Annotated in this window: 52 protein-coding genes and 1 pseudogene (1 of these 53 running past the window's edge); 26 read left to right on the top strand and 27 right to left on the bottom strand. The window is 66.8% G+C overall.

The window, feature by feature from the left end; translation table 11 throughout:
- Positions 1-68: 68 nt before the first annotated feature.
- Positions 69-2,330, bottom strand: coding sequence for a cation-translocating P-type ATPase (locus N4G42_RS00530; RefSeq protein ID WP_260665759.1), 2,262 nt, complete (start codon positions 2,328-2,330; stop codon positions 69-71).
- A 167-nt stretch (positions 2,331-2,497) separates the two neighbouring features.
- Between N4G42_RS00530 and N4G42_RS00525 the strand changes: the two genes are divergently transcribed.
- Positions 2,498-2,701: a heavy-metal-associated domain-containing protein gene (locus tag N4G42_RS00525; protein WP_260665758.1), complete on the top strand. Its 204-nt coding sequence runs from the start codon at positions 2,498-2,500 to the stop codon at positions 2,699-2,701.
- 36 nt (positions 2,702-2,737) lie between these two features.
- A complete protein-coding gene (gene cueR, locus N4G42_RS00520; protein ID WP_260665757.1) occupies positions 2,738-3,256 on the top strand; it encodes a Cu(I)-responsive transcriptional regulator in 519 nt (172 codons plus the stop codon).
- A gap of 65 nt (positions 3,257-3,321) precedes the next feature.
- Here cueR and N4G42_RS00515 read toward each other — a convergent pair whose 3' ends face one another.
- The gene (locus tag N4G42_RS00515; RefSeq protein WP_260665756.1) at positions 3,322-4,203 is read right to left on the bottom strand and encodes a TetR/AcrR family transcriptional regulator; all 882 of its coding nucleotides are present in this window, start codon (positions 4,201-4,203) and stop codon (positions 3,322-3,324) included.
- Positions 4,204-4,358: 155 nt separating this feature from the next.
- Between N4G42_RS00515 and N4G42_RS00510 the strand changes: the two genes are divergently transcribed.
- From N4G42_RS00510 to N4G42_RS00470, 9 genes are all read left to right on the top strand, one after another.
- The gene (locus N4G42_RS00510; protein WP_260665755.1) at positions 4,359-5,222 is read left to right on the top strand and encodes an ABC transporter ATP-binding protein; all 864 of its coding nucleotides are present in this window, start codon (positions 4,359-4,361) and stop codon (positions 5,220-5,222) included.
- Positions 5,219-6,100 (top strand): branched-chain amino acid ABC transporter permease, encoded by an 882-nt coding sequence (locus tag N4G42_RS00505; RefSeq protein ID WP_056742493.1) that lies wholly within the window; start codon positions 5,219-5,221, stop codon positions 6,098-6,100. The genes N4G42_RS00510 and N4G42_RS00505 overlap by 4 nt, the downstream gene beginning before the upstream one ends.
- The gene (locus N4G42_RS00500) at positions 6,100-7,137 is read left to right on the top strand and encodes a branched-chain amino acid ABC transporter permease (RefSeq protein ID WP_260665753.1); all 1,038 of its coding nucleotides are present in this window, start codon (positions 6,100-6,102) and stop codon (positions 7,135-7,137) included. Before N4G42_RS00505 ends, N4G42_RS00500 begins: the two co-directional genes overlap by 1 nt.
- Positions 7,138-7,154: 17 nt before the next feature.
- Positions 7,155-8,336 (top strand): ABC transporter substrate-binding protein, encoded by a 1,182-nt coding sequence (locus N4G42_RS00495; RefSeq protein WP_260665752.1) that lies wholly within the window; start codon positions 7,155-7,157, stop codon positions 8,334-8,336.
- Positions 8,337-8,349: 13 nt separating this feature from the next.
- Complete coding sequence (locus N4G42_RS00490; RefSeq protein ID WP_260665751.1) at positions 8,350-9,168, top strand: ABC transporter ATP-binding protein; 819 nt, start codon at positions 8,350-8,352, stop codon at positions 9,166-9,168.
- Positions 9,165-10,964 (top strand): AMP-dependent synthetase/ligase, encoded by a 1,800-nt coding sequence (locus N4G42_RS00485; protein ID WP_260665750.1) that lies wholly within the window; start codon positions 9,165-9,167, stop codon positions 10,962-10,964. The genes N4G42_RS00490 and N4G42_RS00485 overlap by 4 nt, the downstream gene beginning before the upstream one ends.
- 85 nt (positions 10,965-11,049) lie before the next feature.
- A complete protein-coding gene (locus tag N4G42_RS00480; RefSeq protein ID WP_260665749.1) occupies positions 11,050-11,883 on the top strand; it encodes an enoyl-CoA hydratase/isomerase family protein in 834 nt (277 codons plus the stop codon).
- Positions 11,884-12,047: 164 nt separating this feature from the next.
- Positions 12,048-12,821 (top strand): pirin family protein, encoded by a 774-nt coding sequence (locus N4G42_RS00475; RefSeq protein ID WP_260665747.1) that lies wholly within the window; start codon positions 12,048-12,050, stop codon positions 12,819-12,821.
- Positions 12,822-12,859: 38 nt separating this feature from the next.
- Positions 12,860-13,618 (top strand): gamma-glutamylcyclotransferase, encoded by a 759-nt coding sequence (locus N4G42_RS00470; protein WP_260665746.1) that lies wholly within the window; start codon positions 12,860-12,862, stop codon positions 13,616-13,618.
- Positions 13,619-13,648: 30 nt separating this feature from the next.
- Here N4G42_RS00470 and N4G42_RS00465 read toward each other — a convergent pair whose 3' ends face one another.
- Positions 13,649-14,722: a recombination-associated protein RdgC gene (locus N4G42_RS00465; protein ID WP_260665745.1), complete on the bottom strand. Its 1,074-nt coding sequence runs from the start codon at positions 14,720-14,722 to the stop codon at positions 13,649-13,651.
- Between the two features lie 334 nt (positions 14,723-15,056).
- Here N4G42_RS00465 and N4G42_RS00460 point away from each other — a divergent pair, with 334 nt between their 5' ends.
- A complete protein-coding gene (locus tag N4G42_RS00460; RefSeq protein ID WP_060987148.1) occupies positions 15,057-15,629 on the top strand; it encodes a Spy/CpxP family protein refolding chaperone in 573 nt (190 codons plus the stop codon).
- Between the two features lie 1,235 nt (positions 15,630-16,864).
- Here the strand turns inward: N4G42_RS00460 and N4G42_RS00455 are convergent.
- Entirely contained in the window at positions 16,865-21,757 is a 4,893-nt protein-coding gene (locus N4G42_RS00455; RefSeq protein WP_260665744.1) for an EAL domain-containing protein, read from the bottom strand.
- Positions 21,758-22,066: 309 nt separating this feature from the next.
- Between N4G42_RS00455 and N4G42_RS00450 the strand changes: the two genes are divergently transcribed.
- Both N4G42_RS00450 and N4G42_RS00445 read left to right on the top strand, forming a co-directional pair.
- Complete coding sequence (locus N4G42_RS00450; protein ID WP_056056913.1) at positions 22,067-22,522, top strand: MerR family DNA-binding transcriptional regulator; 456 nt, start codon at positions 22,067-22,069, stop codon at positions 22,520-22,522.
- Positions 22,523-22,658: 136 nt separating this feature from the next.
- Complete coding sequence (locus tag N4G42_RS00445; RefSeq protein ID WP_200938879.1) at positions 22,659-23,060, top strand: PaaI family thioesterase; 402 nt, start codon at positions 22,659-22,661, stop codon at positions 23,058-23,060.
- 53 nt (positions 23,061-23,113) lie between these two features.
- On the opposite strand, the gene N4G42_RS00440 is transcribed toward N4G42_RS00445, so the two are convergent.
- From N4G42_RS00440 to leuA, 4 genes are all read right to left on the bottom strand, one after another.
- The gene (locus N4G42_RS00440) at positions 23,114-24,214 is read right to left on the bottom strand and encodes a 3-deoxy-7-phosphoheptulonate synthase (RefSeq protein WP_146870431.1); all 1,101 of its coding nucleotides are present in this window, start codon (positions 24,212-24,214) and stop codon (positions 23,114-23,116) included.
- Between the two features lie 168 nt (positions 24,215-24,382).
- Positions 24,383-24,889 (bottom strand): C40 family peptidase, encoded by a 507-nt coding sequence (locus N4G42_RS00435; RefSeq protein ID WP_260665743.1) that lies wholly within the window; start codon positions 24,887-24,889, stop codon positions 24,383-24,385.
- 122 nt (positions 24,890-25,011) lie between these two features.
- The gene (locus tag N4G42_RS00430; protein ID WP_260665742.1) at positions 25,012-25,515 is read right to left on the bottom strand and encodes a GNAT family N-acetyltransferase; all 504 of its coding nucleotides are present in this window, start codon (positions 25,513-25,515) and stop codon (positions 25,012-25,014) included.
- An 11-nt stretch (positions 25,516-25,526) separates the two neighbouring features.
- Positions 25,527-27,227, bottom strand: coding sequence for a 2-isopropylmalate synthase (gene leuA, locus N4G42_RS00425; protein WP_260665741.1), 1,701 nt, complete (start codon positions 27,225-27,227; stop codon positions 25,527-25,529).
- A 441-nt stretch (positions 27,228-27,668) separates the two neighbouring features.
- Here leuA and N4G42_RS00420 point away from each other — a divergent pair, with 441 nt between their 5' ends.
- Positions 27,669-28,034 carry a YciI family protein gene (locus tag N4G42_RS00420; RefSeq protein ID WP_056056900.1) on the top strand — a complete coding sequence of 122 codons (366 nt, stop codon included), beginning with the start codon at positions 27,669-27,671 and terminating at the stop codon, positions 28,032-28,034.
- A 1-nt stretch (position 28,035) separates the two neighbouring features.
- Here N4G42_RS00420 and N4G42_RS00415 read toward each other — a convergent pair whose 3' ends face one another.
- From N4G42_RS00415 to N4G42_RS00405, 3 genes are read right to left on the bottom strand one after another with little or no spacing between them, the layout of a single operon-like run.
- Positions 28,036-29,949, bottom strand: coding sequence for a putative bifunctional diguanylate cyclase/phosphodiesterase (locus N4G42_RS00415; RefSeq protein WP_260665740.1), 1,914 nt, complete (start codon positions 29,947-29,949; stop codon positions 28,036-28,038).
- A complete protein-coding gene (locus N4G42_RS00410) occupies positions 29,946-30,494 on the bottom strand; it encodes a YfiR family protein (protein WP_260665738.1) in 549 nt (182 codons plus the stop codon). Before N4G42_RS00410 ends, N4G42_RS00415 begins: the two co-directional genes overlap by 4 nt.
- A 3-nt stretch (positions 30,495-30,497) precedes the next feature.
- Positions 30,498-32,450, bottom strand: a complete 1,953-nt coding sequence (locus tag N4G42_RS00405) for a TonB-dependent siderophore receptor (protein WP_260665737.1) — start codon at positions 32,448-32,450, stop codon at positions 30,498-30,500.
- Positions 32,451-32,855: 405 nt separating this feature from the next.
- Here N4G42_RS00405 and N4G42_RS00400 point away from each other — a divergent pair, with 405 nt between their 5' ends.
- From N4G42_RS00400 to N4G42_RS00380, 5 genes are all read left to right on the top strand, one after another.
- The gene (locus N4G42_RS00400; RefSeq protein WP_260665736.1) at positions 32,856-33,272 is read left to right on the top strand and encodes a YciI family protein; all 417 of its coding nucleotides are present in this window, start codon (positions 32,856-32,858) and stop codon (positions 33,270-33,272) included.
- Positions 33,273-33,298: 26 nt separating this feature from the next.
- Positions 33,299-33,835 carry an SRPBCC family protein gene (locus N4G42_RS00395; RefSeq protein WP_260665735.1) on the top strand — a complete coding sequence of 179 codons (537 nt, stop codon included), beginning with the start codon at positions 33,299-33,301 and terminating at the stop codon, positions 33,833-33,835.
- 75 nt (positions 33,836-33,910) lie between these two features.
- Entirely contained in the window at positions 33,911-34,318 is a 408-nt protein-coding gene (locus N4G42_RS00390; protein ID WP_099731659.1) for a VOC family protein, read from the top strand.
- A gap of 46 nt (positions 34,319-34,364) precedes the next feature.
- Positions 34,365-35,657 carry an RNA polymerase sigma factor gene (locus N4G42_RS00385; RefSeq protein WP_260665734.1) on the top strand — a complete coding sequence of 431 codons (1,293 nt, stop codon included), beginning with the start codon at positions 34,365-34,367 and terminating at the stop codon, positions 35,655-35,657.
- Positions 35,658-35,705: 48 nt separating this feature from the next.
- Entirely contained in the window at positions 35,706-36,233 is a 528-nt protein-coding gene (locus tag N4G42_RS00380) for a GFA family protein (protein WP_056742542.1), read from the top strand.
- A 22-nt stretch (positions 36,234-36,255) separates the two neighbouring features.
- Here N4G42_RS00380 and N4G42_RS00375 read toward each other — a convergent pair whose 3' ends face one another.
- The 4 genes from N4G42_RS00375 to N4G42_RS00360 all read right to left on the bottom strand — a co-directional run bounded on the left by N4G42_RS00375 (position 36,256) and on the right by N4G42_RS00360 (position 38,566).
- Positions 36,256-36,753, bottom strand: coding sequence for a ribonuclease HI family protein (locus tag N4G42_RS00375; RefSeq protein WP_082564842.1), 498 nt, complete (start codon positions 36,751-36,753; stop codon positions 36,256-36,258).
- Complete coding sequence (locus tag N4G42_RS00370; RefSeq protein ID WP_056742544.1) at positions 36,750-37,013, bottom strand: DUF3297 family protein; 264 nt, start codon at positions 37,011-37,013, stop codon at positions 36,750-36,752. Before N4G42_RS00370 ends, N4G42_RS00375 begins: the two co-directional genes overlap by 4 nt.
- 78 nt (positions 37,014-37,091) lie before the next feature.
- Positions 37,092-37,673 (bottom strand): NnrU family protein, encoded by a 582-nt coding sequence (locus N4G42_RS00365; protein WP_056742546.1) that lies wholly within the window; start codon positions 37,671-37,673, stop codon positions 37,092-37,094.
- A 281-nt stretch (positions 37,674-37,954) separates the two neighbouring features.
- Positions 37,955-38,566, bottom strand: coding sequence for a PolC-type DNA polymerase III (locus tag N4G42_RS00360; RefSeq protein ID WP_056742547.1), 612 nt, complete (start codon positions 38,564-38,566; stop codon positions 37,955-37,957).
- A gap of 157 nt (positions 38,567-38,723) precedes the next feature.
- Between N4G42_RS00360 and N4G42_RS00355 the strand changes: the two genes are divergently transcribed.
- On the top strand, positions 38,724-40,133 hold the full coding sequence (locus N4G42_RS00355; RefSeq protein WP_260665730.1) for a serine hydrolase domain-containing protein: 1,410 nt from the start codon (positions 38,724-38,726) through the stop codon (positions 40,131-40,133).
- 17 nt (positions 40,134-40,150) lie between these two features.
- On the opposite strand, the gene N4G42_RS00350 is transcribed toward N4G42_RS00355, so the two are convergent.
- The 5 genes from N4G42_RS00350 to dinG all read right to left on the bottom strand — a co-directional run bounded on the left by N4G42_RS00350 (position 40,151) and on the right by dinG (position 45,446).
- The gene (locus N4G42_RS00350) at positions 40,151-41,419 is read right to left on the bottom strand and encodes an alpha/beta hydrolase family esterase (RefSeq protein ID WP_260665729.1); all 1,269 of its coding nucleotides are present in this window, start codon (positions 41,417-41,419) and stop codon (positions 40,151-40,153) included.
- A 70-nt stretch (positions 41,420-41,489) separates the two neighbouring features.
- A complete protein-coding gene (locus N4G42_RS00345) occupies positions 41,490-41,915 on the bottom strand; it encodes a hypothetical protein (RefSeq protein WP_056057652.1) in 426 nt (141 codons plus the stop codon).
- Positions 41,916-42,212: 297 nt separating this feature from the next.
- A complete protein-coding gene (locus tag N4G42_RS00340) occupies positions 42,213-42,716 on the bottom strand; it encodes a pyridoxamine 5'-phosphate oxidase family protein (RefSeq protein WP_260665728.1) in 504 nt (167 codons plus the stop codon).
- Between the two features lie 148 nt (positions 42,717-42,864).
- Positions 42,865-43,221, bottom strand: a complete 357-nt coding sequence (locus N4G42_RS00335; RefSeq protein ID WP_260665727.1) for a zinc ribbon domain-containing protein YjdM — start codon at positions 43,219-43,221, stop codon at positions 42,865-42,867.
- A 62-nt stretch (positions 43,222-43,283) separates the two neighbouring features.
- Positions 43,284-45,446: an ATP-dependent DNA helicase DinG gene (dinG, locus tag N4G42_RS00330; protein ID WP_260665726.1), complete on the bottom strand. Its 2,163-nt coding sequence runs from the start codon at positions 45,444-45,446 to the stop codon at positions 43,284-43,286.
- Between the two features lie 163 nt (positions 45,447-45,609).
- On the opposite strand from dinG, the gene N4G42_RS00325 reads away from it, so the two are divergent.
- Positions 45,610-45,909, top strand: a complete 300-nt coding sequence (locus N4G42_RS00325; protein WP_260665725.1) for a hypothetical protein — start codon at positions 45,610-45,612, stop codon at positions 45,907-45,909.
- 101 nt (positions 45,910-46,010) lie between these two features.
- Here the strand turns inward: N4G42_RS00325 and N4G42_RS00320 are convergent, their stop codons facing one another.
- From N4G42_RS00320 to N4G42_RS00310, 3 genes and pseudogenes are all read right to left on the bottom strand, one after another.
- Positions 46,011-47,891, bottom strand: a complete 1,881-nt coding sequence (locus N4G42_RS00320) for a B12-binding domain-containing radical SAM protein (RefSeq protein ID WP_260665892.1) — start codon at positions 47,889-47,891, stop codon at positions 46,011-46,013.
- 130 nt (positions 47,892-48,021) lie between these two features.
- Positions 48,022-48,600: a gamma carbonic anhydrase family protein gene (locus N4G42_RS00315; protein ID WP_260665724.1), complete on the bottom strand. Its 579-nt coding sequence runs from the start codon at positions 48,598-48,600 to the stop codon at positions 48,022-48,024.
- Between the two features lie 210 nt (positions 48,601-48,810).
- Positions 48,811-49,425: pseudogene (locus tag N4G42_RS00310) on the bottom strand (TetR/AcrR family transcriptional regulator); the annotation flags it as partial.
- Between the two features lie 152 nt (positions 49,426-49,577).
- Between N4G42_RS00310 and N4G42_RS00305 the strand changes: the two are divergent.
- Positions 49,578-50,687, top strand: a complete 1,110-nt coding sequence (locus N4G42_RS00305) for an MBL fold metallo-hydrolase (RefSeq protein WP_260665722.1) — start codon at positions 49,578-49,580, stop codon at positions 50,685-50,687.
- A gap of 16 nt (positions 50,688-50,703) precedes the next feature.
- On the opposite strand, the gene N4G42_RS00300 is transcribed toward N4G42_RS00305, so the two are convergent.
- Positions 50,704-52,155: a PLP-dependent aminotransferase family protein gene (locus N4G42_RS00300; protein WP_260665721.1), complete on the bottom strand. Its 1,452-nt coding sequence runs from the start codon at positions 52,153-52,155 to the stop codon at positions 50,704-50,706.
- Positions 52,156-52,252: 97 nt separating this feature from the next.
- Here N4G42_RS00300 and N4G42_RS00295 point away from each other — a divergent pair, with 97 nt between their 5' ends.
- Both N4G42_RS00295 and N4G42_RS00290 read left to right on the top strand, forming a co-directional pair.
- Complete coding sequence (locus N4G42_RS00295; protein WP_260665720.1) at positions 52,253-52,732, top strand: OsmC family protein; 480 nt, start codon at positions 52,253-52,255, stop codon at positions 52,730-52,732.
- A 1-nt stretch (position 52,733) separates the two neighbouring features.
- On the top strand, positions 52,734-53,369 hold the full coding sequence (locus N4G42_RS00290) for an FMN-binding negative transcriptional regulator (protein ID WP_260665719.1): 636 nt from the start codon (positions 52,734-52,736) through the stop codon (positions 53,367-53,369).
- Between the two features lie 112 nt (positions 53,370-53,481).
- Here the strand turns inward: N4G42_RS00290 and N4G42_RS00285 are convergent, their stop codons facing one another.
- The 3 genes from N4G42_RS00285 to N4G42_RS00275 all read right to left on the bottom strand — a co-directional run bounded on the left by N4G42_RS00285 (position 53,482) and on the right by N4G42_RS00275 (position 55,494).
- The gene (locus N4G42_RS00285; RefSeq protein WP_260665718.1) at positions 53,482-54,885 is read right to left on the bottom strand and encodes a homoserine dehydrogenase; all 1,404 of its coding nucleotides are present in this window, start codon (positions 54,883-54,885) and stop codon (positions 53,482-53,484) included.
- Between the two features lie 122 nt (positions 54,886-55,007).
- A complete protein-coding gene (locus N4G42_RS00280; protein WP_260665717.1) occupies positions 55,008-55,157 on the bottom strand; it encodes a hypothetical protein in 150 nt (49 codons plus the stop codon).
- 91 nt (positions 55,158-55,248) lie between these two features.
- Positions 55,249-55,494, bottom strand: coding sequence for an ATP-binding protein (locus tag N4G42_RS00275; protein WP_116748437.1), 246 nt, complete (start codon positions 55,492-55,494; stop codon positions 55,249-55,251).
- 69 nt (positions 55,495-55,563) lie between these two features.
- Here N4G42_RS00275 and N4G42_RS00270 point away from each other — a divergent pair, with 69 nt between their 5' ends.
- Positions 55,564-55,627, top strand: the 5' portion of a protein-coding gene (locus N4G42_RS00270; RefSeq protein ID WP_260665714.1) for an acylphosphatase. The gene runs 239 nt beyond the window's last position; the window shows 64 of its 303 coding nt (coding positions 1-64); its start codon is at positions 55,564-55,566; the stop codon falls past the right edge of the window.

Below are 55,627 nucleotides of genomic sequence, written 5' to 3'. Positions count from 1 at the left end.
CGAGGCGACGGATTCGCAACAAATCGTTGCAGTTTGCCAGACATCGATGACCGTGCTGTACGTATTTATCACATGCGCCACCGCTTGAGTAAGAGGGCATTCGCCATCACGCTGACCGAACTCAGCGCCATGGCCGCGCCCGCCACCACCGGGTTCAGGTAGCCCAGCGCCGCCAGCGGAATGCCCGCCACGTTGTATGCAAACGCCCAGAACAGGTTCTGGCGGATCTTCATCACCGTGCGGTGCGAAATATCCAGCGCCGCCGCCACCAGCATCGGGTCACCGCGCATCAGCGTGATACCCGCTGCGTGCATGGCCACATCAGTCCCGTTGCCCATGGCCATGCCCACATCGGCCGCCGCCAGCGCGGGGGCATCGTTAACGCCGTCGCCCACCATCGCCACATGATGGTGCTTGCCATCGGTGCCCTGTTGCAACGCAGCCACCTTGGCCGCCTTGTCGCCCGGCAACACCTCGGCCATCACCTCGCCCGCGGCCGGGTCCAGCCCCAGGCGCCGGGCCATGGCCTCGGCCGCGCCCCGGTTGTCGCCCGACACCATCACGGTGCGAATGCCGCGCGCCTTGAGCGCCGCCAAAGCTTCGCGCGCGCCCGGCTTGGGCTCGTCGCCAAAGGCCATCAATGCCCGCAGCGCCAACCCTTCCGTGACCCGCTGGGCCACGGCCGACACCGTGGCGCCTTCGCGCTGCAACGCCTCCGCGCGGTCTGACAGCGGGCCCAGGCCCACCCCCAGCTCCTGCATCCAGCGCAGGCTGCCCACCAGGTAGCTCTGGCCGTCCACCTCGCCCTCGGTGCCGCGCCCGGGCACGGCGCGCACGTCCTGCGCGGTGGCCACGTGGATCTGCCGCTCGCCCGCAGCCGCCACCACCGCGCGCGCCAGGGGGTGTTCGCTACCGCTTTGCACTGCGGCCACGGCCGCCATCACCGCCGTATCGTCCAGACCCGGCACCACCTCAAACGCCGTGAGCCGGGGCTGGCCCACGGTCAGCGTGCCGGTCTTGTCAAAGGCCACCGTATCCACCTTGTGCGCCAGCTCCAGCGCCTGCACGTCCTTGATCAGGATGCCGTGTTTGGCCGCCACGCCCGTACCCGCCATGATGGCCGCGGGCGTGGCCAGCCCCAGCGCACAGGGGCAGGCAATCACCATCACGGCCACGGCGTGGATCAGCGCCGCCTCCAGCCCCGCACCCATGGCCAGCCAGCCCGCCAGGGTCACCAGCGCCACCACCAGCACCACCGGCACGAAGATGGCCGACACCTGGTCCACCAGCCGCTGGATGGGCGCCTTGGCGGCCTGCGCGTCTTCCACCAGCCGAATGATCTGGGCCAGCACCGTCTCGGCGCCCACGGCCGTCACCGCCATCACGATGCGTCCATCGCCATTGATCGATCCACCCGTCAGCGCCGCGCCCACATCGCGCGCCACCGGCAGGGGCTCACCGGTCAGCATGGATTCGTCCACCTGCGTGTGGCCCTCGTGCACCGTGCCATCGACGGGGATGCGCTCGCCAGGCCGCACCACCAATTGATCGCCCACCAGCACCTCGGACACCGGCACATCCACCTCGCCCTGCTTGGTCAGCAAATGCACCACATCGGGCCGCAGCGCGTGCAGCGCACGGATGGCCGCCGTGGTCTGGCGCTTGGCGCGCGCCTCCAGCCACTTGCCCAGCAGCACCAGCGTGACCACCACGGCCGACGCCTCGAAGTACAGGTGCGGCACATGCCCCGGGTGGTCTGAGGGCGCCGTGAGCCACAGCCACATCGACAGGCCCCAACCCGCGCTGGTGCCCAGCGCCACCAGCAAGTCCATGTTGCCGCTCAGCGCCTTGGCCGCATGCCAGCCCGCCTTGTAAAACCGCGCCCCCAGGATGAACTGCACCGGCGTGGCCAGCACAAACTGCACCCAGGCGGGCAGCATCCAGTGCTGGCCGAACAGGTCGCCGATCATGGGCAGCACCAGCGGCGCCGACAGCAGCAGGCCAATGCCCACGGGTAAAAAGCCGGCCCAGGGCGACAAGTCCTCCGGAGCATCCTCCTGCCCCGCCGCACGCGGCTCGTAGCCCGCATTGCGCACCGCGCGGCGCAGGACCGCCTCCATGGCCGCGGGGTCAGCGCCTACCTGCGTGACAAAGGCAATGCGCGCAGACTCGGTCGCCAGATTGACCGAGGCCTCCTGCACGCCCGGCACCTTGCGCAGCGCGCGCTCCACACGGCCCACGCAGCTTGCGCAGGTCATGCCAGAAATGCCCAGGTCCAGCGAGTGCACAGACCCAGGCGCGGTGTTGAGGGGGGTGGTGATGGTGTTCATGGCCGGGATGCTGATCCTTGACGTGATGGCAAGGTCAAGCATTGATATTGATCAACCCTCACATCATGAGTGTCTTGAGCGGTGTTTGACTCTGCCACGATGTCAAGCTTCAACATTCACTTCGGTCGCTTTAACGGCCCTCTTGAAAACCAACCCGAGGACACCCCATGACAACCACCACTACTTTCCAAGTTCAGGGCATGACCTGTGGCCACTGCGAACGCGCCGTCACCCAGGCCGTGCAGCAGGTAGACCCCGACGCCCAGGTGCGCATCGACCGCGCCAGCGGCAAGGTGGACGTGGACAGCACCGCCCCCCGCGAAGCCCTGGCCGCCGCCATTGCCGAAGAAGGCTACACCGTCGCGGCCTGAGCGCCGCGCCACCACGCACCCAGCGAGGGCCACACCATGACCATGCCCCATTCCCCAGATGCCGCGCCGACCACGCGCGCCAAGGCCGCAGCACCCCGCCCCATCGCCTGGCCTGTGCCCATCGGCGTCGCTGCCAAGCGCGCAGGCATCTCGGCGCGCATGGTGCGGCACTACGAATCGCTGGGCCTCATCAACGGCGTGGCGCGCACCGACAGCGGCTACCGCCAGTACACCGAGGCCGACGTGCACGCCCTGCACTTCATCCGCCGCAGCCGCGACCTGGGCTTTTCGATGGAAGAAATCGCCGAACTGCTGGGCCTGTGGCACGACCGCAGCCGCGCCAGCAGCCAGGTCAAGCGCATCGCCCAACAACACATCGACGACCTGAGCGAACGCATCGCCCAGATGCAGGCCATGCAGCGCAGCCTGCAAACGCTGGTGTCCTGCTGCCAGGGCAACGACCGGCCGGACTGCCCCATCCTGGACGACCTGGCAGCGGGGCAGGCAGAACACCACACGCCCAGGATTCCGCGCAAGACGCTACCAAATCAATAGCTACTCGCACATGTTCGACTAGCGCTTGGAGCGGTTTTTCTTTGAAATCTGTATGGGAAGGCCCGTCAGGCACCACCCAAACGCGCTGGAGCCTTGACCTTGCCAACTGCCGTTTTGCGGCGGGGTGCGGTCGCTGGCGCGGCCCCCGTGTCCGCGGCTGAAACCGGGGCCTGCGCAGACCGCCGCAGCACCCCATCGCACAGCGTCGCAATGCACTGCTGCGCCACCTGCTCGGGCGTGTATTCGCCATCGGGCTGGTACCAGCGGCCGATCCAGCTCAGGGCACCGGCAATCACAAAGGCCGTCATCTTCGGGTCGCAGGGCTGCAGCGATCCCTCGGCCACACCCTCGGCCACGAGGCGGCGGAATTCCTGGTCGATGGCGGACTTCAGGCGGCGCAGTTCCTTGCGGCTTTCGGGGGGCAGCTGCTCGTCCCCCACGCGGATCAGGCACATGCCGAAGTCCATGGTGACGATGCGCGCGTACACCTGCATGCAGGTCATGAGCTGGTCAATGGCCTTGCCGCCCGCAGCGCGCGAGGCGTCAATCCCCTCCAGCATCATCGTGAGCCCCTTGCTCACGCACTGCAGCAGGATCTCGTCCTTGTTCTTCACGTAGTAGTACAGCGTGGGCTTGGTCACGTTCAGGCGCGCGGCGATGTCGTCGAGCGAGGTGGCGTGAAAGCCGCGTTCGTTGAACAGCTGGGCCGCTGCCTGCAGCACGGCATTGCGTTTGGCCTCGCGCTGGCGCTCGCGGTGCGACACCGGGGGCCAGGGAGACGCCGCAGCGGTCGGGGCTGGCGCAGGGGCGGCTGGGGCCGACTCAACCTTCGCGGTTTTTTTGACCGGCTTGGCCAGCTTGACCTGTTTGGCAGCGGGTGCAGAAGACGGCGCTGCGGCGGTGGGGGTGGCGCTGCGGCGTCGGGTTGCCACTTTGGCGTGGGGCATGGATGGCAGTTCCTCGGGAAAGTACGGATGCTGATGAGGGTCGCGGCTTCCAGAATCTACTTGCGAGTAAACAGTTTACGCATAAGTAGGAAATTTGCGCTGGGTTCCATCGAAATTTCTGTCAAAAGCTGCAGTCAACCCGTATTAGAAAGCCAATGGAGACAACCCCTTCCGGCCCCGCTGCTGCCACGCCCCTGCTGCAGGTGCAGGGCGTGACCCTGGCGTTCGGTGGCGTGAAGGCGCTGACCGGCGTAGGCTTTGACGTGCAGCCCGGCTCCATCACCGCCGTCATTGGCCCCAACGGTGCGGGCAAGACCTCGCTGTTCAACACCATCTCGGGCTTTTACCGGCCCAGCCAGGGCTCGATCCGCTTTCAGGGGCAGGACATCACCCGAGTGCCCGCACCGCAGCGCGCCAAGCTGGGCCTGGGACGCAGCTTTCAGAACATCGCGCTGTTTCGCGGCATGACGGTGCTGGACAACATCAAGCTCGGCCGCCACGCACACCTCAAGACGAACGTGCTCGACGCCCTGTTCTACCTGGGCCGCGCGCGCCGCGAAGAAGCCGAGCTGCGCAGTGACATCGAGGAACGCATCATCGACTTCCTCGAAATCGACCACATCCGCCACGCACCCGTTTCGGCCCTGCCCTACGGCCTGCAAAAGCGCGTGGAAATGGCCCGCGCGCTGGCCATGCAGCCGCAGATCCTGATGCTGGACGAACCCGTGGCCGGCATGAACCGCGAAGAGACCGAAGACATGGCGCGCTTCATCCTCGACGTGCGCGAGGAATGGGGCGTGACGGTGCTGATGGTGGAGCACGACATGGGCATGGTGATGGACCTGTCGGACCACGTGGTGGTGCTCAACTTCGGCCAGGTCATTGCACAGGGCACACCCGCCGTGGTGCAAGCCGATCCCGAGGTCATCCGCGCTTACCTGGGTGCGGGCGATGTGGGCGACCTGCGCGCCAGGCTGCGGGCTGGTGGCCAATCTGCAAACACACAGGGAGCCGCATGATGGATTGGGCCTACCTGTTTGAAATCAGCCTCACCGGCATCGCCGGTGGCGGGCTCTACGCACTGGCCGCACTGGCTTTCGTCATGGTCTACAAGGCCACGCGCGTGGTCAACATTGCCATTGGCGAGCTGCTGATGGTGGGGGCCTACCTGTTCTTCACCTTCGCGTCGATGTTCGCGCTGCCGCTGTGGCTGGCCATCCCCGCCGCCGTGCTGGGCACGGGCCTGCTGGGCGCGGTGATCGAGCGCACCATGATCCGCCCGCTGCTGGGCGAACCGCCGATCTCGGTCTTCATGGTCACCGTGGGCCTGGCCTCGGTGCTCGTGGGCCTGGTCGAGATGATCTGGACGGCCGACCAGCGCCGCCTGCCCGACTTCATGCCCACGCAGCCCATCATGGTGGGGGATGCATTCCTCGCACCCAAGGTGTTCTGGGGCGCCGTGATCGCCATCGTGTTCATCGCGGCAGTGCTGGTGGTGTTCCGCTTCTGGCGCGGCGGCGTGGCCTTGCGCGCCACGGCCAGCGACCAGGCCGCCGCGTACTCGGTGGGCATCAACGTGCCGCGCGTGTTCTCGCTGGCCTGGGTGGCCTCGGCCATGCTGGCTGCCATCTCCGGGATCATCGTTGGCTCAATTGGCGGCATCTCGTCCAGCATGGGCGTGTTCGGTCTTTCAGTGCTGGTGGTGGTCATCGTGGGCGGGCTCGACAGTGTGCTGGGCGCGCTCGTCGGCGGCATCCTCATCGGCCTGATCGAGGCGCTGGCCGGGGCCTACCTGGGTGGCGAATACAAGCTGCTGGCCACCTTCATCGTGCTGGTGGCGGTGCTGCTGGTGCGGCCGTACGGCCTGTTCGGCACCCATGAGATAGAGAGACTCTGATGCGCATCGGAACCCTCAAGGAAACCTACATCGCCGACGCGGCGCTGTTCGACTCGCGCACGCAAAAAGTGTGGCTGGCCGTGGGCGCTGCGCTGCTGGTGCTTTTCCCCTTCATGGCCAGCGACTACTGGCTCTACCTGGCCTGCCTGGTCAGCATCAATGTGGCCAGTGCCACGGGGCTCAACATCCTCACAGGCTACACGGGCCTCGTCAGCCTGGGGCAGGCGGCCTTCATGGGCCTGGGGGCTTACACGGTGGCCGTGCTGGAAACCAAGGTGGGCACGCCCTTTGTGCTCAACCTGCTGGCAGGTGGCTTTGTCGCCATGCTGGGCGGCATCGTGGTGGGCATTCCTTCGCTGCGCGTGAAAGGGCTGTACCTGGCGATTGCCACCATTGCCGCATCGTTCATCGCGCACTTCATCTTTGCCAACTGGAAGTTCACCGGCGGCACCGGTGGCCTGAGCGTGCCGCCCGCCAAGCTGTTCGGCATGGCGCTCGACACCTCGTTCCGGCTGTACTGGCTCATCGTGCCAGTCACCCTCCTCATGCTCCTGGGCGCGGCCAACCTGTTTCGCACGCGCGTGGGCCGTGCCTTCATCGCGATTCGCGACCGCGACATCTCGGCCGAGGTGCTGGGCATACCGCTGCTGCGCTACAAGCTGCTGTCGTTTGGGCTGTCGTCGTTCTATGCAGGCGTGGCCGGGGGCCTGTGGGCGTATTTCTTTCGCGTGGTCACGCCCGAGAGCTTTCCTCTGCTCATGTCCATCTTCTTCCTCGCGGCCATCATCGTCGGTGGCATGGGCTCCATCCTGGGCGGCATCCTGGGCGCGGTGTTCATGACCATGGTTCCTGAATTGCTCAAGCTCGTGGTGGGCCTGCTGCCCGGGGGTGCGGAACTCACCGTGTTCCTCTCGCCTGTACGCACCGTCATTTTTGGCCTGCTCATCATCGGTTTCCTCGTCTTCGAGCCCCATGGCCTGGCCGAAGTGTGGCGGCGCATCCGCCGTTTTTTCCATCTCTGGCCTTTCCGCAACTAATCCATTCAGGAGACAACATGGACACACCACACACTTCCCTCCAGCGCCGCCACCTGCTGCTCGGTGCCGCTGGCGCCGCAGCCCTCACCAGCCCGCTGTCGGTGCTGGCCCAAGGCGCCGAAGAGATCGTGATCGGCGGCTCCATCCCGCTCACCGGCGTGTTCGCGTTTGCGGGCGTGGGCATCAACGCGGGCATGGGCGACTACGTGAAGATGCTCAACGACGCGGGCGGCATCAAGGGCCGCAAGGTCAAGTACGTGCCCGAGGACACGGGCTACAAGGTCGATGTGTCGGTGGCGGCGTTCAAGAAGATCACCAGCCAGAACAAGGTGAACCTGTACTACGGCGACTCCACGGGCTTCTCCAAGACCATCAATCCCGAGCTGGACCGCAACGGCAACATCCTCATGGCCGGCGCGTCGTTTGCCACCGAACTCAACGACCCCAAGAAGTACCCCAACCAGTTCCTCGTGGGCCCCGACTACACCGAGATGTTCGGCATCCTGCTCAAGCACATCGCCAAAGAGAAGCCCGGCGCCAAGGTAGCCTTCGTCTATTCCGATTCGGAATTCGGCCGCGACCCCATCGAGAAAAGCGAGGCCGAAGCCAAGAAGCTCGGCCTGTCGGTACCGATCAAGATCATGACGCCCGCCGGCAGCGTGGACGTGTCGGGCGAGGTCATCAAGCTGCGCCGCGCAGCGCCCGACTACACCATCTTCCACGGCTACATCCTCGCCCCCATCCCCGAGTTCATCACCCAGGGCAAGCAACAGGGCATGACCAGCAAATGGATGGGCACCTTCTGGACCATGGACAGCTCCACCGTCATGAAGATGGGCGAGGCCGCCGACGGCTTCATGGGCGTGATGCCCTACCGCTACTACTACGACACCGAGAAGGCGCCCATGCTGGAGAAGATCCGTGCCATGCGCCCCGAGTACCAGAGCACGGCCTACATCCAGGGCTTCCTGGCGGCCATGCTGTTCACCGAATCGGCCAAGCGCTGCCTGGATGCGGGCAAGCCGCTCACCGGTACCAACCTCAAGGCTGCGCTCAACTCCATCAAGGACTTCGACACGGGTGGCCTGATTGGTGTGCCGATCACCATCAGCGGCAACTCCATCCCCGTGGGCCGCGTGTACCGCGCGGACATGAAGGCGCAAAAAATGGTGGCTGCCTCCGACTGGATCAAGCTCTGACCCTGCTGTTGCCATGACCCAGCCAACCCCGGCCCACGTCCTCGAAGTCAACAACATCGAGGTCATCTACAACAAGGTGGTGCAGGCCCTGCGCGGCCTGTCGCTGGCCGTGCCACGGGGGCAGATCGTGGCGCTGCTGGGCAGCAACGGGGCGGGCAAAAGCACCACGCTCAAGGCGATCTCGGGCCTGCTGGCGCTGGAGGATGGCGTGGTCGAGAGCGGCAGCATCCACTTCAACGGCCAGCCTACAGCGGCCCTCGCACCGCAGCAGCTGGTGCGCAACGGCCTGAGCCATGTGATGGAAGGCCGCCGCGTGTTCGAAGACCTCACGGTCGAAGAGAACCTGGTGGCAGCGACCTATGCGCTCACGGGGCGCAAGGATGCGACGCCGGACTTTGATCTGGTCTACAGCTACTTCCCGCGCCTGCACGAGCGGCGCAAGGGCCTGGCCGGTTATCTATCGGGCGGTGAGCAGCAGATGCTGGCCATTGGCCGCGCGCTCATCGCGCAGCCCCAGCTCATCCTGCTCGACGAGCCCTCGCTGGGCCTTTCTCCGAAGCTGGTCGAAGACATCTTCACCATCATCACGCGCATCAATGCCGAACGCGGCACCAGCATGCTGCTGGTGGAGCAGAACGCCACCGTGGCGCTGGCCGTGGCGCACCGGGGCTACATCATGGAGAACGGCAAGATCGTGATCGACGGCACGGCCGAGCGCCTGGCCAACGACCCCGATGTGCGCGAGTTCTACCTCGGCATGGGCGGTGGTGGCGAGGCCAAGAGCTTCAAGGACATCAAACACTACAAGCGCCGCAAGAGATGGCTGTCATGACGCTCCCTGACCTCACCCTGCCCCAGATGCTGCGCGAGCGCGCGCGCACCGATGCGCAGCGCATCGCCATCCGGCAAAAGGACTTCGGCATATGGAAGCCCTTCACCTGGGCGCAGTACCACCAGCGCGCCACCCACTTCGGCCTGGGGCTGCGCGCGCTGGGCCTGCCTGCGGGCGGGCATGTGGGTGTGATCTCGGAGAACCGCATCGAATGGGTGCTGGCCCAGATGGGCGCGGGCCTGGTGGGCGCCGTGACGGTGGGTGTGTACCCCACCAGCCCCACCAACGAGGTGGCCTATGTGGTGGGCCATGCCGACATCGAGATCATGGTCTGCGAAGACCAGGAGCAGACCGACAAGCTGCTGGCCGCACTGCCCGAGCTGCCGCGCCTGAAAAAGATCGTGGTCATGGAGACCAAGGGCCTGCGCAGCTTTGCGCCCGAGGTGCGCCAGTTCATCACCACCTTTGACGAGGTGGAGCAGCTGGGCGCGGCGTCGGTCCAACAGGCGGTCATCGACGATGCCCTGGCACGCCAGCGGCTCGACGATGTGGGCCTGATGATCTACACCTCGGGCTCCACCGGAAAGCCCAAGGGCGCGATGATTTCGTACCGCAACATCCGGGGTGTGGTGCCCGGCATCGTGGACCGGCTGGAGTTGTCGCAAGGCACCACCCACCTGTCGTACCTGCCGCTGTGCCATGTGGCCGAGCAGATGCTGACCAGCTTTGTGCCCGTGTACATCGGCTCGCAGGTGAACTTTGGCGAATCCATCCGCACCGTGCAGGAAGACCTGCGCGAAGTCGCGCCCACCATGTTCCTGGGCGTGCCGCGCATCTGGGAAAAGCTGCACGCCGCCATCCACATCAAGCTGCAGGAAACGGGGGGCCTGCGCCGCGCGCTGTTCCACAAGGCCTACAACGCCTGCAAGCCCCTGGCCGAAAAGCCGCGCAGTGCCTGGAGCACTGCCGACAAGCTCACGTATGCCGCCAGCTACTGGCTGGTGTTCCGCGCGCTGCAGAACTTCATTGGCCTGCGCAATGCCCATGTGGCACTCACCGGCGCCGCACCCATTCCGCCCGACGTGGTGCGCTTCTTCCGCGTGCTGGGCGTGCCGCTCATCGAGGTGTATGGCCTGACCGAATCCACCGGTATGGTCACGGGCCACCGTCTGGACCATGTGGTGGTGGGCACCGTGGGCGTGCCCACGCTGGGTGTGGAGCACCGCATTGCGGACAACGGCGAGCTGCAATTGCGAGGCGACATGGTGTTTGCGGGCTACTACAAGAACCCCGAGGCCACGGCCAGCAGCATCATCGACGGCTGGCTGCACACGGGCGACGTGGTGCGCGAAGAGCAAGGCCAGATCAAGATCGTGGACCGCCTCAAGGACATCATGATCACCGCCGGCGGCAAGAACCTCACGCCGTCCGAGATCGAGAACACGATGAAGGGCAGCCCCTTCATCAAGGAATGCATCATCGTCGCCGAGGCGCGCAAGTTTGTGGGCGCGCTGGTGATGATCGACTACGAGACCGTGGGCAAATGGGCCGAGGCACGGCGCATTCCGTTCACGCACTTTCGCTCGCTGGTGGAACACCCCGAGGTGCGCGGCCTCATCGATGCCGAAATCAACCAGGGCAACCAGCGCCTCGCGCAGGTCTCGCAGATCCGCAAGTTCCACCTGCTGACCAAGGAGCTGGACCACGACGACGGCGAGGTGACAGCGACCATGAAGGTGCGCCGCGCGAGCATCTACAAAACCTATGCGGCCGAGATCGAGGCGCTGTACCAATAGCCCAGGGCTTGCGCATTGGGACCCACTTAATATCAAAACAGGAGCTGATAGCGCAATATCCACTAGCGCTTGAAGCGGATTTGACATGAAAAATACCGCCACAGACCCTGCAGCGGCCGCTACCGCACCGTCCGCACCCGCCCCACAGCCGCCCCTGCTGCTGGAGCGCCACGGCGCCATCGCCACGCTGCGCTTCAACCGGCCCGAGGCACTCAACGCCATCGACGTGCCCATGGCCAATGCCTTCCTCGCCGCCGTGCAGTCCATCGCTGCCGACCCCGGTGTGCGGGCCGTGGTGCTGCGTGGCAACGGCCGGGGCTTCATGGCCGGGGGCGACCTGGCCACGCTGCGCGCTAACCCGGTGCAGGGCGCCATCGACATCCTCACGCCACTCAATGCCGCCCTTCAGTTGCTGGCACAGATGAACGCGCCCGTCATCGCGCAGGTGCACGGCGCGGCCGCCGGTGCGGGCTTGAGCCTGGTGCTGATGGCCGACTACGTGATCGCTGCAGAAGGCACACGCTTCAACCTGGCCTACATCAACCTCGGCACCAGCTGCGACGTGGGTGCATCGTGGGCGCTGCCGCGCATCGTGGGCGTGCGCCAAGCGCTGGAGATTGCGTTACTGGGCGAGGCCTTCACCGCGGACGATGCGCTGCGCCTGGGCCTCGTCAACCGCGTGGTGCCCGGCGCCGAGCTGGACAGTGCCACCACCGCCCTCGCCCAGCGCCTGGCCAGCGGCCCCACACTGGCCTACGGTGCGATGAAGCGCCTGATGCGCGCGTCGATGGACCACACGCTGCCAGAGCAACTGGCCGCTGAAAAGGGCGCCTTTGTGCACTGCGCGGGCACCGAAGACTTCCGCGCTGGGGTAGAAGCGTTTCACCAGCGCCAGAGCCCGCAGTTTGTGGGGCGGTAGTTCGACACTCCTCCTCCACAACCCCTGTTGCGCCACGGCCGCCCCGCGCGGGCATTGGTCACGATTCCAGAACACTCCGTTTGCCCGCCCCGGGTTTATGCCGGCGCCGAGGCCGTCTACAGTTCACGCAGTGTCACCACTGGGTGCGCAAAAGACAAATCCCCATGATCACCGTCCGCCCCTCCTCCGAACGGGGCCGGTCCTCCACCGGCTGGCTGCACAGCGCCCACAGCTTTTCGTTTGGCGACTACTTCGACCTGCGCCACCAGGGCCATGGCAACCTGCTGGTGCTCAACGATGACACGGTGGCGCCCGGCAAAGGCTTTGGCACGCATGGGCACCGCGACATGGAGATCGTGAGCTATGTGCTCGACGGCGCCCTGGCCCACCAGGACAACCTGCACGAACGCACCGGCCAACAACCTGGCGGCCCGGCGGCCTCGGGGGCACCAGGGGCTGATCCGGCAGAGGCCCCCACTGGCATCCTGCACCCGGGCGACGTACAGCGCATGAGCGCAGGCTGGGGCGTGCGCCACAGCGAATTCAATGCGCTGCCCGACCAGCCCACCCATTTCCTGCAGATCTGGATCAAGCCCCTGTTCACCGGCATCCGCCCCAGCTACGCACAAAAACACTTCCCGTCCGCAGACCGCCGGGGCCGCCTGGTGCGCATTGCCTCGCGCCGGGGAGAGGACGGCTCGGTGACCATGAACGCCGACGCCTCCATCTGGGCAGGCTTGCTGGATGGCAGCGAAACCGCCATCCAAGTGCTGAACCCCGAACGCCTGGTCTACGTGCACGTGGCGCGAGGGGCGGTGCAGGTCAACGGCATCGCGCTGTCTGGTGGCGATGGCGCCTTGCTGGACGGCGAAAACACACTGACCCTGCACGAGGGCCACCACGCCGAGGTGCTGGTGTTTGACCTGGCGCGGCGTTAAGACACCTGACGCCCAACACCAGCGCGCCGAACTGCCCCATGACCCCCGACAACGCCTTCCTTCACCTGCCCGAGCTGCAAGGCCGGCTGACCCCTGCCCATGCCTCAGGCCTGCGCCTCACCGACGAGGTGCTGGCCGAGTGGGACGCCCAGGCGCGCTGCCAGGGCCTGCCCGCCCACTGGCGCCTGCCAGATATCGAGGTTGAGCAATCCCGCCGCGAGGTGCTTTCCACGATCACCGCCGAGCAGCAGGATCTGTGGGTGTTTGCCTATGGCTCGCTGATGTGGAACCCAGGCTTTCACTTTGGCGAAGTGCGCCGCGCCTGCCTGCCCGGCTTTGCACGCCGCTTTGCCCTGAGCACCACCATCGGCCGGGGCACCCCTGATTGCCCGGGCCTGGTGCTGACCTTGCAGCGCACGGGCGACGAAGACCCACAGGGCTGCGAGGGCCTGGCATTCCGCATCCCGGCGCCGCTGGTGGAGGACGAGTCCCGCCTGCTGTGGCGGCGCGAGATGATCACCGGCGCCTACTGCCCGCAACTGCTGCCCCTGCCAACGCCCCAGGGCGAAGTGCAGGCGCTGGTGCTGGTCGCCAACACGGCCCATACCCATTACCGGGCCAATCTGTCGCTGCAGGCCACGGCCGCGACGATTGCCACCGCCTGCGGGCGTATCGGCAGCAACCGGGACTACCTGGAGCAGCTGGTGCAGCAGTGTGGGGTGCTGGGCATTGAAGACGCCTATGTGCGTGAGCTGGCGGCGTTGGTGAACGCCGCCGCCTATAGCAGCGACCGCTGAAGCCGCCATGGCCCCGCTCGGGCCACGATCTCAAAACGGGGCCGACTCCGGGTCGGTATCGACGGGCACTTCCTGAGGACCGGTCACCACCCCACCCCCAGCCACTTTGCGTGCCGGCGCAGAGGGTGCTGCTGCTGGCATGGGTGACCGTGATGCTGCTGGAGCAGTTTCAGCCCTGTCACCACTCGCCACCGCCTGCGCCGCACCTGCCACTCCACTCTCGGTCTCCCCACCCAGCGCCTCGATCAGGTCCGGAATCAGCTTGACCAGCTCGCCCGTGGCAATCGCCACGTCAGTGTCAAAGCCGCCATCGTCTGCCTTGGTGCCTTCAAACACCGTGTCCAGGAACGACACCTTCTTGATCTGCAGGCCTTCGGTGAGCATGAAGCTCACGCGGTCGTCCCAGGTGAGGGCAAGTTTGGTGGGCAGCTTGCCGGCGTCGATGTGGGCCTGCACCTCCTCGATGTCCAGTGGGTGGCGGGCGTAGCGCACCACGGCTTTTTCCTCGTTGGCGCTTTTCAGTTCGCACTCGCGGTCCACCGTGAAGCCCACGGGTGGCTCCTGCTCCTTGAGCCAGTGGGCCATGGCGGCCTGGGGGCTGGTCTGGGTGTCGAGCAGCGACACCGACAGGCCCGGCAGCGATTCGACCAGCAAGGTCACCACTTCATCGGCACGGCCCTGGCTGGATGTGTCCAGCACCAGCAGGCGCGAGGCTGTGTCGATCCAGATCCACATCGAGCCCTGCTTGGTGAAGGCCATGGGCAGCAGGTCCAGCTTGGCCTCGTCTTTCAGCTCCTTGCTTTCCTTCTTGCCGGGCTTGCGGCCGGTTTCCTTTTCGATGCGTTCGGCCTTTTCCTTGACCTTGCGCGCCAGCACGCTGCCGGGCAGCACCTTGGTCTCGACCATGAAACGCAGGATCCACTGCCCGCCCACCGATTCGACCAAGGGGCCATGTAGTTCACCCCGGGGGGGCACCCAGCCCAGCGACTTCTCTTGCGTGGCGCCACATTCCTGGAACGGGGCCTTGGCCAGGGCATCCTCTACTTGCGTCAGCTCGACCTGCCATTGCGGAGCAATGCGGTACACGATCATGTTCTTGAACACGGAAAACCTTTGGTTGGGGTCGCTGCGGACAACGACACAGACACGGAACCCGCCATTGTCGGCGGTCGCCACCCAGGCGCCGGGCCGCTGGGGCACGGGCAGCCCTTGAGGGACTGAAAACGCTACACAATCAATAGCAAACGAGGCATATGCCACTAGCGCATCGCCGACTATTAGCCCAAAATTATCTCGGAGGCCACTTTGCAAGCGTTCGCTGCAACTTTACACAGCCTCACCCAACGCGCACGGTGGCGATACGTGGGCGGCAGACACTGGACTCCAATCGCTGAAACGGTCGTTGCAGCGAGCTCACCACCGCGAAAGGACTTCCACCATGGCATCCCGTTTCTCCCACCCCATCTCTCACCGCATTGCCGCCACCGCCCTGCTCGCCGCCATGGCGTTGCCTGTGCTGGCCCAGCAACCCCCAGCTGCGCCTGCGGCATCCCCCACAGCCCCCGCCAAGGCCGCCGAGGGCCGCCATGAACGCCACCATGGCGACATGGCCCAGCGCCATGCCAAGCGGCTGGCAGACCTCAAGGCCCAGCTCAAGCTGACGCCTGCACAGGAATCCGCCTGGACCACCTTCACCACCGCCATGCAGCCCGGCGAACGCCCCGCCCGCCTGGACCGCCAGGACATGGACAAGCTGACCACGCCGGAACGCATCGACCGCATGCGGGCCCTGCGCGCTCAGCACGCTGCCGAAGCCGACCGCCGTGGCGAGGCCACCAAGGCCTTCTATGCGACGCTGACGCCCGAGCAGCAAAAGACCTTTGACGCCCAGGCCCACCGCGGCCACCCCATGGGTGGCATGCGGGGTGGCGAGGGCCGCCACGGGCACGGCGACCACCACGGCGGCATGCGCGGGGGCGAAGGCCGTCCGGCCCCCGCTCCGGCCAAATAAGGCCCCCCGGCCAGGCTGACAGGCGCTAAGGCGCACACCCGCCAACCCGGCGTTCTTCACTGAACGCCGGGTTTTTTGTTGTGGCGGCCAGCCCATGGGGAGCAGCGAACGGCCATATGCGACGCAGCTGTGGATAACTCTGGGCACAGTTCTGGCACAACCGGGCAGTTATCCACACAAAAATCCGCCACCCGAAAGTTGTTGTCGGTGAGCCCCGCACTTTGTGCGAGCTGTCCCACACACTTTGCAGAGACGCAAGTACGCGCCAGCATTGAAGAAAAGACGCTTGTCCACACAAACAGGCGTTCTCTACTACTACTGCTATTTATATATAAAGCTATTAAAGAATAACCAGAACACCAACTCCGGGGTACCCATCACACGCCTGCGACGTGCGGTTCTGCTTGTGGGGGCCTGTCTGCACGGACATCACCACCAGGCCGTGGTGGCTACAGCTCGGCCTGCCCTGCGGCTCACTCAAGTCCTCTTGGGCACCCACAGGCGGTCGTTAACCGCACGAAACGGCTTTACGGCCTGGTACGAGGGATGTGCTGTGCCAAGGCCCTGTGCGCTGCATCGACCATCGTCTGGGCAGGTTCTGACCGCCTCACTGGCGCCCCCAAGCCCCTGCAGTACTGGAAGCGGAGCGTCACATCTGCCTCAGCGCTATTAATTAGAGAGCAAAAAAGATATACGGCCGTAGCGCTACGGGTCGTTTTGATTGAAATTCCTGCTGCCCACGCGCCCGGTGCGTAAAACTGGGGATAGTTTTGGCACAACCGGGGGCTTATCCACAGAAAAGGGCGACGCGCCGCTTTTGTCCCCGCTCGGGCGACAACGGGAGCTGGGCTGAGTGCACAGGGTTGGCAGCGGGCTAAGTGCTTGCCAGCGCTGGCAAAAATGCAGTTGTCCACACGCCAGGCCGCCCTCTACTACTACGACTATGTATTTATAAAAGACATAAGAAGAAGACAGAGGACAACTGGGGCGATGCAAACGGCAGGGGTGGACGAAAGCAGCACCCACATGTCAGGCGTACCCGGGCTGCCCAGGACGGAAGATGGGATCTGGAGACGCCCAGAAGGCCGTAGAGGGCCTTGGGCGCAAAAGCAGGCCCAGGGGGGCCGAAACAGACCCACCGGCCGCTCACGGGCCTCCTGAGGCCCTCAGAAGGGAGTTAGGGTGGGATGGGACTAAGGGGTGGACAAGCGCCGGGAACACCTGGCGGGCGCCGCTTATGCCTGCGAGGTGCGCAGGAAGCTGTCCAGAACGTCCACCGACAGCGCCTTGCTGAACAGGTAGCCCTGGTAGAGCTGGCAACCTGCGCGGGCCAGCAGAGCGCATTGCTCGGGGGTCTCCACGCCTTCGGCGATCACTTCCAGCCCCAGGCTGCGCGACAGGCCGATGATGGTGTCCACGATCGCAGCGTCGTTGGGGTCGGTCAGCAGGTCGCGCACGAAGCTCTGGTCGATCTTGAGCTGATCGAGTGGCATGCGCTTCAAGTAGCTCAGGCTGGAGTAGCCCGTGCCAAAGTCGTCCAGCGAGAAGCCCACCCCGTACGACCGCAGCGCGGTCATGGTGGCGATGGTGGTCTCCATGTCTTCCACCAGCAGGCTTTCGGTCAGCTCCAGCTTGAGCTGGGCCGAGGGCGCGCCGGTGATGGCGAGCACGCGGGCCACGTCGTCCACAAAAGTGGCATGGCGGAACTGGCGCGAACTCACGTTGACGGCCATGGTCAGGTGCGACAGGGCCGGGTCGCTCTGCCAGCTGGCCAGCAGCTTGCACGCGGTGTGTAACACCCAGCGGCCCAGCGGCAGGATGAGGCCCGTCTCTTCAGCGAGCGGGATGAACTGCGCGGGCGACACCATGCCGCGCTGCGGGTGGGCCCAGCGCACCAGCGCCTCCACCCCCACACAGCGGCCCGACTGGTGGATTTGCGGCTGAAAGTGCAGCAGGAACTCTTCCTGCATCAGCGCCGAGCGCAGGTCGGTTTCCAGCCCAGCGCGTGCCGTGACCACGGCCTGCATGTCGGGGTCAAAAAAGCGCAGCGTGTTGCGGCCGGCCGTCTTGGCCTGGTACATGGCCAGGTCGGCCTGCTTGAGCAGCTCGCCCACTGTGGTGTGTTCGCCGGTGAACGGCGCAATGCCGATACTGGGGGTGCTGCGGTACTGGTAGCCCTGCAGCGCATAGGGCACGGCCAGCATGGCCAGGATCTTTTCACCCACGCCCCGGGCGTGCAGTGCCAGCTCGTGCGGCTTGGGGCTGAGTTCTTCCAGCATGACCACAAATTCGTCACCCCCCAGCCGGGCCACCGTGTCCACGCTGCGCACGCAGGTGTTCAGGCGCTGCGCCACCTGTTGCAGCAGCAGGTCGCCCTGGTCGTGGCCCAGGGTGTCGTTCAGGGTCTTGAAGTTGTCGAGGTCAATGAACAGCAACGCCCCGCCCTGCTGGCGCCGCTGCGCGGTGGCCAGGGCCTGGTGCATGCGGTCCATGAGCAGCATGCGGTTGGGCAGGCCGGTGAGCGCATCGTAGAACGCCAGGCGCTGGATCTCGCGCTCGCTGGCCTTGCGCTGGCGGATATCGGTGTTGATGGCCAGGATGGACTGTGGCTGGCCGTCGTCGCCACGCACCAGCGTCCAGCGGCCTTCCACCTCGATGGTGCTGCCATCGCGGTGGCGCTGCACGATCTCGCCGGTCCACTCCCCCTGCTCCAGCACCGTCTGCGTGGCGTGCCGGAAGTGCGTGGGGTCTTCGTAGAGCAGTGTCTCGATGGACTGCCCCAGCGCCTGCAGCTGCGACCAGCCGTACAGGCGCTCCGCGCTCTTGTTCCAGAAGATGATGCGGTGGTCCAGGTCCCGCACCAGGATGGCGTCCTGGGCCTTGTCCAGCAGCGAGGCCTGGTGGCGGATGCGGATATCGGCCAGCTGCCGCTCGATCTCGGCCGACGCACGCGAGGCAAAGATCTGCAGCGTGGATGTGATGAAGTCCGTGTCGGCAATCGCATGGCGGAACAGCACAAAGACGATGCCCACCACCTCGCCGTCGGCATTGCACAGCTGCTGGCCCACATAGGCCTGGGCACCCACCGCGCGCAGCACGGGGGCTTCGGGGTACAGCTGCTGCACCTTGTCGGTCACCACATGGGTACGCTGGGACATCAGCAACAGGCTGGGCGTGCCGGTCAGGCTGTATTCGTCGTTGGGCAGCATCTGGCCGTCGAGCACGGCGGCCAGCGTGACCACCCGGGGCGCCTGGTCTTGCGAATGCGGCAGCAGCCGCACCACGCAGCCGCCCTGGGCATCCAGCGCATCGGCCATGTTGCGCACCAGCTGCACAAAAAATTCGGTGCCGGTGCTGGCCGACACGGCCGCCGCCACCTTGAGCACCGAGGCCTGCAGCCGCTGCTGCGCCTTGTGCGCGCGCAGGCTGGTGATGCCGATGGCCAGGTCGTTGGACAGCTCTTGCAGCAGTGCGGCTTCTTCGGGGCTGATCTGCAACACGTCGGGTGCATACAGGTACAACAGGCCAAAACTGCGGTCCTGCGCGTGGTCGCGCGCATGCTCGCGCAGCGGCAGGCAGATCACGCCGTGAAAGCCATGCTCCAGCATGCGCTCGGTCCAGTCGGCAAAGTCCCCTTCGGTGCGGATGTCCTGCACGATCACCGGCTGGCCGGTGCGCACCGCAATGCCCGCCGGGCCCCGGCCATAGGGGTCGTCGGCCGACCAGCTCAGTTGCAGGTTTTCCAGGTAGTTCTGGTTGTAGCCCGCATGGGCCACCGGGCGGATGGACTTGCGCTCGTCGTCCATGGCAAACCCCACCCAGCCCATGCGGTAGCCACCGATGTCCACCGCAATCTGGCAGATGGCCTGCAGCAGTGCGGTCTCGGACGTGGCGCGCACCAGGGTTTCGTTGCATGCGCTCAGCAGGCGCTGGGCACGGCCCATGCGCGCCAGCTCGCGCTCGGTGCGCAGGCGGTCGGTCACGTCGGTGGCCAGCACCTGGCGGGCTGGGCGCCCGTTGAAGCTGATGCTGCCTGCCGTGATCTCCACATCCATGAAGCTGCCATCCTTCTTGATGTGGCGGCTGATGACCGGCGCGTTGCGCTGTTCCATCGGAACGGCGCGGATGTTGGCCTCGACGTTGGGGCGCCGGTCAGCGGGCCACAGGTCCAGCATCGACATGGTCAGCAGCTCGGACTCGGTGTAGCCATAGTGGCGTTCCATCGACCGGTTCACGGCCTGCAGCTGCAGGGTTTCACGGTCGTACACCCACATGGGGTGCGGGTGCTCGTCAAACAGCATGCGGTATTGCTGCTCGGACGCATGCAGCTGCCCCGCCACATGCCGCAACTGCACCATGGCACCCAGCGACTCGGTCAGGATCTCCAGGTGCGCCACATCGCGGCGCGAAAATGCATTGACCTTGTCCGATGTGACCTTGAGCGACCCGACGATGGCGTCGCCACTGCGCAGCGGAACCGCCATGACCGACCGTACGCCGTGGCGGTGGGGCATCGAAGCCATGTCCCAGCCCTCGGCCTCGGTGTCGTTGCACACCACGGTCTGGCCCTTGCTGAGCGCAGGCCAGAGCAGGCTCTGGTCCACTGGCAGCAGGTTGCCCACCGGGCGCACGTGGTCACCGGCCGAGGCTTGCGCCACCAGCTGGCGGCCTTGCAGCAGCTCCACCATGGCGCCGCGCGCTTCGGTCTGGCGCAGCACGGTGCTGGCCACCAGCTGCAGCACCTCGGGCAGCGGCATGTCCAGCGACGAAATGCGCTGCTGCACCTGCAGCAGCTCGGCATGGTTCTGTGCGTCGCGCTGGGCGTCCAGGTCGGCCAGCTTTTGCGCGCTGATGTCCGTCATGCCGCCCACCATGCGCACGGCCTTGCCCTGCAGGTCGCGGATCAGGAAGCCCCGGTCCAGCACCCAGGCATAGCTGCCGTCCTGGCGGCGAAAGCGGTATTCGTCCGACCAGTGGTTGGCCGTGCCGTCGATGGCTGCATGGATGCCTTCGAGCACTTCTTCGCTGTCATCGGGGTGCAGCCGCAAGGTCCACGAGGTGCTGTCGGGCGGCAACTGGTCGAGTGGCACACCGAACAGGGTCTGCATGCCTTCGTTCCACCACATGGCATCGGTGTGCAGGTTCCAGTCCCACACCGCGTCGGCGGTGGCGCGAGAGACCAGGTGAAAGCGCTCTTCGCTTTCACGGCGGGCCTGCCGGGCCTGGTGCTGGGCCGAGATGTCCTGAAACGCCCCCTGTATCCGCACGATGCGGCCCTCGGCGTCGCGCACCGCCTGCCCGGTGGTGCGCACCCAGAAGTGCCGACCCGCCAGTGTGACAAGTTCGGCCTCCAGGTCAAACGGTGTGCCGTGGCGGATGCAACTCTCAAACGCTGCCAACATGGCCTGCCGGTGTGGGGGCAGGTACAGCTCCATGATCTGTTCCACCGAGCCCATGCGTCCCGCAATGCCGAAGGCGGCGGCGATCTCCTGCGACCAGTTCAGCTGCAGGCTGGGCAGCTCCACGATCCACCCGCCAATGCGGGCCATCTGCCCGGCCACGCGCAGGGTCTCGCTCTGGGCCAGCAGTTCGGCATGCATCTTGTCGCGCTGCTGCACCAGGTCGGCCAGCACCTGCTTTTGGCGGCGCAGCTCCAGCTGCACCATGGCCTGCTCGGCCAGTATGCGCAGGCCCTCCAGCTGCTCGGCCTCGATGTGCCGGGGGATGGAGTCCAGCACCGCCAGCGTGCCCAGCGCCTGCCCCTCGGGGGTGACCAGCGGCACACAGGCGTAAAAGCGCACATGGGGGTCCTGCGTGACCAGCGGGTTGTGGGCAAAAACCGGGTGCTTGTGGGTGTCGTTGACCACCATGGGCTCGCGGCTGCCGCTCAGTGCATGCGCGCAGAACGCAATCGCGCGCTCGGTCTCCTTGAACGGTACACCCACTGCGGCCTTGAACCACTGCCGGTCGCTGTCCACGAAGTTGACCACCGCCATGGGGCACTGGCATACACGCGCAGCCAGCGTGGCCAGCTGGTCAAAGCTGTCTTCCGCCGGGGTGTCGAGGATTGCGTAAGACTGCAGTGCCTGGAGCCGGGCGGCCTCTGCGGTGGCTTGCGCTGGTGGCATGGTCAGTCCACCGTGGCGCCGCTGCGCACGCAGCTGCCCAGCCTGGTCGGTGCGACCAAGCCATGGGTGGCGGGGCGGAGTAGCGTCGGCAAGGCAATCGGGCAGTAGAGGGAGCGTGCAATGCGGCCGCACCGCGCGCTCAGGTTCACAGCGCCACAAGCACTGTGGCAAAGAGGGTCAATGCTACACCGCACAGACCTTGCTTGCGACGTGCGCCTATGGGGGTTTGTCCCAAAAAACACAGTGTTTTGACCTCGGGCAGTCACCCAGGCAACCTTCGCGCAGCACGAGGCTTGCTAACGTGGCCCCATGCAGATTTCCGAACTCGCGCAACAGGCCTCGGTGTCCGTCCACGCGCTGCGCCACTACGAGCGGCTGGGGCTCATCCACCCCGACCGCCGGGCCAACGGCTACCGCGACTATCCGGCCCGCATGCGGCGCGAGGTGGTGTTCATCGCCATGTCCCGCCAGCTGGGCTTCAGCCTGCCGCAGATTGCCCTTCGCCTGGATGAATACCGCGCCGGCACCCTCGGCATTGACGACATGGTGCAGGCCTTGCAGGCGCGTGTGGACGCGATCGACCAGCAGATCGCTGCGCTGCAGTCCCAAAAATCCACCGTGCAGGCGCACCAGGCCTGGTTGCGTGGCCAGTTGCTCACAAAGCAGCGATCAAAAACCCAGGGTCGGCAAACACCCTCGGGCGCAGCCACTGCATCTACCAAGCCCTGGCCGCGTGTGCGTGCCCCGTCGGCCCGCAAGCCCTAGACCCCTCGCAGCACCCAAACCCCCCCACCCCCTGGAGACCCCCACCATGACAGCCCCACTCACACCCGCGCCCTGCGATGCTTTGTCCAGCGGAGCCCGTAGCACCATCGAAACTCTGCAGGCCGTGGTGCTGGCCATGCCGATGGCCCGCACGCTGGGGCTGCGCTTTGTCCATGCCGAGCCCGGCCGGGTGGAGGTGGAGATACCGGTGAGCGAGGCCTTCAGCTTTCGCCCCGGCCAGTTGCAGGCCACGGCCGTGTTTGCGGTGGCCGACTTTGCGGCGGTGGCGGCAGCAGGCAGCGTGTTACCACCTGGCTGGACCAATGCCACGGTGGACACCACCTTGAAAATTGTGGCCCCTGCCCAGGGCGAGTGCCTGCGGGCGCGTGGCCGCGTGGTGGATGCGGGGCGCCTGCTCACCGTCTGTGCCGCCGACGTGTGGGCAGTGGATGCCGCCGGCCAGCAGCGGCTGTGCGCTACGCTGCTGGCCACGGCGCGCAACATCGACATGGGGGCCGCGAGGCCGCCCCAGGGCTGATAGCGCAGCCTGACGCCAGGCGTGCCAGCCGAGCACAAGGTGCGTCGGGTGTGTCAGGCCTTCTGGCGCCGCGCCCGCACTGCTGCTGCCAGTCCTTCAAGGACCGGCACGGTTTGCGCCATGCTGATGCAGGCATCCGTCACCGACACGCCATGCGCCAGTGGCTGGCCGGGCACGATGTCCTGGCGGCCCTCCTGCAGGTGGCTCTCGATCATCAGCCCGGTGATGCGTGTGTCGCCTGCGGCAATCTGCTGCGCCACTTCTGCCGCCACGGTGATCTGGCGCTGGTGCTGCTTGCTGCTGTTGGCGTGGCTCACGTCAATCATCACCTGCTCGCGCAGGCCGGCGGCCTTGAGCACGGCGCAGGTCGCATCCACATCGGCGGCGCTGTAGTTGGGCTGCTTGCCGCCGCGCAGGATCACGTGGCAGTCCTGGTTGCCGCGCGTTTCAAAGATCGCGGCCTGGCCCATCTTGGTCATGCCCATGAAGGCGTGCGCGGCACTGGCCGCCAGGATGGCGTCGCTCGCCACCTTCACGCCACCATCGGTGCCGTTCTTGAAACCCACGGGGCACGACAGGCCGCTGGCCAGCTGCCGGTGACTCTGGCTCTCGGTCGTGCGCGCGCCGATGGCGCCCCAGCTCACCAGGTCGCTGATGAACTGCGGCGAGAGCAGGTCCAGGAACTCGGTGCCCACGGGCAGGCCCAGCGCCAGCACGTCCAGCAGCAGCTGGCGGGCCAGCTCCAGCCCCTCGTTGATGGCAAAGCTGCCATCGAGATGCGGGTCGTTGATGTAGCCCTTCCAGCCCACAGTGGTGCGCGGCTTTTCAAAGTACACCCGCATCACGATGAGCAGGTCGTCCTGCAGTGCATCGGCCTGTGCTTTCAGCTGGCGTGCATAGTCCATGGTCTGGCCATGGTCGTGGATGGAGCAAGGCCCCACCACCACGATCAGCCGGTCGTCCTGCCCATGCAGGATGCGCGAAATGGCAGCGCGGCTGGATTCGACCAGGGTCAGTGCCGCATCGGGCGTGGGCAGCCATTCCTGCAGCAGCGCCGGTGTGATCAGTGGGCGCACGGCCTTGATGCGCGTGTCATCAATGCGGGTGGTGTCGTGGGTGGAGATGGGGGTGGCGGAGCGGTGTGCGTGGGTCATGGTGGCCCCGATTGTCGCGGAGCCCGATCACATGCCGAATCGAGGCTCGTTGCTGGATACCGGCGCGGCCCTCGCGCGAGACGCAGAGCAAGGGCCGCCCCGCAGCGAGTGCGTCGTCCCCCTGCCCGCAGCGCGTAGCGGCGAAGCCGCTCAGGGGGGTGTCCGAATTCAAGGCCTGCGGAACGCCGCATTCTGCCGCGCCCAGTGGCGCGACTGCAGGTGGTCCAGCCGCACCGTGCCGCCGGAGGACGGCGCATGCACGAACCGCCCTTCGCCCACATAGATGCCAGCGTGGCTGGGCTGGCGGCCCGTGCCAAACACCACCAGGTCGCCGGCACGCAGCTCGCTGCCGTCGATGGGATAGCCCCAGGTGTTGAGCTGGGCCACCGTGCGCGGCGGTGGTGTACCCACCTGGTTGCGGTACACATAGCCGATCAGGCCGCTGCAATCAAAGCCCGAGTCCGGGGTGTTGCCGCCGTAGCGATACGGCGTGCCCACCAGGCCCAGCGCGTGGATAGCAATGTCGTGTGCCTGCTCCGGCGTGAGCGGCGGCGCCGTGCGTGTGGAAGCCTGCGGTGGCGACGAGGGGGACGGAGGCCGCGATGTACTGCAACCGGCCAGCACCAGCAGGGCGGCGGTGCAGGCGGCAAGGCTCAGGCTGTGAAAGGCGCGCATGGGCCCGAGGTTACTGGACTTACGCGGCTCCCTGCACTTTACCCAGGCTCCCCAAGGTCTTTGCGCGCCAAGCCTTGCGCAGGCCGTTGGCAGTGCCTGAGAAAACCCCCTGTCGATCCCCGTCAGAACGGGGTATTCCCTGCGGCCTGTTTGTACGCCATGCTGGATGCATCGCTGGCGCGCTGCATCGGAATGAATGCAACCCCGCGGGTCTCCACCCTGGGACCCGTTGCCAAAAACTCCATGCGCTCATAGAAGCCCCGGGCATGGGGTGTCGCGTTGACTGTGATGCCCGGTGCAGGGCCGGTAGCGATATGGGACAGGGCGTGTTGCCACAGTTGCTGCCCGTAGCCAAGTCCCTGGAAAGCCTCGGCCACAAACAGATGGAACAGGTGGCTGTCCTCCCGCACCACCACGACGCCCGCCAAGGTGTTGTTGCGTGTCCACCCCACCCAGGTCTTGAACGATGGACTCTGCAGCCGTAGCGCCACCGCCTCGGGCTGCAGGGTCTGTAAAAACGCCTCCGCACCACGCCCGTTTTTGTCCAGCGTGAAGAAGTGCGCCACCGACAACGCAAGCGCGCTGATGGCGGGCGCATCCCGGGTCGATGCGGTAAGAATTTCCATGCTGGTTTCGGTCACACGGCCAGGGACGTTGCTTCTGGATGCAACGCAGGCCGCCGCGCCATCAACCGGTTGGCCACGCTCACAATCGCTTGCACCGAGGCAGTCACGATGTTGTGGCTGGCGCCTGCCCCAAAGGTGGAACCTGCCACGCCGTCCATGGCTGCTTCCACAATCGCCATCGCCTGCGCGTTGGCGCCCGTGCCGGTGGCGCGTTCCTCGTAGTGGTCCACCCGCAGTGGCAGGCCGAGCGCTTCCACCGTAGCGGCAATCGGCCCGTTGCCCTGGCCGCGCAGGGTCTGGCGCGTGCCGTCGATGGTCACGTCCAGCTCGATGCCCTGGCCGTCTTCGTCGATGCGGTGGCTGTGGCAGGTGATGGCGGCCTGTACTGTGGCGTTTACAGGTGCCTGCAGGTAAGTGGCTTGGAACAGGCTCCACAACGCATCGCCCGTCATCTCGCTTTCGCTCGCGTCCGTCTGGCGCTGCACCACGGCACTGAACTCCACCTGCATGCGGCGCGGCATCACCACGCCATGCTCACGCTCCAGCAAGAAGGCGATGCCGCCCTTGCCCGACTGGCTGTTCACCCGGATCACGCTGTCATACGTGCGGCCGAGGTCGGCCGGGTCGATGGGCAGGTAGGGCACTTCCCACAAGGCGTTCGGGTCTTGCGCAGCAAAGCCCTTCTTGATCGCGTCCTGGTGCGAGCCCGAGAACGCGGTGAACACCAGGTCGCCCGCATACGGGTGGCGTGGATGCACGGGCAGCGAGGTGCATTCTTCGGCAATGCGCGCGACCGAGGTGATGTCCGAGAAGTCAAGGTTCGGGTGCACGCCCTGCGTGTACATGTTGAGCGCCAAGGTCACGATGTCCACGTTGCCGCAGCGCTCACCGTTGCCAAAGAGGCAGCCTTCCACACGGTCGGCACCGGCCATCATTGCAAGTTCTGCCGCCGCCACGCCCGTGCCCCGGTCATTGTGCGGGTGCACCGACAAGACGATGTGCTCGCGTGGCGACAAGTGGCGATCCATCCACTCGATCTGGTCGGCAAACACGTTGGGCGTGGCGTTTTCCACCGTGGTGGGCAGGTTGATGATGATGGGGCGGCCAGGGCCCGCATTCCATGCGGCAACCGCCGTCTGGCAGGCCTTGAGGGACACGCTGAGTTCGGTGGCGCTGAAGGTCTCGGGCGAGTACTGCAGGGTCCACTGCGTTTCGGGCTGGGCGTCGGTGAGCTGCTTGAGGTAGCCCACATGGTGTGCGATGAGCTGCATCACCTGCGTCACGTTCATGCCAAACACGATGCGGCGCCACGCGGGCGCGGTGGCGTTGTACAAGTGGACGATGGCGCGGGGTGCGCCTTTCACGGCCTCCACGGTGCGTGCGATCAGGTCCTCGCGCGACTGGGTCATGACCATGATGGTCACGTCGTCGGGGATGAGGTTTTCGTCGATGAGGCGGCGCACAAAGTCGAAATCGATTTGCGACGCGGCCGGAAAGCCGACTTCGATCTCCTTGAAGCCGATACGCACCAGCTCGTGAAAGAGCTTCATCTTGCGCTCGCCGTTCATGGGCTCGAACAAGGCCTGGTTGCCATCGCGCAGGTCGGTGGAGAGCCACACGGGCGCGTGGGTGATGCTGCGGTTGGGCCATTGGCGGTCGGCGAGCGCAATGGGGGCGATGGGTTGGTATTTGGTGGCGGGCTTGGCAATCATGAGGGGCTCCACGAAGGGTGTGTGCGGTGTGCCAATCAGGCACGGTGCACGGGTCAATCGGAATCGAAAGAAATCAAAACGAATGACATCCCCTGCAGCCCTTTGCGTGTGCAAAGGCTGGTTCGCGGGCCGGGGTCAGGGGGAGATCAGGTGTTGCGCAAAACGGCAACGCTGGCGAACGCAGGCAGACCCCGGCCAGGCACTAGGCCTAGCGATAGGGTGGATAGGAGCATGCTGCGTTGCATAGGGAACCAAAGATAGCACAGCGATGCTGCGGTGCGCAACCATTTGCATGAAATCTGCCTATGGCGCTGGTTGTATATGCCTAATTAGCTATTAAATATATAGCAAATGAGGCTGGTAGCATGACGCCCTTGAACGCCCCCAGCTCTGCCACTGCCCATGGCGGCTGGCACGATTGGCCCCGATTCAGGAGATCCCATGCCTTACCTGTTGCTCATCATGGAACCCCACGGCCAGCGTGCCGAGCGGGGCCTGGCCGGTGGCCAGGAGGCCTATGCCCGCATGCAGCGTTTTGGTGCCGGTCTGCAGGCCCGGGGCCTGTTGCGCGCCAGCGAGTCGCTGGCCTCGACCGAGCAGGCCGTGCGGCTACAGGTGCGCGAAGGGCAGACCCGTCTGACCGACGGGCCGTTTGCCGAGACCAAGGAAATGGTGGGCGGCTTCTTTCTGATCGACTGCGCCACGCGCGACGAGGCCGTTGCCATTGCCCGCGAATGCCCGGCCGCCGAGTGGGCCACCGTGGAGGTGCGCGAACTGGCGCCCTGCTACCACGGCGCGGTGGATTGAATCAAGCCGAAGCGCCTGCCTGCAGCGCCAGGAACTGCGGCGCTGGCATGGGGCGTGCAAACACATAGCCCTGCAGCACATCGCAGCCTTGCCGCACCAGGTAGTCGGCCTGCTCCTGGGTTTCCACGCCCTCGGCGGTCACCTGCAGCCCCAGGCCGTGTGCCAGCGCCACGATGGCGGTGACGATGGCACGGCTGTGCTCCTGCCCCGGCAGGTCTTTGACAAAGCTGCGGTCGATCTTCAGGCGCCGCATGGGCAACTGGCGCAGATATGCCAGTGACGAGTAGCCGGTGCCAAAGTCATCGATGGCCAGGTGAATGCCCAGCTGGCTCAACCGGTGCAGCGTGTGGGCGCCGGCCTCCATGTTTTCCATCAGCACGGTTTCGGTCAGCTCGATTTCCAGCAGGTGCGCGGGCAGGCCCTCTTCGCGCAGGATGTCCATCACGCGTTCCAGAAACTGTGGGTCACCCAGCTGCCGCGCCGAGATGTTCACGGCCACGCGCAGGGGCGGGCCCCCTTTCCACTGTGCGGCGTCGCGGCAGGCGGTGCGCATCACCCAGTAGCCCAGCGGGGCAATGAGTCCGCAGTCCTCGGCCACCGACACGGCTTCGAGCGGCGACACGGAACCCAGCTCCGCATGCGTCCACCGCAGCAAGGCCTCGGCGCCGACCAGGGCCCGGTCGCTGGCGGCAAACAGGGGCTGGTAGTGCAGCGCCAAACCGGTGCCCTGCTCCAGCTCGGCACGCAGCGCCTGTTCAATGGCCTGGCGCCGCACCACGGCCAGGTTCATCGACGCATCAAACCGCACGCAGCGGTTCTTGCCCATCTCCTTGGCGCGGTACATGGCGGTGTCGGCGTTGCTCACCAGCGCGTCCATGTCCATCGCATCGTCGGGAAACGTGGCAACGCCTGCGCTGCAGGTCACGTTGACCTGCTGGCCGACCTCGGTGTAAGCGGCCTGGAAGACGCTGACGATGCGCTGCGCGTATTTCTCCAGCGCCGCGTCATCCATGTCCAGCCGCAGGATCAACGCAAACTCGTCGCCCCCCAGGCGCGAGATGGTGTCGGTGCTGCGCACCACGGATTGCAGGCGCCGAGCCACCTGGCGCAACAGGCCGTCCCCCGCCGCATGGCCGAAGGTGTCGTTGAGTGTCTTGAAGTTGTCCAGGTCGATGTACACCAGTGCCACCCGGTAGCCCGCACCGCGTGCGCCCTGCAGCTCGGCGGCCAGCCGCTCGTTGAACGCGTGCCGGTTGCCCGTGCCGGTGACGGCGTCGGTGTGGGCCAGCGCGTGCAAGCGGTTCTCGGCCTCGCGCACAGCAGCGCGGCTGCGCAGCACCATGGCGGTGGCCATGGCCATCACGCAAATGGCGATCAACAAGGCGGTGCCAAACCGGATGCCCAGCCGCATGTACACCGCTGCCATCGACTTGCGGATGTACAGCGTGCCCCAGGTGGTGCCAGACGCCTCGACGGGCCGGGCGATCTCCAGCATGCGCCAGCCAGCGCGCTCTGCGGCGCCGTCCAGTCCCGTGGCACGCAGCGTGGTGGGAAAGTCCGGGTCGCGGTCGCGTGCGTAATGCGCAAACAGCACGCCATCCTTGTCGTACACCGTGGCGCTGATCACCATGGACGATGACCGCAGCGCGCCCAGCATTTCGTTGGCGGTGCTGGTGTCGCGGAACACCACGGCCGCAGAGATGTTGTCGGCCACGATGGCGGCTTCCACCCGGCTGTCTTGCAGCATGGATGCACGGGTGCTCCAGTAGTCCACGCCGGTGAGCGCCAGCACCACGGTCAGCAGCGCCAGGCCTGCGGCCAGGATGCCGGTGACCACCAGGCGCGATGACAGCAGGGCATGTGTCGCCGGGCTTGCTGGCGCTGCGGTGTCGGCTTCAGCGGGGCGTGTTTTCATCGGCCTCCCCTGGCCAGCCGCAGAAGCCGTGAGCTGATGATGAGGCCGGCCTTGCTGGCGGCGTCGGGGCTGATGCCGAACACCACGCGCCCTTCCTGCTGGGCCAGGGCGATGACGATTTCTGGATTCACAAAGGTGATTTCATCCGACACGGTGAGGATGCCGTGGGACGGCGGCAGGGTACGCAGCAGTCGCAGAACAGGCTCCACTTCGGCGTTGTGGATGATGAGCACGCGGCAGCCACGAATCGCCGGCAGATCCAGCAACCGCACGCGCACGGTGCGGCCCTTGGTGGCCTGTTTGCCATCGAGCGCAGTCAGGGCGCGCTTGAGCGGGCTGAAGGCAGACACGCACACCGTGACGTCATTGCCGGGCGCGCCATCGCTGTCGGGCCAGTCGATGAACTGGATGAAGTTGAAGATGTAGGCGGCCTTGAGGTCCAGGTCAGCCACGGGCTCGTTGTCACGGGCTGCACTGGTGCCCACGCCACACACCGTCCACAGGCAGATCGCCAGCAGCGTGCGCAATCGCAGGAAATAGGCCATGGCTCAGAACACGTACGTCAGCTTGATGCGGTAGGTACGCCCGTCCTGCCGGATCGCATCTTCCCGCACCTCGAACGAAGCGGGGTCTGCGTAGCGGCGGTTGAACAGGTTGTACACCCCCAGCGATACATCCACATCCGCAATGCGCGTGGAATAGGTCAGATGGGTCAGCACATGCCCGGGCAGGCGGGCGTTGAGCACGGTGTTGCGCGGGCCGATGCCGATGGCCTCGATGGCGTAGCGGCCCGGGTTCCAGCCCCAGTTCGCAGGCGTGTGCAATACGTCGGACCACTGGAGCTTGAGCAGGTGCCGGGGCGAGTTGGTCAGCGCTCCATCCGTTGACGGGTCCCGCGCCTTTTGCCACCCGTAGGCCACGCGCAGGCGCCGCCCGCCCGCCCAGCGTTGTTCGGCCTCGGCCTCCAGGCCATGCACCTTGACGGTGCGGGTGTTGTTGAAGGTGAGCCGGTCCGAGTGGCCCAGGCTGTCCAGCGAGATCAGGTCGCTCACCCCCGACCGGAATGCCGTCAGCAGCAGGCGCGTGGCCCCGGTCGGGGCATGCTCCACGGCCAGTTCGGTGGTGCGCACACGCTCGGACCGGATGCTGGTGGTGTCCACCACGCCGCCAGGCAGGTTCACGCGGTAGTCGCGCTCGTAGGCATTGGCCGGACGGTAGGCCGTGCCATGCAGCAGCTTGACAGCGGTGGCAGCGTCCCACCAGTACACCAGCCCCAGGCGGGGGTGCAAGGCGCCCGCGCTGCCCGACTGCTGCCCCCATCGCAAGCCGGTGTGCAGCGTGAGGTCGGGGCGCAGTGCAAACTCATCCTGCACATAGACGCCCAGCACATTGCCGTTGCGGCGTGTGTCAAGGTACTGCGCGGGCGGGTCCAAGTCGTCATTGCGCTGAGCGATGCGGGTGTCGCGCCGGTAGTCCAGCCCCCACGACAGCTTGTGCCGCGCCAAGGCCGTGCTCACCCATTGCCATTCGGTGCCCCACCACTGGCCGGTGCCGACGTCGCGGTTCACCGTCACGGGCGGGTAGTCGTACACGTAGTCGCCCACGTACTGGTAGCGCCCTGCGTGCAGGCGTGCAGTGAAGGCCAGCGTCGGCTGCCATTGCGCGGTGTATTCGGCGGCCACGCGCGTGCTGGTGTCGATGTACCGCGAGCGCGGGTCGTTGAAAACCTGCGAGAACGCTGCAGTCGGGATGCCCTTGGTGCGCTCGCCGTGGGACAGGGTCAGCGTCAGCCCATCGCGTCGCATGCGGGCGAACAGCTGGGTGCTGCGGTCATAGTCCAGGCCGTGCGCCACGCCCTGGTGGCTGGCGGGCGCATCGAACGCGGGGTAGTACTGGTCGGCTCCGCGTGCGGTGGAGCGCGTGGCCGCGATCAGCCAGTCGCCTCCCTGCGCATCGAAGGCGCCTACCGAAAACCGCAGCTTGGCGTAGCCATGGCTGCCGGCCTCGGTGCTCACCTGGGGCCCGCCCAGTTGGCGACCGTCGCGGGTGATGACATTGACCACGCCAAAAAACGCATTGGCCCCATACACCGCCGACCCGGGGCCAGGCACAAATTCCACCCGTTCCACCAGGTCCAGGTCGATGGGAAAGTCCGTGCCGATGCTCGCCTGGTCGTAGAGGTTGTCGTTGAAGCGCACGCCGTTGACAAGCAGCAGCACCCGCGTGTTGTAGTCGCCCGGCGTGGCAAAACCCCGTGTGCCCAGATAGTGGTAGCTGCGGTCGTAGGACACGTACAGCCCGCGCATGCTGGCCAGCACATCGGCCAGCGTGCGGTAGCCAAACAGCTGGATGTCATCGGCGGTCACCACGCTCACGGCCGCCGGGGCCTCCAGGGCCGTCTGTGCATACCGGCTGGCCGTGGTGACCTGCATCTGCATGAGCTGCTCCAGCGGCAGGTCGGCCATGGCGGCGATGTCGGACTGCGCGTGGGCTGCCGCCATGCCAGCGCACAGCCCCAATACCACCCATGGGCGGTGTGGCCGCTGTCGATAGGTCGATCCTCGTTTCATGGCAAAGGCACGGCGTGTGGCTGGCGGTTGTCCCCCCGTGGGGACCTCGCTGGCGGGCGGGAGGATGCGGGGCGAAGTCCCGGGACCGATGAATCAATCTTTACAAATTGTATCGACCAGGGGTTGCAAAACCCAGTGCGGGCGCTCAGTAGTCTCCCTATGGCGGCCCCTCACCCGCCCCGCGCGCTAACCGGCCAGGATAGGTGTTAACCCTCGTTTCACCCGGGCTGGCACATCCGGATGTCGATTTCGGGCGCTCCCATTCGTCGTCACTGTGAAGCACCTGGCAAGGACCGTCGGCGCTTCCGCATTTTTTACTACCCTGAGGAGAACCCCATGCGCTTCATGATCGTCATCCAGGCCACCGCCGAATCCGAGCAGGGCTGCCAGCCGACCGCAGCCCTGATGACTGCGATGGCCCGCTACCACGAAGAACTCGCGCGGGCCGGCGTGCTGCTGGACGCCAGTGGCCTGCAGCCCTCCTCCAAAGGCTGGCGCGTGGGCTACGGCGCCAGTGGCACTCGCACCGTCACCGACGGCCCGTTCACCGAGACCAAGGAGCTGATCGCAGGCTACACACTCATCCAGGTGCGCAGCCGCGACGAGGCGCTGGAATGGACCCGCCGCTTTCCCAATCCACGCGGCGAGGGCCTGAATGCCGAGATCGAAGTGCGCCAGCTCTATGAGATGGAGGACTTTGCCGGGGTGGATGGCGTCGAACAGTTCCGCGACCTCGAAGCCCTGCGCGGCTGATGCCCTGCGTGAAGGACAACATCCCCATGATCAAGACCATCGCCCTCGTGCTGCTGGCGGCCCTGGCGCTGCTGCTGGCGTTTGCCGCCACCCGCCCCGACACCTTCCGCGTGGAGCGCAGCCGCGTGATTGCGGCACCGCCCCAGCGGGTGTACGGGCTCATCCACGACCTGCGCCAGTTCAACACCTGGAACCCGTATGAACGCAAAGACCCGGCCATCCAGGGCCAGTACAGCGCCGCCACCAGCGGCCCCGGCGCTCGCTACGCCTGGCAGAGCGACAAGGTGGGCGTGGGCAGCATGGAGATCGTCGAGGCCACCGCGCCCCGCCGCGTGGGCATGAAGCTCGACTTTGTGAAGCCCTTTGAAGCCCACAACCAGGTGGAATTCACCCTGCAGCCCGAAGGCGCAGAGGCCACCCGCGTCACCTGGGCCATGCAGGGCCCCGTGCCCTACCTGGCCAAGATCGCCCACCTGGTGTTCAACATGGACCGCATGGTGGGGCAGGACTTCGAGGATGGCCTGGCCAACCTGCAGTCCGTGGCGCAAAAGCCCGCAACGTGAATGCCGTCCGCCGCCCCTCGGCCTTTGCCAAACCCTCCGTTTCCCATTACCGTCCTCACCCTTCAGGAGTCCGTCATGCATCAACAGATTTTTGTGAACCTGCCCATCGAGAACATGGCCCGCTCGCAGGCGTTTTTCCGCGCGCTGGGCTACGAGTTCAACCCCCAGTTCACCAACGACCAAGGCGCCTGCCTGGTGGTGGGCGAGAACCTCTTCGTGATGCTGCTGGTCAAGAGCTTCTATCAAACCTTCACCGACAAAACGATTGCCGACGCACGCACCACGTCGGAGGTGCTGGTGTGCTTCTCGTGCAGCAGTCGCGAAGAGGTCGATGCGCTGGTGGACAGGGCCGTGGCTGCAGGCGGCACCACACCGCGCCCGGCGCAAGACCTGGGCTTCATGTACTCGCGCAGCTTTGACGACTTGGACGGCCACACCTGGGAGTTTGTGCACATGGTGGATGCCAGCAAGGCGCTGGGCTGAGAACCTGTGAATGAATGCGCCGGATTCATTCACACCTTTTGATCGCGTGAAACCTTCTGCCCTGCCCGACCGCGATGCCCTGCACCGCAGCATCGACTCGGTGTGGCGCATCGAGGCCGCGCGCATCATTGCCAGCGTGGCGCGCATGACGCGCGACGTGGGCCGGGCCGAGGAGCTGGCGCAGGACGCCCTGGTGGCCGCGCTGGAGCATTGGCCCCAAGACGGCCTGCCCGCCAACCCGGCCGCGTGGCTCATGACGACCGCCAAGCGCCGCGCCATCGACCACCTGCGCCAGCAGGCGCTGCACCAGCGCGAGCACGAGGCCCTAGGCCATGACCTCGAAGCGCTCGAGGCGCAGTACGCGCCCGATGTGGTGGACACCCTGATGCACGCCGAGCAGGACGACATTGGCGACGACCTGCTGCGCCTGATCTTCACCGCCTGCCACCCCGTGCTGCCCACCGAGGCGCGGGTGGCGCTCACGCTGCGGCTGCTGGGCGGCCTCACCACGGCCGAGATCGCGCGCGCCTTCCTGGTGCCCGAGCCCACCGTGGCCCAGCGCATCGTGCGTGCCAAGCGCAGCCTCACGGCCGCGCAGGTGCCGTTTGAAGTGCCCGGCGCGGCCGAGCGCGCGTCGCGCCTGGCCTCGGTGCTGGAGGTGATCTACCTCATCTTCAACGAAGGTTATGCCGCCACAGCGGGCGACGACTGGATGCGCCCCGCGCTGTGTGGCGAGGCCCAACGCCTGGTGCGGGTGCTGGCCAGCCTGGCGCCCGACGAGCCCGAGGTGCAAGGCCTGGTAGCCCTGCTCGAAATCCAGGCCTCGCGCCTGCCCGCACGCACTGATGCACAAGGCCAGCCCGTGCTGCTCATGGACCAGGACCGCGCGCGCTGGGACCACCTCCTGGTGCGCCGGGGCCTGGCCGCCCTGGACAAGGCCGAGCAGCTCGCGCGCACCGGCAAACCCTGGGGGCCGTATGCATTGCAGGGCGCCATCGCGGCCTGCCACGCACGCGCCCGGCAGGCGCAAGACACGGACTGGCCCCACATCGTGGCGCTGTACGACGCATTGCTGCAGGTGGCGCCCTCGCCCGTCGTAGCGCTCAACCGCGCTGTGGCCGTGGGCATGGCCGAAGGGCCCGCAGCCGCGCTGGCGCTGGTCGATGCCCTGGCCGACGACCCCCTGCTGCGCCACTACCACTGGCTGCCCAGCGTGCGCGGCGATCTGCTGGCCAAGCTGGGCCGGGGGGCTGAAGCGCGGGCCGAGTTCGAGCGCGCGGCCAGCCTCACCCGCAACGCGCAGGAAAAGGCGCTGCTGCTGGCCCGCGCCTGCGGCTGAAGGCCGGTGTTGTGCCCACCCTCACCCCGCTGCAAGGACACCACCCTCATGCCCCACCCTGCCCCTGAATACCCGCTGGAAGGCGGCTGCACCTGCCGCCATGTGCGCTACCGCCTGTTGGCTCCCCCACTGTTTGTGCACTGCTGCCACTGCCGCTGGTGCCAGCGCGAAAGCGGCGCGGCCTTTGCGCTGAACGCGATGATCGAGGCCGACCGCGTGGAGCTGCTCGCAGGCACCCCGTCGATGGTGCACACCCCGTCAGAAAGTGGCCTGGGCCAGCAGATCGCGCGTTGCCCGCGCTGCCAGGTGGCAGTCTGGAGCCACTACGCAGGCGCGGGGCCCGTCATGGCGTTTGTGCGCGTGGGCACGCTGGATGCGCCCGATCACCTGCCGCCCGACATCCATATCTTCACGGCCTCCAAACAGCCCTGGGTGGTGCTGCCGCCGGGGATACCCGCCGTGGCGGAATATTACGAACGCGAAGGGTTGTGGCCTGCGCAAAGCATCGCCCGTCGCCAGGCGGTGCTGCCGCGCATCCAGGCCTACCGTGCGGCTGCAGGGCTCGACCCGGCCTGACGGCGTGTGCCGGGCGGGGGGCTCAGCGCCGGCGGCGCTTTTTGATGGTCTGGCCTTGCGGCGTGGCGGCCTTGGGTGCCAGCCCCAGGGCGGCGCGGGCCAGCGTATCGGCCGCGCCATTGCGGTGGCGGGGAATCCACTGGACCTGGGCTTGTGGGAACTGCCGCAGTGCCTGGCGTGCTTCTTCAAACAGCGTTGCCAGCCGCGCGATCGGTGCCGTGGGATGGCCGCCAAGCTGCTGCACCAGCACGCTGTTGTCGCTGAACACGTGCACTTGGGTTGATGTGGCAATGCCCTGCTGCGCGAGCCACTGCAGCGCCAACATCAGCGCGCGCAACTCGGCCTCGTTGTTGCAGCCGGTAAAGGTGGTGGCTTCGGAGATCTGGTGCCGCACGGTCCCGTCGGGGCCGGTCAGCACGGCCCCCAGGCCCATGCGCCCCGGGTTGGGCCAGGCACTGCCGTCGCAGTGGATCACCCAGGCACCAGGGGCGAGCGGCGCGGCCGCCCGTGCAGCGGTCACTTGTAAAAAGCTTCGACCGTGCCCTTGATCTTGATGAGCAGCGGCTGGCCCTTGCGGTCCACCGTCTTGCCGGCGGGCACCTTCACCCAGCCTTCGCTGATGCAGTATTCCTCCACATCAAAACGCTCCTTGCCGTTCAGGCGGATGCCGATGTCGTGCTCGAACACGGCGGCCACATGGTGCGGGCTGCGGGGGTTGACCGACAGGTGGTCGGGCAGGGGCGGCTGGGCGGGGGTGTTGGGGGTGGTGGCTTCGGTCATAGAGGTCTCAGCGAGAAAGGAGAAAACGCAAAGCGCGGATTCTCCGGCATTTGGGGTGCTGGCCTTCCCAGCGTTCGATCATCGCCCCAGCGGCGCCACCCCGATCAGCCACGCATGGCCCCAGAACGCAAAGCCCGCCCAGGCCACTGCACCCACCACCACAGCCGCCGCCGTGCCTGCAGCGCTGCCTGCCGCGTACACGGTGCCCTGCGCCCGGTCGCGCTGGCGCGCGGCGCGAAAGCTCAGAACCGCCCACAGCAAGAAGCTGCCAAACAGCAGCACGTCGGCCAGGTTGCCGTTGGACAGCAAATGCGCCAGCGCCCACACCTTCACGCCCAGCACCATGGGGTGGTGCAGCCGGGCCTTGAGGGCATTGCGCGGCACATAGGTGGCGGCCAGCAGCACAAAGGCGATCAGCGTCAGCAGGGCTGCGGCGTGCCGCATGCCGATGGGCGGCACCCACAGCACCACCGGCTGCTGCCGCGCCAGGCCGTAGCCCCAGACGATGAATGCCAGGCCCACGGCCGACACCAGCGAATACAGCCCTTTCCACGGCATCTCGCCCAGGCGCGCCCGCGTCTGCGTGCGCCAGCCATCGGCCACGATGCGCACCGAGTGCACGCCCAGAAACAACACCAGTCCCAGTACCAGATACCCCATGGCCAAGCCTTTCATGTCGTCGTGAACAGGTTGTGAGGACGAAGGCGGGGCCGCGCCATCGGTGGCACAGCCCCATCGCGCAGGTCCTGGTCGATTATCGGCAGAGGAGGCCCTGCACTTGCCGCGCCAGTGCTTGAGCGGCCCCCACGGCCGCACGCCCTGAAGAGCGGTCGCCAGCTCTGATTTCAAGTCAAAAGTGCCGCAAGCGCTAGTGAATCATGCCCTGATAGCTATTAATTTGATAGTAAACATACTGCTGTATCGCCAGCAGGAAGGTGGGGTCAGATCCCCGCATGCTGCGCCAGCAACGCCCCTACCTTGGGCTTGGCGCAGCGCTGCAGCGTTTGCAGCAAGGCGTAGCTGGGCTCGGCCACCCGCCAGCGGGTGCGCAGGTCGTGCTGCATGCGGGCCAGCAGCGCAGCGGCCATCTCGGCATCGGCCAGCGCCCGGTGGGCCTGGCCCGTGCGCGGCAGGCCGTGGTGGTCCACCAGCGTGCCCAGCTTGTGGCTGGGCGCCTCGGGGTACAGGCGCCGCGACAGCAACACCGTGCACGCAAACGGCTGCGGTGCAGGCAGCCCGGCCAGCGCCAGCTCGGCCTGCCAGAACTTGCTGTCGAACGATGCGTTGTGCGCCACCATGGGCGCATCGCCCACAAAACGCGCGGCGTCCTGCATCACCTGCGCCGCGTCGGGCGCGGCGTTCACCATCGCGTTGGTGATGCCGGTGAGCTGGGTGATGAAGGACGGAATCCACACCCCGGTTTTCATCAGGCTCTGGAACCGGTCCACCACCTGGCCGCCTTCCAGCAGCACGATGGCCACCTCGGTCGCGCGCGCGCCCTGGCCGGGCGAGACGCCGGTGGTTTCAAAGTCGATGACGGCGATGGGGGGCATGGGCTTGCGTGCGAAAAGGAAGGATTGTGCCGCCGCACCTGCGCGCCATCCTGCCCGCCATCCTGTGCGCCCTTGGGGCCTGTGTGTCCACGTGTCATCCAGGCGTGTGGCCTACACTGCCCCACCCCGTTTCTGGATGCATGGAGCCGAGCAACCCATGAAGAACCACACCACCCAACCCGCCTGGCTCCATGCCGCCCTGGACTACCTGCCGCCGTGGCTGGACCTGCAACTGGAGCGCTACCGCCAGCCCGGGTGTTCCGTGGCCATTGCACGCGGCGGCGAGACCGTGGCCGAGCTGGCCCTGGGCGTGGCCGACATGCGCACCCACCTACCCCTCACGCCCCGGCACCGCCTGCGCATCGCGTCGCACTCCAAGAGCTTTACGGCAGCGGGCGTCATGCTGCTGCGCGAGCAGGGAAAGGTCGGGCTCGACGACCCCATCGGCCGCTATGTCAATGGCCTGCACAAGGACTTGGCCCGGGCGCGCATTGGCGAGCTGCTCTCGCACAGCGCGGGCGTGACGCGCGACGGGCCCGATGCCGGCCAGTTCCTCGACCGGCGGCCGTATCTCTCCCGCGCAGAGCTGCTGGCGGATCTGCGCCACAAGCCGCCGCTGGAGACGGGGGTGCAGCTCAAGTACTCGAACCACGGTTACGGCCTGCTGGGGCTGATGATGGAGCAGGTCACCGGCACGGAGTACGCCAGCTGGATGGTGCGCCACGTGATCGATGCTGCGGGCCTGCAGGAAACCGTGCCCGACATGCCGCGCCTGGCCCGGGGCGCCCCGATGGCCGTGGGCCACAGCAGCGAGTTTCCGTTCGGCCAGCGCCTCATCGTGCCGGGCGACAACCGGTGCGACGCCATGGCCCCGGCGGCCGGGTTTGTGTCCACCGCGTCGGATGTGGCCCGCTTCTTTTCGCAGCTGGCGCCAGACAGCCAGCGCAGCATCCTGTCGCCCGCCAGCCGCCGCGAGATGGCGCAGCGCCGCTGGCGCGACCCCTGCAACCTGTTCGAGTCCCACTACGGCCTGGGCACCATGCTCAGCGCGCCGGGCCCGCGCGAATGGATGGGCCACACCGGCAGCCTGCAAGGGTTCCTGTCACGCACCGCGCGTTACCCCGCGCTCGACTTGACGGTGACGGTGCTCACCAACGCGCAGGACGGCCTGTCCACCGAGTGGGTGGAAGGCATTGCCAGCATCCTGTTCGCGTTCCAGCAGCATGGTGCGCCGGGCAAAAAGGAAGCCGCCTGGGCGGGGCGCTGGTGGAGCCTGTGGGGCGCCAGCGACCTGGTGCCCATGGGCAAGGTGGTGTGCCAGGTGGTGCCCGCCATGTTCGTGCCCTTCAACGCCGCCACCACGGAGCTGGCCATCACCGGGCGCGACACCGGCGTGGTCCAGAAAGCCTCGGCCTACGCCAGCCCCGGCCAGCCGGTGCGCCGCGTGCGCGATGCCAGCGGCACTGCCACCGAGCTGTGGGTGGGCGGCACCCAGCTATTGCCCAAGGACGCCATGGTGGCCGAGGCCACCCGTCGCTATCGCAAGGCGCGCCGTACTCCGCGCTGATCCCGGCGGCCCGGGCCTCAGCCCTTGGGGTGCGCTAAAAAGAACCGCAGCATCTCCGCCGTGGCATCGACCCCGGCAGGGTCGGTATGGCTACCGCCCGCGTGCCCACCGGCCCACGCGTGCCCTGCGCCGTGCAGCACCCAGTGTTCTGCCACCACCGTGCCAGTCAGTGCGCTGGCCGACAGGGCGCCACCCGCCGCGGTGTACACCTTGCGGGTGTAGCTCTGGCCACCACGGGACTGGCCCTGGTGCACGGTCTCCACCGTCGTCTGGCCGTAACCTGGGGCCGTGGCCAGTGTTGACAGCGTTGCCTCGATGAGCTGCTCACCGTTGTGTGCATGTACGGTGGTGTCGGCGTCGCCGTGGAACACGATCACCGGTGGGAGTGGCAGGGCTGGGGCGTCAGCGGCATGGTGGGTCGCCGCACCGGGTTTGGCCCCGTTCTTCATCGCCGACAGTGCGCCCATCACGTTGTGCGCGGCACCCGCCTGCAGGCCGGAGTGCACGCCCACGGCCGCAAACAGGTCGGGGTATTCGCGGCCCAGCAGTGCGGCCATGGCGCCGCCGGCCGACAGGCCCGCCACGTAGACGCGTTGCGCATCCACCGGGTGGCGCGCCATCACATCCCGCAGCATGGCCACGATCAGCGCGGGCTCGCCGCCGCCCCGGTGCTGGTCGCCAGGGCGAAACCAGTTCCAGCAGCCGTTGGGGTTGGCGCTGTGGGGTTGCTCGGGGTACAGCACCAGGGCGTTGGCGGGCGCGGCTGCGTCGTTCATGCCCGTGCCGGTCGCAAAGTCCACCGGGTTCTGCGTGCAGCCGTGCAGCATCAGCACCAGGGGCATGGGGGTGCCTGCCGTGGCGCCCGGGGGCACGTACAGGTGGTAGTGGTGCGGGTTGTGCCGAGCGCCCGGGTGGGTGAAGGCCACGCGGGTGAAGCTGCCGGCGGGCTCCGCCAGCGGGTGGTGGCTGGCGGCGGGGCGTGGTGTGGTCGTGGGCTGTGCCTCTGCGGGCGGAGCGTGGGTGCTGCGGTCGATGACCACGGCGTCTTCCACCTCTTGCGCGGTGTGGGCACTGCGCCAGCGGGGGGCGTTCCCTGCCGTGGGTTCGGGCTCGGTCGCGTGCAGCGGGGGCGCGCTCGTGCTGGCGGGTGCGGGAGGGGGGCCATGGCGCGCCACGGCCTCGCCCAGGGTTTGCTGGATGGCCCGCGTGGCGTCGGCCAGCTGGCCGCTGCGCACCAGCTGGGTGGCTTCGCCCATCAGGCGCTTGAGGTTCAGGTTCCAGTCCATGGGGACTCCTTGGTGGTGGATGCGGGCACGGGCGGGCACTGGCGACGCGCTGCGGTCTGTGTACGGGGATTCAATGCATGCGCCCGGCCAGCGCGGCCTTGACGGCTGCACTGGCGTGGAACGCGCCCAAGACCGTCACCGAGGCGATCGTGGCCTGCGCCAGTGCGGGCGGCACGTCGTCGTCGATGCTGGCCAGGCCCAGCACACGGATCTCCAGCGCCTGGCCTGCCGCCAACACGGCCTCCAGCTCGGCCCGGCCAAAACGCTGCAGTCCCAGCACAAGCATCTTGCGGGCCACCACCTGGCGCACCGCGTCGTTCTGGGCGGTCAGCTGGTTGCGGATGGCGGTGCGGATGAAGTCGGTGCGGTTGGCGTAAAAGCCCTCGGACACCAGCAGGTCAATGTGGCCCAGGTCCACAAAACCGAGGTTGATGGTGACCTTCTCGGACTCGGGCACCTTGCTGCGTGCGGGGGCGGTGGGAACCAGGTTGCTCATCAAGCACACTCCAAAAAACATCCAGACAGATGGTGTATGGATGGAATATGGATGGTGGTTGGCTGCTTTGCAAGAGCTGCCCACAAAAAATGGGGCCTACGGGCCCCAGGAGGTACTGCATGCGTTCACTACTAAAATGGTAGCAAACAAGCCATGTTTCAGTGGCGCTAGCGCCCGGTTTTGCCTGAAATTTGCCCCGGGGACCCACAGGATGGCGGTGCAGATGCTGCACCGCCCTGGGGAAAGGCGCTCAACACACACCCTGCAGGCCGATCCCGAGGGATCGTCCACAGGCGCTCAGAACAGCGTGAGTTCCTTGTGTTCACCCAGGCTGCGCGGCGGCTCGCCAGTGAAGGCCGCCTTGGCCATCTGGAACAGCTGCACCATCTTGCTCTCGTCCACGTTCCAGTATTCGGCGTGGCGAACGCGCACCACCAGCAGTGCCAGGTCCGGGTCGGTCGCTCCGCCGGGGAACCACGCCTTGGCCAGGGGCGACCACAGGGCCTCCTTGAGCGCGCGGTCGTCCACAAAACGCGCCTGGCCTGACACGGACACATAGCGGTCCTCGCCTGGGTCGGCGTACGACACATTCACCTCACCATCGGTCAAAAGGCGTTCGTACAGCTCGCCCGACTGGGAGATGAAGAAGTACAGCTCGGCCTGTTCATCGAGCTGCCGGTTTTGTGTGGTGAGCGGGTGCGCGTGCAGCATGCCTGTGGACGTGCGGTGCGTGAGCATGCCAAAACGGACGTCCTTGATGAGCTTCCACAAGGTGTCGTGGGCGGGGGAGTTGGGGTGCATGGGGCCTCCAGCAGGTGGTAGGGAATCAATCGAAGAGTGCGGGCACTGCAATCGATTGACTCTAGGCACCATGGGGCGGCCAGGGCGTCGGCGGGGAACGCCGATGCCTGTGGGCGGTTGTCTGACACAGGGGCGCCGCCCTCCTCCATCAGGCCTTCTTCAAGAACTCCGACTTCAGCAGCATGCTGCCCAGGTCCGTCTTGCAGTCCACGTTGTGGCCATCGGCACCATCGACCAGGCGGATGCTCTTGATCTTGGTGCCCTTCTTGAGCGTGGACGACGAACCCTTGACCTTGAGGTCTTTCACCAGGATCACCGCGTCGCCGTCGGCCAGCGGGTTGCCGTTGGCATCCCGGACGATGCCGTCGCCTGCATCGGCGTCGGCGTCCGCTGCATCGGCCACCTGCGGCCATTCAAAGGCGCAGTAGGGGCACACATAGTTGCTGCCATCCGGGTAGGTGTTCTCCTGGCCGCACTGGGGGCAGGCGGGAACGGTGTGGGGCATGGTGGGGTCCTCTCTGTCGTTGTTGTAGTGGTTGTGAAATGGGTGCGCAAAGTGTCGCCGCTTCACAGCGGCGCGCGTTGCTCCAGCGCAAACGGCGGCAGCCCTTTGAGCAGCCGCTGGCCGTAGCTGGTGCGCGTCAGGCGCTTGTCGTAGCAGTACACATGCGCCATGTCTTCTTCGGTGCGGATCGCGCGGCCCACCCATTGCGCCAGGCGGATGGCGGTGGCGGGCACCACCAGCTCGCTGAACGGGTCGCGCCCCACGGCGCGCAGCCACTCGGCGCGGGCCTCGCCCACGGGGTCATCGGGCGGGGCAAAGGGCAGCTTGGTGATGAAGACCGACTCGCACAGGCGCCCGGGCAGGTCCAGCCCCTCGCCAAACGACTGCATGCCGAAGATGACCGAGGGCTCGCCGTTCTCCACCCGCTCGCGGTGGCGGCGCAGCAGCTGTGTGCGCGGCAGCGCGTTCTGCACCAGCACCACGCTGCGCATGGCGGTGGGCAATGCATCCACGGCCTGGCGCATCTGCTCGCGCGAGGTGAACAGCACCAGCGCGCCGTATTCCACGCGGGCGATGTCGTGCAGCAGCGCATCGACCATCTCGGTGGTGAACTGCGCGGCGTTCTTGGGGTCGGCGCGGGTTTCGGCGGCAATCAGCGTGCCCTGCGCGGCGTAGTTGAAGGGGCTGGGCACCTCCAGCGTGGTGGTGGCTTCATCGCCATGCAAGCCCGCCTCGCGCAGAAAGAAGTCAAAGTGCCCGCAGCTGGTGAGCGTGGCCGAGGTCAGCACCGCACCGCGCACCGCGCTCCACAGGTGGTTGCGCAGTGTGGTGCCGGGCAGGATGGGGCTGCCGTGCGCCTTGACCACGATGAAGTCGCCATCCACCTCCAGCGTGAACCATTTCGCGGCGGGCACCGCGCCTTCGGGCGCATCCTGCAGCAGCAGTTGCGCGGTGGCGTGCAGCTCTTCCAGGCGGGGGGCCAGCATGCCGATCTGCGCATACAGCGTGGACAGGCGCTTGGCTTCGTCGGGCTTGTCGCGCATCTCGGCGCGCAGGGCTTTGCTGATGGCGCGCAGGGCGTCGAGGAAGCCCTCAGCGCTGGCGGCCAGCAGGCCCAGCGGGGCAATCAATTGCTCTGGCAATTCGCCGCGTGGCACGCGCACGCGCGCCGGGCCCCAGGCGCTGGGCTGGCTCTTGAGCTGGGCGCCGTACACATCCATCACGATGCGCGCCAGGTCCTGCAGCGTCTGCCGCAGCTGGGCCGAATGTTTGGGGATGTCGGCAATCTCCTCAACTTCCAGCAGCGCGCCAATGCGCAGGCCCCGGCTGGACAGCCGCTCGACCCAGGTGATGCGCGACAGGTCCATGCTGCAAGCAAACTGGTCGAGCGCCGTGGCGGGCAGGTGGTGGGCTTCGTCCAGCACCAGGAGGCAGTTGTCCAGCTCGGGCAACACGCGCGCGCCCAGCGATGAAAGCAGCAAATCGTGGTTGGCCACGATCACCTGCGCACCCACCAGCTCTTTGCGCTTGTCGTAGTAGGTGCACTGGCTGAAAGCCGGGCAGTGTTTGCCGGTGCACGATGCGCCCTCGGCTGCCACGGGGCTCCACACCTCGGGCTCGGGCGGCGTGTCCAGGCTGTCGCGGTCACCATCCCAGGCGCCTTTCGACAAGGTTTGCGCCATCGTCGAATAGAACTGGATGCGCGCCTCGGTTTCGTGCCGGGGGCGCTTGGCGCGGGCGGCCGCTTCCTCCTCGGCAAACAGGTCGTCTTCGCCCTCTTCCTCCGCCTCGCCCGTGCCCGCCAGGCGGTCGAGCTTGAGCTTGCACACATAGCGCCCGCGCCCCTTGGCCAGCGCAAACTTGAAGGGCTGGGGCAGCAGTGCGGCCAGCGCGGGCAGGTCCTTGTTGACCAGCTGTTCTTGCAACGCCACCGTGGCGGTGGAGATCAGCACCCGCGTGCCGCGCGACAGCGCCAGCGCAATGGCGGGTGCGCAGTACGCCAGCGACTTGCCCACACCCGTGCCCGCCTGGATGACGGCAATGGAGCGCTTGGGCGCCGCCTCGCCACTTTCTTCATCCACCTTGCCCAGAGTGGCGCTGCTGAACGTGCGTGCTACCTGCTGCGCCATCAGCCGCTGGCCAGCGCGGCTGCGAAAACCCTCGGTGGCCGACACCACCGCATCGAAAGATTCAAGGGCCTGTGCGGCCCACACCTGTTGAGACATACAGTAGTGTCGCATGGCTTGGGGGGCCCGCCACGCCAAGGGCGTGTGTGCGCCGTCTCCATCGCCCGTCGGTTAGATGGCCTCTGGGCCTACACGGCGACGAGGGGGGCGTTTTTACGATCCACAGGACGGGACCCGTTGCGGTCCCCATCCAGGAGACCCCATGCCCCGCAACACCAACCCCGACGAACCCACCCCCGCCCCCACCGGCCCAGAACCTTCCGTCGACACCACCAAACGCCAGGCCCCCGGCCCCGACACGCAGGGACCGCTGAAGGCGGGGCAGTCTGCCGCGAAGGAAGAAAAGCCCAAGCTGCCCCACGAGCGTGACGAGTCGGTGGACATGACCCATGGCAAGCCCGACGCGCAAATCGAGCAGGCCTACCGTGATGTGCAGCGTGGGTTGCAAGACACCGATCGGGGGCCACCGGCCGACAAGGCTTACCAGAAGCAAAAGCGTTGATCGCCTTGTGAACGCTTCGTTATTGATAGCTATCAGCGCTTATACAGAAAGCGCTAACGGCCATTTTTCTTTGAAGACTGTAGCTGTATCGCCTGTTACATTCACCCCCGCTCGCGCAGCGCCCGCTCGATCCGGTCGCGCCGCACCGTCGTCTTGGGCACCTTGAACGGGAACCACGTGCGTACGTCTTCTTCCAGACCGATGCCGTGCATGTAGTTGTAGATGGCCTTCTTGAGCGCGCCACCCAGCGCGTCGTGGTCGACGCCCGTGGGGTCGATGAAGGCCACGTCGTTCTTGGCGAAGTCGCCCGGGGGCAGGGGCGCCAGGGTCACACCGTACTCCTCGGGGTTCTGGCCGACGGGCGAGTGCACGGTGCAGGCAAAGCGGTGAAAGAACCCGCTCTGGATGCAGCCGTTGGCGAACAACTGGCGCACGTATTCGAGCGCATCCACCGTGTCCTGCACGGTCTGGGTCGGAAAGCCGTACATCAGGTAAGCATGCACCAGGATGCCCGCGTCGGTGAAGGCCCGGGTCACGCGCGCCACCTGGTCCACCGACACGCCTTTTTTCATCAGCGTGAGCAGCCGGTCTGACGCGACTTCGAGCCCGCCCGAGATCGCAATGCAGCCGCTGTCGGCCAGCAGCGCGGCCAGGTCGGGCGTGAAGGTTTTTTCAAACCGCACATTGCCCCACCAGCTGATGCCTGCGTTGCGCGCGATCAGCTCGGTAGCCAGCGCCTTGAGTGCCTTGGGCGGCGCGGCTTCGTCCACAAAGTGAAAGCCGGTCTGTCCCGTCTCGCGCACGATCTGCTCAATGCGGTCGGCCAGCACGGCGGCGCTGGCGCCCTCGTAGCGGCTGATGTAGTCCAGGCTCACGTCGCAGAAGCTGCACTTTTTCCAGTAACAGCCATGCGCCACGGTGAGCTTGTTCCAGCGCCCGTCGCTCCACAGGCGGTGCATAGGGTTGAGCATGTCCAGCAGCGACAGATAACGGTCCAGCGGCAGGCCGTCCCAGGTGGGGGTGCCCACCTCGGCGAAGGCGATGTCGGCTTCCATCATGTTGATGTACTGCACCGCGCCATCGCCGCCTTCTCCATCATTGCGCACAAAGGTGCGCACCAAGCGCTGGCGGCCGCGTTCACCGCGCAGGTGTTCCAGCAACGCCAGCAATGGGCGCTCGCCCGCGTCCAGCGTCACGTAGTCAAAGAAGTCAAACACGCGCGGGTCGGCCAGTTCGCGCAGTTCGGTGTTCACAAAGCCGCCGCCCAGCACGGTGGCGATGTGCGGGTGGCGCGCCTTGATGGCCTGGGCGATGCGGAACGCCGCGTAAACAGACCCCGGGAACGGCACGGACAGCAGCACCACGGTGGGCTGGTGCTTGGCAATCGCCTCGTGCGTGAGCTGCTCCAACATTTCATCGACCAACGTGGGCGGCGCAGCCAATGCGTTGGCCAGCGGGTCGAACGTGGGTTGGCTGCCCGCCAGCGATTCGGCATAGCGCACAAACTCAAAGCGCTCGTCCACCGCGTCGCGCAGCACGTCGGCCAGGTCGTTCAGGTACAGCGTGGCCAGGTGCTTGGCTTTGTCGGTAAGGCCCAAAGCGCCAAAGGCCCAGCCCAGCGGGTCGCCGCCTTCGTCGTCCACATAGACGTCCAGTGTGGCAAAGCGCGGGCCCTCGGGCAGGTAGTTCCGTCCCACGATGCGGTGCGCCAGCGTGCTGTCGCGGCCTTGCAAGAAGGCAATGGCCGGGCCTATGGTGGCGAGATAGCGGTCCTTTTGCGCCGCAAAACTTTGCACGGCGGGGCTCTGCTTTTTGGCGGGCAGTGCGTCCACCTCGGCGGCCACGGCCTTCAGACCTTCGGGCGACAGCAAGCGCAGCACCAGCGCCAAGGCCAGGTCTTCCTGGAATGCCGCGACCCCGCGCGAACGCAGAAAGCCCGTGAGGTAGGCGGTGGAGGGGTAAGGCGTGTTCAGCTGCGTCATCGGGGGGATGACGGAGAGTACGCGCTGGGCAGTGGAGGCGGGGGCGACGGCAGACATGGTGGAAACAGGCAATGGGGCGATGCGGTGCCGCCGCAGGGGTCGTGGAACCCCCGATTATCCCGGCCCTGCTTTATCCCTGGTGGGCTGGGGGCGCAGGTGGTACCGCAGCCGCTTGGGGCGTGCCCGCCAGGTAGTTGTTCTTTACCCGCACATAGTGCTCGGCCGAATACCTGAGGTACGCAATCTCCGCATCGGTCAGCGCGCGCTGGCGCACCGCAGGGCGGCCGATGTAGAGGTAGCCGCTCTCCAGCACCTTGCCAGGCGAAACCAGGCTGCCTGCGCCCAGCATCACGCGGTCTTCGATGATGGCGTCATCCATCACGATGGAGCCCATGCCGATGAGGCATTCGTTGCCGATGCGGCAGCCGTGCAGGATCACCGAATGGCCCACCGTGACGTAGTCGCCGATGACCAGCGGCGAGCCTTCGGGCTTGCTGGCGTTGAGGTGTGAGACATGGCCCATGGTCAGGTCCTGCACGTTGCTGCACGCGCCCACGGTGATGCGGTTCACGTCTCCGCGCAGCACGGCGTTGCACCAGACCGAGCTGTCGCGGCCCAGGGTGACGTCACCGATGACCTGGGCAGAGTCGTGGATGAAAACGCCGGTGTCCAGGACCGGGGCGATGTCGAGGTAGGGAGCGAGGGGCATCTTGGTGTCAGGCTGCGTGGAAAAAACGGGCGAGCGTAGTGCAAATCGCACCTCACGCCGGTTTGCTGGCCAGGGTGGTGGCGTGGGTCAGCGCGCTAGGGCGCGGCGAGGGGCAGGTTTCGCCGAGGTGGCAACAGGGGCTGCCGCTGCCTTGCCCGTGCTTCCAGCCTGGGATTTTTTTACGGGGGCCTTGGCCTTCTGGGTGGGCGCGGCGTAGAACCCCAGGAACATGTCCACCGCATCCCCTACCACTTGCGCTTGCTGTGCGGCGCTCAAGGGCGGCTGGCCCATGGCCAGCTGGGGCCAGAACGCAAATGCCTTGACCATGCCCTGCAGTTGCTGCGCGGCGTAGGGCACATCCATGGTGGCGCGCAGGCGGCCATCCTGCTGGGCCGCGCGCAGCCAGCGCGGCAGGCCCTCTTCCTTGGCCGAGAGCTTGGCGGTGATGCCGCGCGCACGCTCGGGGGTGTGCATCATGTCGGCCATGGCCACGCGGCTCAGGTCGATGAAGCTCGCGTCGTTGAGCAGGCGCATCTTTTGCGCCAGCAGTTCCAGCAACTGGTCGCGCAGCGGGCGCGTGGGGGTGTAGGCCAGTTCGTCGGGTGACTGGCTGCGCTCCCACATCAGCAGCAGGATGGCTTCGAACAGTTCTTCCTTGCTTGGGAAGTGGTTGTACACCGTGCGTTTGGACACATCCGCCGCTGCGGCCACGCGGTCCATGCTGGTGCCGTTGAAGCCGTGTTCGCGGAACTCGCCGATGGCGGCCTGCACGATGGCATCGCGCTTGCGGTCGGTCAGGCGAGGGGTGGGCTGGGAGGCGATCATGCGCAAATTTTACACCGGATAGTTTACTTTTCTAAAAAGTGAACTACACTGTGCAGTGTAATTTCTATGTCGCAGATCCGGTGTCACTCTCCATCGCCCGCCGCCGCCGTCTGCTCCCGGCACTTTGTGTCGCCTTCGTTGTACTGATCGCCATGGCCTACAGCCTCTTTTCCCGCGCCGCCCAGCCGGTGGCCGCCTATGAACAGTCGCCGCAGTTTGCGGGTGGCAAGTTTCGCAACGTGGCACCCCGCCATGCGCTGGGCGCCCTCAAGACGCTGCAGGTGATGTGGCGCTTTGCCACCGGCAAGCCCGACGACTCGGTGCCGCGCCAGCCCGTGCCGGTGTACGCGGTGATGCGGTCAGACCTGCTGGCCGCGCCCGACCTGAGCCTGTGGCGCCTGGGGCACTCCACCCTGCTCTTCAAGATCAACGGCCAGTTCTGGCTGACCGACCCGGTGTTTTCCGAGCGCGCCTCGCCGTTCCAGTTCATGGGGCCCAAGCGCTTTCACGCGCCGCCCATCACGATTGACGAGCTGCCGCCCATCACCGGCGTGATCCTGTCGCACGACCACTACGACCACCTGGACTACGCAGCCATCCAGAAGCTCGCGCCCAAGGTGGAGCACTTCATCACGCCGCTGGGCGTGGGCGACCGGCTCATCGCCTGGGGCGTGCCGGCGGCCAAGGTGCAGCAGTTTGACTGGTGGCAGGGCACCACCATCGGCGGGCTGCAGCTGGTGGCCGCGCCGGCACAGCATTTCTCGGGTCGGGGTTTGCAAGACGGCAACAGCACCCTGTGGGCGTCATGGGTGCTGATGGCAGGGCACGGCGACGAGCAAACGCGCATCTTCTTCAGTGGCGACACGGGCTACTTCGACGGCTTCAAGGCCATTGGCGAGCGGTTCGGCCCGTTCGATCTGACGCTGATCGAAACGGGGGCCTACAACGCCGACTGGCCCGACATCCACATGCACCCCGAGGAGAGCCTGCAGGCCCATCTGGACGTGAAGGGGCGCCATCTGTTCCCCATCCACAACGGCACGTTCGACCTGTCGCTGCACCCGTGGGTAGAGCCGTTCGAGCGCATCACCGCGCTCGCGGCGGCAGCGCAGGTGCCGCTGGTGGCGCCCATCATGGGCGAGCGGCTGGACATTCGCGCACCCGCGCTGTCCACGCACTGGTGGCGCAAGGTGGAGCCGCAGGCTGTGGTTCAGACGGAGGGCCTTGGCACGGCCCTGGCCCCTCAGCCCGGCGCGTGGTGAAGCACCAGCGCCCGCATCACCGCTGACGCACGAGGCCGCCCACCACGCGAGCGGCCGCGCGGATCTCTGCATCATCAAACCCTGCATAGCCCAGCAGCCAGCCTCGGCGGGCCGATTGCATCGCATAGCGCGACAGCGGCGCCAGCATCACGCCCGCCGCCAGCGCCTGGCGGCTCAGGGTTTCGTCGTCGGTGCCGGGTGTTACCTCGTGCAGCAGGTGCATGCCGCGATCGCTGGTGGCCAGTTGCCAGGCGCCGTTGCTGGCCTCGGCCAGTGCGGCGCGCAGCGTGTGCTGCCGCTGCAGGTACAGCTCGCGCATCTGCCGCAGGTGGCGCAGCAGGTGGCCTTCGGCAATGAAGCGTGCCAGCACGGCCTGGGTGTCGCCCGGTGCATGCCGGTCGGTGATGGCGCGGGCCATGGCAAAGGCCTCCACCAGCGCGGGCGGCACCACCACAAAGCCCAGGCGCAGGCCGGGGTGCAGCGTCTTGCTGAAGGTGCCCACGTACAGCACGCGCTCCGAGCCCGGCAGGCTGCACAGGGCGGGCACGCGCTGGGCCTTGCCATCGTTCTTGCCGTACTGGAACTCCCCGTCGTAGTCGTCCTCGACCACCCAGGCGTCATGTGCGCGCGCCCACTGCAGCAGCGCCTGCCTTCGCGCCAGGCCCATGCACACGCCGGTGGGGAACTGGTGCGTGGGTGTGACGACGGCCATGCGTGCATTCGGCCATTGCGCCGCAGCGGTGTCGATGCGCAGGCCGTCTCCATCCATGTCCACCGGCCGCGCCAGCGCGCCGTGGCCCAGCAGGCTGGCGCGGATGCCGGGGTAGCCGGGGTCTTCCACCAGCACCTCGTCGCCCACGTCCAGCAGCAGCCGCGCAATCAGGTCAATGCCCTGCTGCGAGCCCGAGCACACCACCACCTGCGCCGCATCGCAGCGGATGCCGCGCGAGGCCCATAGCCATTGCGCCACGGCCTGGCGCAGGTCGGGGTCGCCGGCCGGGTCCAGGTACTGCGCGCGGTGGCTGCGTTGACCGGTGCTGGCCTGGCGGGTCAGGCGGTCCCACAGCGCAAACGGAAAGGTGGCGACTTCGGGCGCGCCAATGCGAAACGCCTTGGCCGCCGCCAGGGGCGGGCGCCAGCGCGCCGCCGTGTCGGCTATCAACTGCCCCCGGCGAGACAGGCCCCGGGGCGGCACCACCAGGCCTTGCGGGGCGGGCAGTGTGGCGGCCACGGCCTGCGACACATAGGTGCCGTCGCCCACGCGGGCTTCCACATAACCCTCGGCCTGCAGGCGCTGCACGGCCCACAGCACGGTGTTGCGCGACACGCCCAGGCTGGCCGCATGCTCGCGCGAGGGCGGCAGGCGGGTGCCTGCGCGCAGGCTGCCCTGCTCGATGGCGCGGCGCAGTTGCGCATACACCTGCTGGCGCAGGGTGGCGGTGGTTCGATTGGTTCCGGGGCTGGGCATAAATTGGCCCTTTCAATAGGGTGATGCACTCATAAACTGAAGAACCATTGTAGAAACCCGGGCCCCCTAACGGGTCCGATCCTCTTGAAAGCACCCCATGGCCGAGCACACCGCCACCATCACCTGGTCCCGTGGCACCGACGACTTTCTGGACAAGCGCTACCACCGTGCCCACACGTGGCAGTTTGACGGCGGCGCCACCGTGGCCGCGTCGTCGTCGCCCCATGTGGTGCCGCTGCCGTACTCCGACGCGGCGGCGGTGGACCCGGAAGAAGCCTATGTCGCCGCGCTGTCGAGCTGCCACATGCTGTGGTTCATGGACTTCGCCAGCCGTGCGGGCTATCGGCTCAACCGCTACACCGACGCGGCCGTGGGCACCATGGCCAAGAACGCAGAGGGCCAGCTGGTGGTCACCCATGTGCAGCTGAGGCCCGTCACGTGCTTTGACGCAGCGCACGCGCCCAGCGCTGCCCAGCTGGAAGACCTGCACCACCGCGCCCACACATCGTGTTTTCTGGCCAACTCGGTCAAGACGCAGATCGACTGCGCCCCGGTGCTTGAAGTGGAAGGGGGCTGACATGGCCAACCCCAACCGGCAGTTTCAGGTGGCCGATGCCGCTGCCCAGCAAGCCCTGGTACGTGCCCAGCCTTTGGCCACACTGGTCATTGCGCACGAAGGCGCGCAACACGTCAATCACATCCCGCTGTACCTGGACCCGGCGCGCGGCCCGCAGGGCACGCTCATCGGCCATGTGGCGCGCGCCAACGCGCTGTGGCCGCTGTTGCCCCAGCAGGCGGTGGCGGTGTTCCACGGCCCGCAGGCCTATGTGTCGCCCTCGTGGTATCCATCGAAAGCCCTGGACGGCAAGCAGGTGCCCACCTGGAACTACGCCACCGTGCACGCCCACGGCGCTTTGAGCGCGTTTGACGACCCCGTACGCCTGCGCGGCATCCTGCACACCCTGAGCGAGCAGCACGAGGCCCACCGCCCCGACCCCTGGCGCATCGACGACGCGCCGCCCGACTACATCGACAAACTGCTGCGCGCCATCGTGGGCATCGAGCTGGCGGTGGAGCGCTGGGAGGGCATTTGGAAGGTGAGCCAGAACCGCACCGACACCGACCGCGCCGGCGTGGTGCAGGGCCTGATGGCGGAAGGCACCAGCGCGGCCGAGGACATGGCGGCGCTGGTGCTGGGCCGGTTGATGGCGTGATGGCTGCGACCGGAAGGGACTATCAAAATTGATAGCATCCAAGGCATGGTGCACTAGCACTACCGCCCGTTTTGGCGCCAAAACCTCGTGATAACACGTTTTCAGGCGCCCTTCACCCTTCCAGCGTCTCCACCCGCAGCGTGACCACCGGCCCGGCCACCGCAGGATGCGCCGCCAGTGCAAACATGGCCAGGTCCACGGTGGACTGCGCCACGGCATCGGTCAGCACCAGCACCTGGGGGCCGCTGCCGGGGGGCAAGGCCTTGTCGTGCGCCAGTGCCACCTGCAGCACTGGCACGTGCTGCGCAGCCAGCCAGGCGCCCACGGCCTCGATCTGCTGCGCGCTGTGCACCGGCACCCGCAGGTAGTGGCGGGTGTGCACGGCCGCGCGAGGCAGTACTGGCAGTTGCTCGTCCACGGCCTGGGGGTGGAAGCCCAGGTGTGGCACGCGCTGCGCCGCGTGGGTGCCATCGAGCCGCGCCACATCCACCAGGTCGGCAATCACGGCCGATGCGGTCTGCTCCGACCCCGCGCCCGCGCCGTAGTACATCGTCACGCCCGACGCATCGCCCTTGACCATCACGGCGTTCATCGACCCGTTCACATGCGCCAGCAAATGCGTGGCGGGCACCAGCGCGGGCTGCACGCGCAGCTCCACCCCCTCCACATTGCCTTCCGCGTCACCCTCCTTGCGCCGTTTGGCCACGCCCAGCAGCTTGATGCGAAAGCCCAGTTGCTCGGCACAGGCCACGTCCAGGCCCTGCAACGCGGTGATGCCCTCCACCTGCGCATCGGCAAACCGCACCGGCATGCCAAACGCATTGGCCGCCAGCAGCGAGATCTTGTGCGCGGCGTCGATGCCTTCGATGTCAAACGTCGGATCGGCCTCGGCATAGCCCAGCGCCTGGGCCTGCGCCAGCGCTTCGGCAAAGCCCACGCCCTCGTCGCGCATCTTGCTCAGGATGAAGTTGGTGGTGCCGTTGATGATGCCCGCCACCCACTCGATGCGGTTGGCCGTGAGGCCCTCGCGCAGCGCCTTCACGATGGGGATGCTCACGGCCACCGCGCCTTCGTACGCCACGGCCACGCCGTGCTGGCGTGCTGCGGCAAAGATCTCGTTGCCATGCTCGGCCAGCAGCGCCTTATTGGCCGTGACCACATGTTTGCCCGCACGGATGGCGGCCAGCACCCAGTCGCGAGCGGGGCCGGTGCCGCCAGCGGCCTCCACCAGCACATCCACGTCGGGGTGGGTGGCGACCTGCATGGGGTCGTTGGTGAGCGCCACGTCCTTGCCCACCACGCTCATGGCGCGGGCCAGGCTGCGGGCGCAGACCACCACCAGCTTGATGCCCCGGCCCGCACGGCCCGCAATCAGCGCCTGGTTGCGCGCCAGCACGCGGAAGGTGCCTGCGCCCACGGTGCCAATGCCAATCATGCCCACGCGCAGGGGGCGCATGGCCGTGGCGGACGACGGCAACAACGGGGCTTCGAGGGACTGGACGGGATCGCGGTACATGGACTTCTCCGGCTAACGAACAAACAAAAAAACCCAGCTGCCAGAGCTGGGTTTCGTGCATTCGTCTTGGGGGAGAAGAGAGCGATCACCAGGTGGCTGCCGAAACGGCCACCTGCGCGTGCTCAGGTGGCCGCGGTGGTAATGGTGGCAATCATTCGTGCACCCAGTGCCCGCTGTTCACCATTGGCCCGCGTGAGTGCGGGCGGCATCATGCCCATGCCTTGGAAGGCAGCGGCGCGTGCGGTGGTGATGGGGAGAGAGGTGAACGACATGAAGGGCGCAGTGTACCGGATGCAGGCCGGGGCCTGTCAACCCGCCTGTACGCGCTTATGCGCATCTGTGTGCGCCTGTGGCGCAACGGCCTCACCGGGCCTGGGTGGCCGCCACCCGCACCATGCGGATCGCATCGAATGGGCAGCGCACCGCACACAGCGCGCACCCGGTGCAGCCGGGCGCATCGTGCAGGGTGGAGCACTTGGGGCCCCAGGGCCCCGTGCCCAACACCTGCAGCGACAGCACATGCGGCGGGCACACCGCAATGCACCAGCCGCAGCCGGTGCAGCGCTGGGGGTCGATGGTGGGCAGGGCCTTGGGGGTGGTGGTGGTCATGTGGTGCGGTGGTGCTGGCAGTGTGCCCCTGGAGCGGGCTCCCCACAAGGAGCGCGCTACAGTGCCCCCATGAACGCAGAACCCCACTCCACCATCACCCGCCATCTGTTGATCACCGGCCAGGTGCAGGGCG

Source organism: Acidovorax sp. K2F, from assembly GCF_025246485.1.
Lineage (GTDB): Bacteria > Pseudomonadota > Gammaproteobacteria > Burkholderiales > Burkholderiaceae_C > Acidovorax > Acidovorax delafieldii.
Note: the sequence above shows the minus strand (reverse complement) of the source record. Positions and strands in the feature narration are given on the sequence as shown.

What these genes read in the sequence shown, in the direction of transcription:
- N4G42_RS00280 (WP_260665717.1), bottom strand. Translation starts at nt 55,157, where the DNA reads ATGTCGTTCACCTCTCTCCCCATCACCACCGCACGCGCCGCTGCCTTC.
- N4G42_RS00390 (WP_099731659.1), top strand. Translation starts at nt 33,911, where the DNA reads ATGCATCAACAGATTTTTGTGAACCTGCCCATCGAGAACATGGCCCGC.
- N4G42_RS00470 (WP_260665746.1), top strand. Translation starts at nt 12,860, where the DNA reads ATGACCCCCGACAACGCCTTCCTTCACCTGCCCGAGCTGCAAGGCCGG.
- N4G42_RS00365 (WP_056742546.1), bottom strand. Translation starts at nt 37,673, where the DNA reads ATGGGGTATCTGGTACTGGGACTGGTGTTGTTTCTGGGCGTGCACTCG.
- N4G42_RS00420 (WP_056056900.1), top strand. Translation starts at nt 27,669, where the DNA reads ATGCCTTACCTGTTGCTCATCATGGAACCCCACGGCCAGCGTGCCGAG.
- N4G42_RS00395 (WP_260665735.1), top strand. Translation starts at nt 33,299, where the DNA reads ATGATCAAGACCATCGCCCTCGTGCTGCTGGCGGCCCTGGCGCTGCTG.
- N4G42_RS00490 (WP_260665751.1), top strand. Translation starts at nt 8,350, where the DNA reads ATGACCCAGCCAACCCCGGCCCACGTCCTCGAAGTCAACAACATCGAG.
- N4G42_RS00460 (WP_060987148.1), top strand. Translation starts at nt 15,057, where the DNA reads ATGGCATCCCGTTTCTCCCACCCCATCTCTCACCGCATTGCCGCCACC.
- N4G42_RS00445 (WP_200938879.1), top strand. Translation starts at nt 22,659, where the DNA reads ATGCCGATGGCCCGCACGCTGGGGCTGCGCTTTGTCCATGCCGAGCCC.
- N4G42_RS00275 (WP_116748437.1), bottom strand. Translation starts at nt 55,494, where the DNA reads ATGACCACCACCACCCCCAAGGCCCTGCCCACCATCGACCCCCAGCGC.
- N4G42_RS00480 (WP_260665749.1), top strand. Translation starts at nt 11,050, where the DNA reads ATGAAAAATACCGCCACAGACCCTGCAGCGGCCGCTACCGCACCGTCC.
- N4G42_RS00405 (WP_260665737.1), bottom strand. Translation starts at nt 32,450, where the DNA reads ATGGCGGCAGCCCACGCGCAGTCCGACATCGCCGCCATGGCCGACCTG.
- N4G42_RS00530 (WP_260665759.1), bottom strand. Translation starts at nt 2,330, where the DNA reads ATGAACACCATCACCACCCCCCTCAACACCGCGCCTGGGTCTGTGCAC.
- N4G42_RS00435 (WP_260665743.1), bottom strand. Translation starts at nt 24,889, where the DNA reads ATGCGCGCCTTTCACAGCCTGAGCCTTGCCGCCTGCACCGCCGCCCTG.
- N4G42_RS00505 (WP_056742493.1), top strand. Translation starts at nt 5,219, where the DNA reads ATGATGGATTGGGCCTACCTGTTTGAAATCAGCCTCACCGGCATCGCC.
- N4G42_RS00350 (WP_260665729.1), bottom strand. Translation starts at nt 41,419, where the DNA reads ATGGACTGGAACCTGAACCTCAAGCGCCTGATGGGCGAAGCCACCCAG.
- N4G42_RS00335 (WP_260665727.1), bottom strand. Translation starts at nt 43,221, where the DNA reads ATGCCCCACACCGTTCCCGCCTGCCCCCAGTGCGGCCAGGAGAACACC.
- N4G42_RS00320 (WP_260665892.1), bottom strand. Translation starts at nt 47,891, where the DNA reads ATGACGCAGCTGAACACGCCTTACCCCTCCACCGCCTACCTCACGGGC.
- N4G42_RS00510 (WP_260665755.1), top strand. Translation starts at nt 4,359, where the DNA reads ATGGAGACAACCCCTTCCGGCCCCGCTGCTGCCACGCCCCTGCTGCAG.
- N4G42_RS00380 (WP_056742542.1), top strand. Translation starts at nt 35,706, where the DNA reads ATGCCCCACCCTGCCCCTGAATACCCGCTGGAAGGCGGCTGCACCTGC.
- leuA (WP_260665741.1), bottom strand. Translation starts at nt 27,227, where the DNA reads ATGATTGCCAAGCCCGCCACCAAATACCAACCCATCGCCCCCATTGCG.
- N4G42_RS00295 (WP_260665720.1), top strand. Translation starts at nt 52,253, where the DNA reads ATGGCCGAGCACACCGCCACCATCACCTGGTCCCGTGGCACCGACGAC.
- N4G42_RS00415 (WP_260665740.1), bottom strand. Translation starts at nt 29,949, where the DNA reads ATGAAAACACGCCCCGCTGAAGCCGACACCGCAGCGCCAGCAAGCCCG.
- N4G42_RS00370 (WP_056742544.1), bottom strand. Translation starts at nt 37,013, where the DNA reads ATGACCGAAGCCACCACCCCCAACACCCCCGCCCAGCCGCCCCTGCCC.
- cueR (WP_260665757.1), top strand. Translation starts at nt 2,738, where the DNA reads ATGACCATGCCCCATTCCCCAGATGCCGCGCCGACCACGCGCGCCAAG.
- N4G42_RS00355 (WP_260665730.1), top strand. Translation starts at nt 38,724, where the DNA reads ATGAAGAACCACACCACCCAACCCGCCTGGCTCCATGCCGCCCTGGAC.
- N4G42_RS00410 (WP_260665738.1), bottom strand. Translation starts at nt 30,494, where the DNA reads ATGGCCTATTTCCTGCGATTGCGCACGCTGCTGGCGATCTGCCTGTGG.
- N4G42_RS00340 (WP_260665728.1), bottom strand. Translation starts at nt 42,716, where the DNA reads ATGCACCCCAACTCCCCCGCCCACGACACCTTGTGGAAGCTCATCAAG.
- N4G42_RS00485 (WP_260665750.1), top strand. Translation starts at nt 9,165, where the DNA reads ATGACGCTCCCTGACCTCACCCTGCCCCAGATGCTGCGCGAGCGCGCG.
- N4G42_RS00400 (WP_260665736.1), top strand. Translation starts at nt 32,856, where the DNA reads ATGCGCTTCATGATCGTCATCCAGGCCACCGCCGAATCCGAGCAGGGC.
- N4G42_RS00495 (WP_260665752.1), top strand. Translation starts at nt 7,155, where the DNA reads ATGGACACACCACACACTTCCCTCCAGCGCCGCCACCTGCTGCTCGGT.
- N4G42_RS00325 (WP_260665725.1), top strand. Translation starts at nt 45,610, where the DNA reads ATGCCCCGCAACACCAACCCCGACGAACCCACCCCCGCCCCCACCGGC.
- N4G42_RS00525 (WP_260665758.1), top strand. Translation starts at nt 2,498, where the DNA reads ATGACAACCACCACTACTTTCCAAGTTCAGGGCATGACCTGTGGCCAC.
- N4G42_RS00315 (WP_260665724.1), bottom strand. Translation starts at nt 48,600, where the DNA reads ATGCCCCTCGCTCCCTACCTCGACATCGCCCCGGTCCTGGACACCGGC.
- N4G42_RS00450 (WP_056056913.1), top strand. Translation starts at nt 22,067, where the DNA reads ATGCAGATTTCCGAACTCGCGCAACAGGCCTCGGTGTCCGTCCACGCG.
- N4G42_RS00455 (WP_260665744.1), bottom strand. Translation starts at nt 21,757, where the DNA reads ATGCCACCAGCGCAAGCCACCGCAGAGGCCGCCCGGCTCCAGGCACTG.
- N4G42_RS00440 (WP_146870431.1), bottom strand. Translation starts at nt 24,214, where the DNA reads ATGACCCACGCACACCGCTCCGCCACCCCCATCTCCACCCACGACACC.
- N4G42_RS00475 (WP_260665747.1), top strand. Translation starts at nt 12,048, where the DNA reads ATGATCACCGTCCGCCCCTCCTCCGAACGGGGCCGGTCCTCCACCGGC.
- N4G42_RS00285 (WP_260665718.1), bottom strand. Translation starts at nt 54,885, where the DNA reads ATGTACCGCGATCCCGTCCAGTCCCTCGAAGCCCCGTTGTTGCCGTCG.
- N4G42_RS00305 (WP_260665722.1), top strand. Translation starts at nt 49,578, where the DNA reads ATGGCCTACAGCCTCTTTTCCCGCGCCGCCCAGCCGGTGGCCGCCTAT.
- N4G42_RS00360 (WP_056742547.1), bottom strand. Translation starts at nt 38,566, where the DNA reads ATGCCCCCCATCGCCGTCATCGACTTTGAAACCACCGGCGTCTCGCCC.
- N4G42_RS00515 (WP_260665756.1), bottom strand. Translation starts at nt 4,203, where the DNA reads ATGCCCCACGCCAAAGTGGCAACCCGACGCCGCAGCGCCACCCCCACC.
- dinG (WP_260665726.1), bottom strand. Translation starts at nt 45,446, where the DNA reads ATGTCTCAACAGGTGTGGGCCGCACAGGCCCTTGAATCTTTCGATGCG.
- N4G42_RS00430 (WP_260665742.1), bottom strand. Translation starts at nt 25,515, where the DNA reads ATGGAAATTCTTACCGCATCGACCCGGGATGCGCCCGCCATCAGCGCG.
- N4G42_RS00500 (WP_260665753.1), top strand. Translation starts at nt 6,100, where the DNA reads ATGCGCATCGGAACCCTCAAGGAAACCTACATCGCCGACGCGGCGCTG.
- N4G42_RS00300 (WP_260665721.1), bottom strand. Translation starts at nt 52,155, where the DNA reads ATGCCCAGCCCCGGAACCAATCGAACCACCGCCACCCTGCGCCAGCAG.
- N4G42_RS00345 (WP_056057652.1), bottom strand. Translation starts at nt 41,915, where the DNA reads ATGAGCAACCTGGTTCCCACCGCCCCCGCACGCAGCAAGGTGCCCGAG.
- N4G42_RS00290 (WP_260665719.1), top strand. Translation starts at nt 52,734, where the DNA reads ATGGCCAACCCCAACCGGCAGTTTCAGGTGGCCGATGCCGCTGCCCAG.